Origin of the sequence: Agrobacterium tumefaciens (assembly GCF_013337285.1) — a bacterium.
In the GTDB taxonomy this organism is placed as follows: Bacteria; Pseudomonadota; Alphaproteobacteria; order Rhizobiales; family Rhizobiaceae; genus Agrobacterium; species Agrobacterium burrii.
The window spans coordinates 56,264-112,915 of the sequence record NZ_SUPW01000002.1; the positions used below are offsets into that span (position 1 = coordinate 56,264).

At 59.8% G+C, this 56,652-nt stretch carries 55 protein-coding genes and 1 tRNA gene (2 of these 56 only partly in view); 23 read left to right on the forward strand and 33 right to left on the reverse strand.

All coding sequences use genetic code 11. The features are described 5' to 3' along the window. The 6 genes from FCH38_RS05995 to FCH38_RS06020 form a co-directional block, all read left to right on the forward strand. On the forward strand, positions 1-952 hold the 3' portion of the coding sequence (locus tag FCH38_RS05995) for an ABC transporter permease (RefSeq protein WP_153516539.1). It extends 62 nt beyond the left edge of the window; the window shows 952 of its 1,014 coding nt (coding positions 63-1,014); its start codon lies off the left edge, out of view; it ends in the stop codon at positions 950-952. Next, the gene (gene nikC / locus FCH38_RS06000) at positions 949-1,851 is read left to right on the forward strand and encodes a nickel transporter permease (protein WP_080807181.1); all 903 of its coding nucleotides are present in this window, start codon (positions 949-951) and stop codon (positions 1,849-1,851) included. Before FCH38_RS05995 ends, nikC begins: the two co-directional genes overlap by 4 nt. Before the next feature lie 3 nt (positions 1,852-1,854). After that, positions 1,855-2,685 (forward strand): ABC transporter ATP-binding protein, encoded by an 831-nt coding sequence (locus FCH38_RS06005; protein WP_006312136.1) that lies wholly within the window; start codon positions 1,855-1,857, stop codon positions 2,683-2,685. Beyond that, the gene (locus FCH38_RS06010; RefSeq protein ID WP_174373182.1) at positions 2,682-3,422 is read left to right on the forward strand and encodes an ABC transporter ATP-binding protein; all 741 of its coding nucleotides are present in this window, start codon (positions 2,682-2,684) and stop codon (positions 3,420-3,422) included. Before FCH38_RS06005 ends, FCH38_RS06010 begins: the two co-directional genes overlap by 4 nt. 227 nt (positions 3,423-3,649) lie before the next feature. Further along, positions 3,650-5,161 carry a serine hydrolase domain-containing protein gene (locus tag FCH38_RS06015; protein WP_174373183.1) on the forward strand — a complete coding sequence of 504 codons (1,512 nt, stop codon included), beginning with the start codon at positions 3,650-3,652 and terminating at the stop codon, positions 5,159-5,161. Positions 5,162-5,413: 252 nt separating this feature from the next. Further along, complete coding sequence (locus tag FCH38_RS06020) at positions 5,414-6,310, forward strand: LysR substrate-binding domain-containing protein (RefSeq protein WP_174373184.1); 897 nt, start codon at positions 5,414-5,416, stop codon at positions 6,308-6,310. A 7-nt stretch (positions 6,311-6,317) separates the two neighbouring features. On the opposite strand, the gene FCH38_RS06025 is transcribed toward FCH38_RS06020, so the two are convergent. From FCH38_RS06025 to FCH38_RS06065, 9 genes are all read right to left on the reverse strand, one after another. Further along, positions 6,318-7,184 carry a D-amino-acid transaminase gene (locus tag FCH38_RS06025; protein ID WP_174373185.1) on the reverse strand — a complete coding sequence of 289 codons (867 nt, stop codon included), beginning with the start codon at positions 7,182-7,184 and terminating at the stop codon, positions 6,318-6,320. A gap of 20 nt (positions 7,185-7,204) precedes the next feature. Further along, a complete protein-coding gene (locus FCH38_RS06030; protein WP_174373186.1) occupies positions 7,205-8,263 on the reverse strand; it encodes a P1 family peptidase in 1,059 nt (352 codons plus the stop codon). 142 nt (positions 8,264-8,405) lie between these two features. Beyond that, complete coding sequence (locus FCH38_RS06035) at positions 8,406-9,368, reverse strand: sugar kinase (RefSeq protein ID WP_174373187.1); 963 nt, start codon at positions 9,366-9,368, stop codon at positions 8,406-8,408. Positions 9,369-9,389: 21 nt separating this feature from the next. After that, positions 9,390-10,448 carry an ABC transporter ATP-binding protein gene (locus FCH38_RS06040; protein ID WP_153516447.1) on the reverse strand — a complete coding sequence of 353 codons (1,059 nt, stop codon included), beginning with the start codon at positions 10,446-10,448 and terminating at the stop codon, positions 9,390-9,392. A 27-nt stretch (positions 10,449-10,475) separates the two neighbouring features. Next, positions 10,476-11,312 carry a carbohydrate ABC transporter permease gene (locus FCH38_RS06045; protein WP_092770593.1) on the reverse strand — a complete coding sequence of 279 codons (837 nt, stop codon included), beginning with the start codon at positions 11,310-11,312 and terminating at the stop codon, positions 10,476-10,478. Beyond that, entirely contained in the window at positions 11,312-12,250 is a 939-nt protein-coding gene (locus FCH38_RS06050; protein ID WP_174373188.1) for a carbohydrate ABC transporter permease, read from the reverse strand. The genes FCH38_RS06045 and FCH38_RS06050 overlap by 1 nt, the downstream gene beginning before the upstream one ends. Continuing rightward, the gene (locus FCH38_RS06055) at positions 12,250-13,581 is read right to left on the reverse strand and encodes an ABC transporter substrate-binding protein (protein WP_174373189.1); all 1,332 of its coding nucleotides are present in this window, start codon (positions 13,579-13,581) and stop codon (positions 12,250-12,252) included. Before FCH38_RS06055 ends, FCH38_RS06050 begins: the two co-directional genes overlap by 1 nt. A 103-nt stretch (positions 13,582-13,684) precedes the next feature. Then, a complete protein-coding gene (locus FCH38_RS06060; protein WP_174373190.1) occupies positions 13,685-14,341 on the reverse strand; it encodes a GntR family transcriptional regulator in 657 nt (218 codons plus the stop codon). Positions 14,342-14,362: 21 nt separating this feature from the next. Beyond that, positions 14,363-15,247, reverse strand: coding sequence for a dihydrodipicolinate synthase family protein (locus tag FCH38_RS06065; RefSeq protein ID WP_174373191.1), 885 nt, complete (start codon positions 15,245-15,247; stop codon positions 14,363-14,365). Positions 15,248-15,558: 311 nt separating this feature from the next. Here FCH38_RS06065 and FCH38_RS06070 point away from each other — a divergent pair, with 311 nt between their 5' ends. The 7 genes from FCH38_RS06070 to rutF all read left to right on the forward strand — a co-directional run bounded on the left by FCH38_RS06070 (position 15,559) and on the right by rutF (position 20,796). Beyond that, positions 15,559-16,170, forward strand: coding sequence for a biliverdin-producing heme oxygenase (locus FCH38_RS06070; RefSeq protein ID WP_174373192.1), 612 nt, complete (start codon positions 15,559-15,561; stop codon positions 16,168-16,170). 402 nt (positions 16,171-16,572) lie between these two features. After that, positions 16,573-17,664 carry a pyrimidine utilization protein A gene (gene rutA, locus FCH38_RS06075; protein ID WP_174373193.1) on the forward strand — a complete coding sequence of 364 codons (1,092 nt, stop codon included), beginning with the start codon at positions 16,573-16,575 and terminating at the stop codon, positions 17,662-17,664. After that, positions 17,661-18,401 (forward strand): pyrimidine utilization protein B, encoded by a 741-nt coding sequence (gene rutB / locus FCH38_RS06080; protein WP_174373194.1) that lies wholly within the window; start codon positions 17,661-17,663, stop codon positions 18,399-18,401. The genes rutA and rutB overlap by 4 nt, the downstream gene beginning before the upstream one ends. Before the next feature lie 26 nt (positions 18,402-18,427). Beyond that, positions 18,428-18,814, forward strand: a complete 387-nt coding sequence (gene rutC, locus FCH38_RS06085) for a pyrimidine utilization protein C (protein WP_174373195.1) — start codon at positions 18,428-18,430, stop codon at positions 18,812-18,814. 13 nt (positions 18,815-18,827) lie between these two features. Further along, positions 18,828-19,619: a pyrimidine utilization protein D gene (gene rutD / locus FCH38_RS06090; RefSeq protein ID WP_174373196.1), complete on the forward strand. Its 792-nt coding sequence runs from the start codon at positions 18,828-18,830 to the stop codon at positions 19,617-19,619. Between the two features lie 17 nt (positions 19,620-19,636). Then, positions 19,637-20,245: a malonic semialdehyde reductase gene (locus tag FCH38_RS06095; protein WP_174373197.1), complete on the forward strand. Its 609-nt coding sequence runs from the start codon at positions 19,637-19,639 to the stop codon at positions 20,243-20,245. Positions 20,246-20,271: 26 nt separating this feature from the next. Beyond that, entirely contained in the window at positions 20,272-20,796 is a 525-nt protein-coding gene (gene rutF / locus FCH38_RS06100) for an NADH-dependent FMN reductase RutF (protein ID WP_174373198.1), read from the forward strand. Between the two features lie 205 nt (positions 20,797-21,001). On the opposite strand, the gene FCH38_RS06105 is transcribed toward rutF, so the two are convergent. From FCH38_RS06105 to FCH38_RS06115, 3 genes are all read right to left on the reverse strand, one after another. Then, positions 21,002-22,435 (reverse strand): NAD(P)(+) transhydrogenase (Re/Si-specific) subunit beta, encoded by a 1,434-nt coding sequence (locus FCH38_RS06105; RefSeq protein WP_174373199.1) that lies wholly within the window; start codon positions 22,433-22,435, stop codon positions 21,002-21,004. 20 nt (positions 22,436-22,455) lie between these two features. After that, positions 22,456-24,027: a Re/Si-specific NAD(P)(+) transhydrogenase subunit alpha gene (locus tag FCH38_RS06110; protein WP_174373200.1), complete on the reverse strand. Its 1,572-nt coding sequence runs from the start codon at positions 24,025-24,027 to the stop codon at positions 22,456-22,458. A gap of 191 nt (positions 24,028-24,218) precedes the next feature. Then, on the reverse strand, positions 24,219-26,102 hold the full coding sequence (locus FCH38_RS06115) for an MFS transporter (protein ID WP_174373201.1): 1,884 nt from the start codon (positions 26,100-26,102) through the stop codon (positions 24,219-24,221). Positions 26,103-26,611: 509 nt separating this feature from the next. Between FCH38_RS06115 and FCH38_RS06120 the strand changes: the two genes are divergently transcribed. Together FCH38_RS06120 and FCH38_RS06125 are read left to right on the forward strand one after the other, a co-directional pair. Further along, on the forward strand, positions 26,612-27,646 hold the full coding sequence (locus FCH38_RS06120; RefSeq protein ID WP_149899830.1) for an aspartate-semialdehyde dehydrogenase: 1,035 nt from the start codon (positions 26,612-26,614) through the stop codon (positions 27,644-27,646). A 214-nt stretch (positions 27,647-27,860) separates the two neighbouring features. Then, complete coding sequence (locus tag FCH38_RS06125) at positions 27,861-28,676, forward strand: lytic murein transglycosylase (protein ID WP_149899831.1); 816 nt, start codon at positions 27,861-27,863, stop codon at positions 28,674-28,676. Between the two features lie 33 nt (positions 28,677-28,709). On the opposite strand, the gene FCH38_RS06130 is transcribed toward FCH38_RS06125, so the two are convergent. Both FCH38_RS06130 and pdxY read right to left on the reverse strand, forming a co-directional pair. After that, the gene (locus FCH38_RS06130) at positions 28,710-29,351 is read right to left on the reverse strand and encodes a carbonic anhydrase (protein WP_149899832.1); all 642 of its coding nucleotides are present in this window, start codon (positions 29,349-29,351) and stop codon (positions 28,710-28,712) included. Between the two features lie 174 nt (positions 29,352-29,525). Further along, positions 29,526-30,401, reverse strand: a complete 876-nt coding sequence (gene pdxY / locus FCH38_RS06135) for a pyridoxal kinase PdxY (RefSeq protein ID WP_153516455.1) — start codon at positions 30,399-30,401, stop codon at positions 29,526-29,528. A gap of 213 nt (positions 30,402-30,614) precedes the next feature. On the opposite strand from pdxY, the gene FCH38_RS06140 reads away from it, so the two are divergent. Both FCH38_RS06140 and FCH38_RS06145 read left to right on the forward strand, forming a co-directional pair. Continuing rightward, a complete protein-coding gene (locus FCH38_RS06140; RefSeq protein WP_174373202.1) occupies positions 30,615-32,075 on the forward strand; it encodes a phospholipase D-like domain-containing protein in 1,461 nt (486 codons plus the stop codon). Positions 32,076-32,091: 16 nt separating this feature from the next. After that, the gene (locus FCH38_RS06145; protein WP_174373203.1) at positions 32,092-32,937 is read left to right on the forward strand and encodes an endonuclease/exonuclease/phosphatase family protein; all 846 of its coding nucleotides are present in this window, start codon (positions 32,092-32,094) and stop codon (positions 32,935-32,937) included. 17 nt (positions 32,938-32,954) lie between these two features. On the opposite strand, the gene FCH38_RS06150 is transcribed toward FCH38_RS06145, so the two are convergent. The 4 genes from FCH38_RS06150 to FCH38_RS06165 form a co-directional block, all read right to left on the reverse strand. Then, the gene (locus FCH38_RS06150) at positions 32,955-33,158 is read right to left on the reverse strand and encodes a hypothetical protein (protein WP_174373204.1); all 204 of its coding nucleotides are present in this window, start codon (positions 33,156-33,158) and stop codon (positions 32,955-32,957) included. Between the two features lie 290 nt (positions 33,159-33,448). Then, positions 33,449-36,643 (reverse strand): efflux RND transporter permease subunit, encoded by a 3,195-nt coding sequence (locus tag FCH38_RS06155; protein WP_174373205.1) that lies wholly within the window; start codon positions 36,641-36,643, stop codon positions 33,449-33,451. A gap of 114 nt (positions 36,644-36,757) precedes the next feature. Beyond that, positions 36,758-37,948: an efflux RND transporter periplasmic adaptor subunit gene (locus FCH38_RS06160; protein ID WP_174373206.1), complete on the reverse strand. Its 1,191-nt coding sequence runs from the start codon at positions 37,946-37,948 to the stop codon at positions 36,758-36,760. Between the two features lie 53 nt (positions 37,949-38,001). Further along, entirely contained in the window at positions 38,002-38,799 is a 798-nt protein-coding gene (locus FCH38_RS06165) for an alpha/beta hydrolase fold domain-containing protein (RefSeq protein ID WP_153516459.1), read from the reverse strand. A gap of 134 nt (positions 38,800-38,933) precedes the next feature. Here FCH38_RS06165 and FCH38_RS06170 point away from each other — a divergent pair, with 134 nt between their 5' ends. Further along, positions 38,934-39,833 carry a LysR family transcriptional regulator gene (locus FCH38_RS06170; protein ID WP_149899840.1) on the forward strand — a complete coding sequence of 300 codons (900 nt, stop codon included), beginning with the start codon at positions 38,934-38,936 and terminating at the stop codon, positions 39,831-39,833. Between the two features lie 9 nt (positions 39,834-39,842). Here FCH38_RS06170 and FCH38_RS06175 read toward each other — a convergent pair whose 3' ends face one another. Then, on the reverse strand, positions 39,843-40,742 hold the full coding sequence (locus FCH38_RS06175) for a LysR family transcriptional regulator (protein WP_149899841.1): 900 nt from the start codon (positions 40,740-40,742) through the stop codon (positions 39,843-39,845). A 159-nt stretch (positions 40,743-40,901) separates the two neighbouring features. On the opposite strand from FCH38_RS06175, the gene FCH38_RS06180 reads away from it, so the two are divergent. Next, entirely contained in the window at positions 40,902-42,083 is a 1,182-nt protein-coding gene (locus FCH38_RS06180; protein WP_174373207.1) for an MFS transporter, read from the forward strand. Between the two features lie 65 nt (positions 42,084-42,148). Further along, on the forward strand, positions 42,149-42,982 hold the full coding sequence (locus FCH38_RS06185) for an aldo/keto reductase (protein WP_174373208.1): 834 nt from the start codon (positions 42,149-42,151) through the stop codon (positions 42,980-42,982). Positions 42,983-43,133: 151 nt separating this feature from the next. Here FCH38_RS06185 and FCH38_RS06190 read toward each other — a convergent pair. After that, positions 43,134-43,208 (reverse strand) — tRNA-Gly (locus tag FCH38_RS06190). Between the two features lie 374 nt (positions 43,209-43,582). Here FCH38_RS06190 and FCH38_RS06195 point away from each other — a divergent pair. After that, positions 43,583-43,804: a hypothetical protein gene (locus tag FCH38_RS06195; protein WP_161991265.1), complete on the forward strand. Its 222-nt coding sequence runs from the start codon at positions 43,583-43,585 to the stop codon at positions 43,802-43,804. A gap of 78 nt (positions 43,805-43,882) precedes the next feature. On the opposite strand, the gene dps is transcribed toward FCH38_RS06195, so the two are convergent. The 10 genes from dps to FCH38_RS06245 form a co-directional block, all read right to left on the reverse strand. Next, entirely contained in the window at positions 43,883-44,371 is a 489-nt protein-coding gene (gene dps, locus FCH38_RS06200) for a DNA starvation/stationary phase protection protein Dps (protein WP_006312098.1), read from the reverse strand. A gap of 122 nt (positions 44,372-44,493) precedes the next feature. Continuing rightward, positions 44,494-45,252 (reverse strand): ABC transporter ATP-binding protein, encoded by a 759-nt coding sequence (locus FCH38_RS06205; RefSeq protein ID WP_174373209.1) that lies wholly within the window; start codon positions 45,250-45,252, stop codon positions 44,494-44,496. Next, a complete protein-coding gene (locus tag FCH38_RS06210) occupies positions 45,249-46,217 on the reverse strand; it encodes an iron chelate uptake ABC transporter family permease subunit (RefSeq protein WP_174373210.1) in 969 nt (322 codons plus the stop codon). The genes FCH38_RS06205 and FCH38_RS06210 overlap by 4 nt, the downstream gene beginning before the upstream one ends. After that, positions 46,210-47,175: an ABC transporter permease gene (locus FCH38_RS06215; protein WP_149899848.1), complete on the reverse strand. Its 966-nt coding sequence runs from the start codon at positions 47,173-47,175 to the stop codon at positions 46,210-46,212. Before FCH38_RS06215 ends, FCH38_RS06210 begins: the two co-directional genes overlap by 8 nt. A 76-nt stretch (positions 47,176-47,251) precedes the next feature. Then, positions 47,252-48,187, reverse strand: coding sequence for an ABC transporter substrate-binding protein (locus FCH38_RS06220; RefSeq protein ID WP_174373211.1), 936 nt, complete (start codon positions 48,185-48,187; stop codon positions 47,252-47,254). A gap of 262 nt (positions 48,188-48,449) precedes the next feature. Then, the gene (locus FCH38_RS06225; RefSeq protein ID WP_174373212.1) at positions 48,450-48,710 is read right to left on the reverse strand and encodes a hypothetical protein; all 261 of its coding nucleotides are present in this window, start codon (positions 48,708-48,710) and stop codon (positions 48,450-48,452) included. 130 nt (positions 48,711-48,840) lie between these two features. Then, positions 48,841-50,358 (reverse strand): tripartite tricarboxylate transporter permease, encoded by a 1,518-nt coding sequence (locus FCH38_RS06230; RefSeq protein WP_149899850.1) that lies wholly within the window; start codon positions 50,356-50,358, stop codon positions 48,841-48,843. Between the two features lie 106 nt (positions 50,359-50,464). Then, entirely contained in the window at positions 50,465-50,959 is a 495-nt protein-coding gene (locus tag FCH38_RS06235; RefSeq protein ID WP_153516468.1) for a tripartite tricarboxylate transporter TctB family protein, read from the reverse strand. Then, positions 50,956-51,900: a Bug family tripartite tricarboxylate transporter substrate binding protein gene (locus tag FCH38_RS06240; RefSeq protein ID WP_149899852.1), complete on the reverse strand. Its 945-nt coding sequence runs from the start codon at positions 51,898-51,900 to the stop codon at positions 50,956-50,958. The genes FCH38_RS06235 and FCH38_RS06240 overlap by 4 nt, the downstream gene beginning before the upstream one ends. Before the next feature lie 250 nt (positions 51,901-52,150). Continuing rightward, positions 52,151-53,218, reverse strand: a complete 1,068-nt coding sequence (locus tag FCH38_RS06245; protein ID WP_236776569.1) for an ABC transporter substrate-binding protein — start codon at positions 53,216-53,218, stop codon at positions 52,151-52,153. An 81-nt stretch (positions 53,219-53,299) separates the two neighbouring features. On the opposite strand from FCH38_RS06245, the gene FCH38_RS06250 reads away from it, so the two are divergent. Both FCH38_RS06250 and FCH38_RS06255 read left to right on the forward strand, forming a co-directional pair. Continuing rightward, entirely contained in the window at positions 53,300-53,980 is a 681-nt protein-coding gene (locus tag FCH38_RS06250; RefSeq protein ID WP_046801523.1) for a response regulator, read from the forward strand. Further along, complete coding sequence (locus FCH38_RS06255; RefSeq protein WP_174373214.1) at positions 53,977-55,371, forward strand: sensor histidine kinase; 1,395 nt, start codon at positions 53,977-53,979, stop codon at positions 55,369-55,371. The genes FCH38_RS06250 and FCH38_RS06255 overlap by 4 nt, the downstream gene beginning before the upstream one ends. 12 nt (positions 55,372-55,383) lie before the next feature. On the opposite strand, the gene FCH38_RS06260 is transcribed toward FCH38_RS06255, so the two are convergent. The 3 genes in view from FCH38_RS06260 to purU are tightly spaced (at most 45 nt apart) and all read right to left on the reverse strand, a layout consistent with a single transcriptional unit that may run on beyond the window. Continuing rightward, positions 55,384-55,689, reverse strand: coding sequence for an addiction module antidote protein (locus tag FCH38_RS06260; RefSeq protein ID WP_174373215.1), 306 nt, complete (start codon positions 55,687-55,689; stop codon positions 55,384-55,386). A gap of 4 nt (positions 55,690-55,693) precedes the next feature. Further along, complete coding sequence (locus FCH38_RS06265; RefSeq protein WP_149899856.1) at positions 55,694-55,990, reverse strand: type II toxin-antitoxin system RelE/ParE family toxin; 297 nt, start codon at positions 55,988-55,990, stop codon at positions 55,694-55,696. A gap of 45 nt (positions 55,991-56,035) precedes the next feature. Then, on the reverse strand, positions 56,036-56,652 hold the 3' portion of the coding sequence (purU, locus tag FCH38_RS06270; protein WP_149899857.1) for a formyltetrahydrofolate deformylase. The gene runs 268 nt beyond the window's last position; 617 of the gene's 885 nt are visible here — the last part of the coding sequence; the start codon falls outside the window, past its right edge — the gene reads right to left on this strand; the stop codon is at positions 56,036-56,038.

Below are 56,652 nucleotides of genomic sequence, written 5' to 3' on the forward strand. Positions count from 1 at the left end.
TTTGATGGTCATCACCTTCATGATCGGGCGCGTCATGCCCGTCGATCCTGTCATTGCGGCGGTCGGCGACAATGCGCCTGAAGACGTCATCGTGCGAGTGCGGGCCGAAATGGGCCTCGACCAGCCGCTGGTCGTGCAGTTCTTCCACTATGTCTCGCAGGTCCTGCACGGCGATTTCGGCAATTCCATCCTGACCCGCAATCCGGTCTGGATTGATATCAAGCGTGTTTTCCCTGCTACCTTCGAACTCGCCACGGCAGCGCTTATTCTCGCAGCGCTTATCGGCATTCCGCTCGGCGTCTGGGCCGCCGTGAAGCAGGGCAAGGTAACGGACCAGATCATCCGCGTCGTCTGCCTTGCCGGCCATTCGGTCCCTGTCTTCATGCTGGCGCTGATTTCGCTGCTGGTCTTCTACGCAACGCTCGGCGTCGCACCCGGACCGGGCCGGCAGGACATCATCTATGACGGCATGATCACCCAGATTACCGGCCTGATGACGGTCGACACCCTGCTTGCCGGCGACTGGGGCGCGTTTTACGACGCCGTTGCCCATATGGTGCAGCCGGTCTGCATTCTTGCCTATTTCAGCATGGCCTATATCACCCGCATGACACGCGCCTTCATGATCGATGCGCTGAAGGGTGAATATGTCATTACCGCCCGCGCCAAGGGGCTGTCGGCGATGACCGTCATCTGGGGACACGCCTTCCCAACGGTTGCCGTGCAGCTCGTCACGGTTATCGCGCTCACCTATGCCGGCCTTCTCGAAGGTGCCGTGGTGACGGAAACCGTCTTCAGCTGGCCGGGCCTCGGCCAATACCTCACCGTCTCGCTCATGAACGCGGACATGAACCCGGTCGTCGGAGCAACCCTGTTGATCGGCTTCATCTATGTCGCCCTCAACCTGCTCGCAGACGTGCTTTACAGAGTTATGGATCCTCGCGTTCGATGATGTTAGCTAATTTCAGAAACTGGGCGCTTGACGAGACGCCGCATTCCCGCACACAGGCTGCCTGGGGGAACCGGTATCGCATCTGGCTCAACCTCAAGTCCAATCCGCTGGCGGTGATCGGCCTGACCATCATCGTCCTTTTCATCGCGCTGTCGCTGCTGGCGCCGCTGCTCGCGCCCTATGATCCGGCAACGCAGAATCTCGGCAATCGCTTAGCGTTTCCAAATGCCGAACACTGGTTCGGCACGGATGAGCTGGGCCGCGACATTCTCTCGCGTATTCTCTATGGCGGCCGCGTCACGCTCGGCATGGTCATTGCCGTCGTCGTTCTTGTCGCACCCATCGGTCTCGCCATCGGCTGCATCGCCGGTTATTTTGGCGGTATCGTCGATACGGTGTTGATGCGGGTGACGGATGTGTTTCTGGCCTTCCCGCGCCTCATTCTGGCGCTCGCCTTCGTCGCGGCGCTGAAGCCCGGCGTTGAAAGCGCCATTCTCGCCATCGCGCTTACCGCATGGCCGCCCTATGCGCGTCTGGCGCGCGCCGAGACCATGACGGTGCGCGGCAGCGACTTCGTCGCGGCCTATAGGCTGACCGGCGCTTCCGCCTGGCGCATCATCGCCCGGCATATCGCGCCGCTCTGCGTGCCGAGCCTCATCGTTCGCATCACGCTCGACATGAGCTCAATCATCATCACCGCCGCCAGCCTCGGCTTCCTCGGCATGGGTGCACAGCCGCCTTCGCCGGAATGGGGCGCGATGATTGCCACCGCCAAGCGCTTCATCTTCGAGCAATGGTGGGTCGCCACCATTCCCGGCATCGCCATCTTCCTCGTTTCGCTCGCCTTCAACTTCCTTGGCGATGGCCTGCGTGACGTTCTCGACCCGAAGGGACATTGAGCCATGCTGGTCGAAATCGAAAATCTGAAGATCGCTTTCCAGACCCGCACCAGCCGTTTCGAGGCGGTGCGTGGTGTCTCCATGAAGCTCGGCACCGAAAAGCTCGGCATTGTCGGCGAATCCGGTTCGGGCAAGAGCCTGACGGCGCGGGCGCTGATGAAGCTTCTGCCTTCCAATGCGGATATCCGCGCCGACAAGCTCGCCTTCGACGGTATCGACGTGCTGTCCGCCAGTGAAAAGCAGATGCGCCAGATCCGTGGCAAGCGGGCCGGTTTCATTCTGCAGGACCCGAAATATTCGCTGAACCCGGTGAAGACCATGGGTGCGCAGATCGCGGAAGCCTGGCGCGCCCATAAGGGCGGCAGCAAGCGTGCGGCCATGGAAGCGGCAATCGCCCTGCTTGATCAGGTGAAAATCCGCAATCCGCGTCAGGTCGCCTCGTCCTATGCGCATGAGGTTTCCGGCGGCATGGGTCAGCGCGTGATGATCGCCATGATGTTGGCGCCCGATCCCGAGCTTCTGATCGCCGACGAGCCTACCAGCGCGCTTGATGCGACGGTGCAGGCGGAAATCCTGCGGCTGATCGAGGAGCTGGTGTCGGAACGCGGCATGGGCCTCATCCTCATCAGCCACGATCTGCCGCTCGTCTCGCATTTCTGCGACCGCGTCGCCGTGATGTATTCCGGCCGGGTGATGGAGGAGCTGAAGGCGTCCGAACTCCTGAAAGCCGAGCATCCCTATACGAAGGGACTTCTGAACTGCATTCCCTCACTGACGCATCCGCGCGAGCGTCTTCCCGTTCTCAACCGTGATGCAGCGTGGTCCAGCCAATGATCGATGTCGACAACCTCCGTATCAAGTTCGGCGACCGCGAAGTGGTGAAGGGCGTGTCCTTTTCGGTGGAAAAGGGCGGCAGCTTTGGCATCGTCGGCGAAAGCGGCTCGGGCAAGTCGACCATCCTGCGCGCCATGGCCGGCCTTAATGAAAGCTGGGAAGGCCGCATTGCCTTTGCCGGAAAGGACGCGCCACTGAAGCGCACGCCTGATTTCTTCCGGCAGGTGCAGATGGTGTTTCAGGACCCCTATGGCTCGCTGCATCCGCGCCAGACCATCGACCGCATTCTCAGCGAATTGCCGCTGGTGCATGGCATGGACAATATCGAAAAACGCATCCAGCAGGCCTTGTCCGACGTGGCGCTGCCGCAGGCGGTGCGCTTCCGTTTTCCGCACCAGCTTTCCGGCGGCCAGCGCCAGCGCGTGGCGATTGCCCGTGCGCTGATCGCCGATCCGCAGGTGCTGCTGCTCGATGAGCCGACTTCAGCGCTCGATGTCTCGGTGCAGGCGGAAATCCTGAACCTGTTGCAGGACCTGCGCGCGGCGCGCAACCTCACCTATATTCTCGTCAGCCACAATCTGGCTGTCATCGCGCATCTGTGCCCGCAGGTTGGCGTGATGCTGAACGGGGACATGGTGGAGCAGCTGAGTGCCGGCGATCTGCGCGATGGCCGCACGACACATCCGCATACGGAAGAGCTGCGTAGTTTGAGCATCCGGCTGGAAGAACCGGCCTGAGGGCTGGCCGCCTAACTGAGGTTGCCCATGGATCGAGCGGGTGCCGCTCGCTTCTTCTCCCCGCCGGGGAGAAGTCCGCGGCAGCGGGATGAGGGGGCAAGCTCTCCGAAATCCGGCAACGGTGCCCCCTCATCCGACCCTTCGGGCCACCTTCTCCCCGGCGGGGAGAAGAAACAAGCGGCGATGCCGAGGCTTTCTTTAAATACGACAAGACACGAGACCGAGCCATGCCAAAAGAATTCGACTGGAACGCCGCTTCAACCCTTTCAGAGAGCTTCGTCTCGCAATGGGCGGACAACGAGCCGGGCGGGGCGGTCATCGGTTTTGATCTCGATGGCATCCGGTTCGCCCATGCGGGCGGTGTCGAAAGTCTTTCAACCTTCGCACCCTTCACGCCGCAGAGCGTGGTGCGGTATGCCTCCGTCACCAAACATGCTTTCTGCGCCATGGTGCTCGCCCATTCCGACCTGATCGGCCTTGACGACCCACTCGGCAAACATCTGCCGGAGCTGCAATCGCCGCTGCGTGATGTCACGGTCGGGCAGGCGCTGGACATGAGCGGCGGGTTGCCGGATACGCGCGAATGCCTGTCGCTGCTTGGCCTTTCCGTCTACACCGAGACGAAGGCCGGCCCGCTTCTCGAGTACCTGTCGCGACTGACCCGGCTGAATTTTTCGGCCGGCAGCGAGGTGTCCTATTCCAATACCGGTTACCGTCTGGTGGAAGCGGCGCTGGAGCGCTGCGGTTTCCGCTTCGATGATTTCGTGCAGACGCAGATTGCCGGTCCCTTTGGTGTGTTTCTGAAGGCGCCGGATGTCTGGAACGATCCTGTCGACGGTCTGGCGCCCGGTTATTGGAAGTCCGAAGACAACTGGCAGCTTTCGGCGGCCGGCCTGCACATTTCCGCTTCCGGAAGTCTTGCGGGCAGTGCCGAAGCACTCACCCGCTGGCTGCAGGGGCTGATGAGGGGCGAGGGCAGCTTTGCAGGTGTTCTCGACAGGCTTTCAGCTGAACGGCCGCTCGCCGATGGGCGGATGAGCGAATATGGCCTTGGCCTGCGCTGGTCGCATCTCGGCGACAGGCGCTTCGTCGGCCATGGCGGTTCGCATCCCGGCTACAAGACTTATTTCCTGCTTGATCCACAAAACGACACGGGTTTCGTCGTGGTGTCGAACCGCGAGGATACCAACGGCTTCAAGATCGCGCTGGAAAGCATGGCGGCTTTGACCGGCCTGCCTTTGCCCAAACCCGCTGCCAGCCTGCCGGAAGGCCTCTATGTCACCGAAAGCGGTCCATGGTGGCTGGAGATCAAGGGCAGCACATCGACCTTCATCGATGGCGACGACACGCTTTATGAAGATGTCGATGGCTGGGTCTCTTCCCGCTCCGCATCCTCGCCGATGCGCCTCAGGCTAGACGGTGAGGCCATTGTCGGCGATGCCGGCCACGCCGCCCGCCGCTTCCTGCCCGTCGGTGAGCATGCCGTGCCGAATAACCTTTCGGGCTTGTGGCGTTCGGATGAGGGGGCGGAATTTTCGATCAGCGGCTCGTCGCTGACGATGAGCATCGGCCCCACACGCCGCAGCATGCCGTTGAAGGCGTTGGGCAACGGTCGCTTCCTCTTCACGCTCACCGATGGGCCGTGGACGAAGCGCGTCTGCCTCAACCGGCTGGGTGACGACCGGATCGAGCTGGTTTCCAGCCGGGCGCGGATGATCGAATATTCAAGGGGCGGCTAACGACTGAGACCGATCCCGGCGCGCCCCACAAATTCGGCGTCATCCTCGGGCCTGTCCCGAGGATCTGCAAGCGATTGATTTTGTTGACGTGCTTAGATCCGTGGGACAAGCCCAAGGATGACGAGAGTGAGGTTGGGCCGTTTCCTCAACAGCCCGAAGCTTTCTTGTGGGTTTCAATCGGCTGCCATTGCTCCTAATAAAGACCCGTGTTCCCGGCAGGCCGGGACAACATCTTTGTGGGAGAATAAGCCGTTGGAAGTCAAATGGCTCGAGGATTTCCTGGCGCTGGCCGGAACGCTCAATTTCTCGAAGGCGGCGGATGAGCGGCATGTGACGCAATCCGCCTTCAGCCGGCGTATCAAGCAGCTGGAAGCCTGGGTGGGGGCGACGCTGGTTGATCGCGCCTCCTATCCTTCGCGGCTGACCGAGGCGGGCGCGAAGTTCGTGCCGGTGGCGCAGGAGACGCTGAAGCAGCTTTACCATGCGCGGCGCGCACTTCTTCAGGAAGAGGGCGCCGATGCCAAGACGGTGCGGCTGACGGCCCTGCACACCCTCTCCTTCACCTTCTTCCCGGATTGGCTGAAACGGGTGAACGAGACGGCGGGACCGCTGTTTTCGGTTTTGCGGCCCGATTCCGGCAGCATGGAGGAAAACCTCAATTCGCTGGTGGACGGGCAGAGTGATTTTCTTCTGACCTATGCTCATCCCGAAGTGCCGATGCTGCTCGATGCGCAGACCTTCGAGTTTCGTGTGCTGGGTGCGGAAAACATCATTCCCGTTTCCGCGCCCGCTGCGGATGGCTCACCGCTGCATGCGCTGGCGGAAAATGCGAAAAAACCCTTTGCCTATCTGGATTATGAAAAGGCTTCGTTCTTCGGGCCGTTGCTGCGCGATCTCCTGAGCGCGCGGCTGCCGCAATTCGAGCGGGTGCATGAAGGCAGCATGTCGGTGGGGCTGAAAGCCATGGCGATGGCCGGCTGGGGTGTCGCCTGGGTGCCGGAGAGCCTGATGCGGCAGGAGCTTGATAGCGGCGCTCTGGTGCGCGCCGCTGATTCAAGTTTCGATATTGCCGTCGATATCAGGCTTTATCGTTCCAAGGAGAACCGCCGGCCCGTTGTTGAGCGCATATGGGCGGTTCTCGAAGGTTAGAGCCGGTTCAGATGGCCGTGCGGCGGGCGTTTTCGAGGTAGAGCGCGCGCAGGCGGCTTACCATCGGGCCGGGCTTGCCGTCACCCACCGGCTTACCGTCGATTTTCGTGACCGAAACCACGAAGTTGGAGGCGCTGGTCAGGCAGGCTTCATCAGCATCAAGCGCCTCTGCCAGCGTGAAAGGCCGTTCTTCCAGCGTGAAACCGGCTTCTTTGGCCAGTTGCAGGGCGGCAAGGCGGGTGCAGCCGGGCAGGGTCTTGTTGCTGTTGCCGCGGGTGATGATCTTTTTATCGGCGGTGACGATGTAGGCGGTGGAAGATGCACCTTCGGTGACGAAACCGTCCTCGATCATCCACGCCTCGTCGCAGCCTTCGGCCTTGGCGATGCGTTTGGCCATGACCTGCGGCAGCAGGCAGACGGTCTTTATATCGCGACGTTCCCAGCGCTGGTCGGGAACGGATTTGACGGCGATACCGGCTTCTTCGACGGGCGTGCCGATCAGCTTCCTGGCCTGGGTGAACATGACCAGTGTCGGCTTCAGATCGGCGGAGAACAGAAAGTTGCGGTCTTCCGCACCACGCGTCAGCTGCAGGTAGATCATGCCTTCGACGAGGTTGTTGTCGGCAATCAGGCGGCGCTCGGCCTCGACGATTTCCTTGGTCGTGACCGGCAGCGGCACATCGATTTCGCGGGCGCTGCGTTCCAGCCGGGCCATGTGCAGGTCGCTGTCGATCAGCTTGCCTTCGAGAACCGAGGTGACTTCATAAATGCCGTCGCCGAACAAGAAACCGCGGTCGAAGATGGAAAGGCGGGCGTCTGCCTCGGGCAGGAATTCGCCGTTGACGTAAACGATGCGACCGGATTGGCTAGTCATGAGAACTCCGTCTGGAAAAGTCAGGCTGAAAGAAGGGTTTTAAGGGTGTCGATGGAAATGGCCTCGACCGTGGAGACCTTGCCGGTGCCGGCATTGAAGCCAGTTGTCGTATTGGCCGTGCAGAGCGAATTGAGGATCGCCTCCTCCGTCGCCTCTATCGCGGCTTCGAAGAGTGGCGAAATCGCATCGTTGGAAAGCTCAGGGTATTCCGCCACCGCCTTGCGGCGCGCAGGCGTGCGACGCAGCCGCTCATCGGTGGAAAATGCCAGCGCATAGTCACCGGAGCCATTGCTGAGTGCGGCACCCGTGCGTGCCAGTCCACCAAAGCTTCTGGCCGCCAGGCGTTTCAGATTGCGGGAGCAGAGCGGCGCGTCGGTTGCGACAATGATGACGATCGAGCCGTCCTTGTCCTTGTGCTCCGGGCTGACATAGGGCTTGCCGCATACCAGCAGGTGGCCGCCGTAATTGGATTGGACGAGAACGCCTAGCGTATAGGTCGTTCCGGCGATGGTGACGATGCGAGATGAGGTGCCGATGCCGCCCTTCATGCCGAAGGCCACGGTGCCGGCCCCTGCGCCAAGTCCGCCCTCGGCGACGGTGCCTGTGGTCGCGTTTTTCAACGCGGTCGAGATTTCCTCGATGGTCGGGCGGCCGGCACGGATGTCGTTCAAGCGGGAATCATTGGTTTCGCCGACGACGGCATTGATCGAGACGACTTTCTCATTGCCCGGCTGCGCCAGCGTATGGCGGTTGATCGCCTCAATGGCTCGGCCTGTCGCCAGCGTGTTGGTGAGAATAACAGGTGTTTCGAGTTCGCCCAGTTCCTCGATCTGTGTGGAGCCGGCGAATTTGCCGAAGCCGTTATAGACGGCGAAGGCTGCGGGCACTTTGTCCTGAAAGAGATTGCCGCCATGCGGAAGGATCGCGGTTGCGCCGGTGCGGATCGTCTCGCCCTCGATGACGGTCGAATGGCCGATGGTCACACCTTCGACATCGGTGATGGCGTTGAGCGGACCGGTTTCGAAATGGCCGGGCCGGAAACCGATATCGCGCAGTCTCGGGCGGGTCGTCTGGTGCATCGGGCGATCACTTTTGCGGAATGCAGGCTGAAATTGGAGCGAGTGCGGCTTGTGAAAAGCTTTGCTTGTCCGAACGTTAGCCTAGTTTGCCGCGAAACGGCATCGCAAAAATGGAATAGTTTTATGCGGGCAATGGATGCGCTCAGGAGGCGCGCAGCGCGGGTTCGCCTTCATGCTCCAGCCATTGCCGCATGGCTTCCTCGGTCTCTTCGCGCGTGGGTGCACCGATGCGGCCGCCGAACACCGTGCATTTGAGCGCGGCGGCAACGGAGGACAGGCGGATGGCGGCGCGGCTTTGCATGCCTTGCGCCACCGCGAGCGCAAATGTGCCGTGAAAGATATCGCCCGCCGCCAGCGTGTCCACCGCCTCGACCTGCATCGTTGATTGGAAATGCACCGTCGGATCGTCGGCTTCCGTCCACCAGCAGCCCGCTGGTCCGGCGGTAACGGCGATGAAGGTCTGCGGATAACGGGAATGCAGCACCGGCAGCATGTCTTTCACCGTTTCAAGCCCGGTCAGCCGGGCGGCGGCGGGTTCGGAAAAGACGATATGGGTTGCGGCGGGCGCAAGCTTCTCCAGCGTTTCCACCGGCGCAACATCACCATCCAGAATGGCGGGTTTGCCAAGCGCACGCGCAACAGTCAGCACATCAAGCGCCAATTCCGGCCAGCGCACATCCACCAGAACGGCATCAAAGGGGGCAATATCTTCCGGCGTGCAGGAGCGTTTTTTCTCATGCAGGCGATGATCGTAAAAAGGCACGATCAGCCGTTCTCCCCGGTCATCGATGATGATCGTCGACAGGGCCGAGCGTGCGCCGGGCGCAACCGTCATGCCGTTCGTGTCTATGCCGCTTTCACTGAGATCGCGAAGGATACGGGTACCGGTTTCATCGTCGCCCACCGCACCCCAGAGGCTGGCGCGGCCGCCCATGCGGTGCACCGCATAGGCAGCGCTGGACGCCATGCCTTCGGCAATCTGCAGCATTTCATAGGGCAGGACCTTGCCTTCGCCCTTTGGCATGTCGTGCACACGGAACAGGGTGTCCAGCACGGCAGCGCCCACGCACAGCACATGTTTGTGGCTTGGGTGTTCGCTGTCCATGCCCGTCACTCTCTCATCCATTTAGATGCGCTTGCCGCTGTCCTTGTCGAACAGATGCACCATAGCAGGATCGATGGCGATATGGATCGTATCGCCGAACCGCACATCCAGCCGCTCGCGGAACAGGCAGGCGATGTCGTCGCCCTTGCAGCTCAGCTTGGCATAGATTTCCGAGCCGGTGCCTTCGACCAGTTCGACCCGGCCTTCGATGCCGGTCTCGGCGGCGCGAATGTGTTCCGGCCGTACGCCGTAGACGAGATCGCGGCCGCCCAGTTTGCCGATATCGGCATTGGCGGGCAGCGGCAGGCTGAGGCCCTTTGCGGTGCGGAACACGCCTTCTTCGACGCGGCCACGGATGAAATTCATCGCAGGCGAACCGATGAAACCGGCGACGAAAAGGTTGGCCGGATGGTCGTACAGTTCCAGCGGCGCGCCGATCTGCTCGATCACGCCATCATGCAGCACGACGATCTTGTCGGCCATGGTCATGGCTTCCACCTGGTCGTGGGTGACGTAAATGGTGGTGGTGCCGATGCGCTGGTGCATGGCCTTTATCTCGCCGCGCATCTGCACGCGCAGCTTGGCGTCGAGGTTGGAAAGCGGCTCGTCGAACAGGAAGACCTGCGGATCGCGCACCAGCGCCCGGCCCATGGCGACGCGCTGGCGCTGGCCGCCGGAAAGCTGGCGCGGATAGCGGTCCAGCAGCTTGTCCAGCCCCAGAATGGCGGCGGCTTTATCGACCTTGGCTCTGGTTTCCTCGGCGCTGACCTTCTTCAGCTTCAGCGCGAAGCCCATATTATCCTTCACAGTCATATGCGGATAAAGCGCGTAGTTCTGAAAGACCATGGCGATGTCACGGTCGCGGGCGGGCAGATGGCTGACCTCACGCGCGCCGATGTGGATTTCGCCGTCGCTCAGTTCCTCCAGCCCGGCGATCATGCGCAGCAGGGTGGATTTGCCGCAGCCCGAAGGGCCGACGAGCACGACGAATTCGCCATCCTTGATCTCGATATCGATGCCGTGGATGACATTGACCGAGCCGAAGCGCTTCTGGACATTTTGAATATTGACCGGTGCCATGTTTTTGGTTCCCGTTATAATTTGAATTCAGCCGCCCTTGACGGCGCCGGCGGTGAGACCCGCCACGATCTGTTTCTGTGCGAACATGGTCAGCAGCAACACCGGCAGCGTCACGATCAACGCGGCTGCGGCAAGCGGCCCCCAGCTGACCTGTTCAAAGGACAGCATGTTGTAGACCGCGACCGGCAGGGTGCGTGTTTCACGGCTGGCCAGCACGATGCCGAAGACGAAGTTGTTCCACGAGAAGATGACCGCGAGGATGAAGGAGACGACGATGCCGGGCTTGGCAATCGGCAGCGCCACCAGCCGGAACACCTGCCAGGAGGATGCGCCATCGATGCTTGCCGCCTCTTCCAGCTCCTTCGGCGTGGTCTCGAAATAACCGATCATGATCCACACGACGATTGGAACCGTCACGACAAGATGGATGATGATCTGCGGCCAGAGCGTGCCGAGCAGGTTCAGCCATTGGAACAGCAGGAAGAGCGGAATGAGGAAGGAAAGGCCGGGCGTCATGCGGGCGATCATGATGACGACGGCCGACTTTTCCGCCTTCAGTCGGGCGATGCCGTAACCGGCGGGAACGCCGATGACGAGCGCCAGAATGGTGGCCGCACCAGTGACGAGCACCGAATTCCAGAAATAGAGAAAGAAATTATTCTCCTCGAACACCTTCACATAGTTCGACCAGGCGAAACGTTCGGGGATGAGGATCGGCGGATAAGCGCCGTTGTCGATTTCATATTTCAGCGACAGCGAGATCATCCAGATGAAGAACAGGATGACCGGCGAGATCATCACCAGCGCCACGAAGAACAGGCCGATGCGGTCGAGGTTTTTACGTTTGAGCAATTTGCGGGTCATCAGCGGTCCTCCATCTCGTTCCATTGTGCACGCTGGCGCACCATCAAAAGTACGAAGGACAGCGCCACGATGATGATGAAGAAGACCACGGCCATGGCCGAGCCGTAACCGATGTCGTAGTAGGAGAACGCCGTGTTGTAGAGGTAGATGTTGATGGTTTCGGATGCCGTACCGGGTCCGCCTTGAGTCATTGCGTAGATGATGTCGAAGCTTTTGACGGCGTCGATGGAGCGGATGATGACGGCGATCATCAGGAACGGCGCAATCATCGGCATGGTCAGGTAACGAAACTTCTGCCAGGCGTTGGCGCCGTCGATTTCGGCGCTTTCATAGGGTTCGCGGGGGACTGCAGCCAGCCCGCCGAGCACGATCAGCATGACCAGCGGCGTCCATTGCCAGGTTTCCACCAGCACCAGCGAGGGGATGACGGTGGACTGGTTATAAATCCATTCCAGCGGGCCGATGCCGATGAGGGAGAGAAGATAGTTGAGAACACCCAGCTGCGGGTGGAACATCATGGTCCAGACGAGCGCGATGGCGACCGGGGTCGCCATCATTGGCATGACGAAAACGCCGCGCAGAAAACCGCGCAGCGGAAATTGCGCATCGAAAACCAGCGCTGCCAATGTTCCGAGGAACAGGGGAGCGACAACCGACAGCACGGTATAGATGAGCGTGTGCCACAGCGATTCCCAGAACCTGAGATCGCTGGCGAGCCTGATGTAGTTATCAAAACCGATAAAGCTCTGCTCCTGCCCGAGTGTCCAGCGGTGCACGCTCATCCATAGAGTAAACACCCACGGAAAAACAATGACAGCCGAAATGACGACCAGTGCCGGTATGACGAAGGGCCAGTAGTTGGGAGCAAGCCTTGGCGGCTTGCTCCCTTCTGCGCGACTGGCACCTGTTTTGGTGTTTTCGATGCTCACGGAGGCCATTATCCCTCGCTACGCGCCAGAACGGGTGCGAACTGTTCCGTCGCCTTTTTCAGTTCCGCCGCCGGGTCAGCACCGCCGATCATGTTGGTGAGGCCGACGCCGTAAATGTCGCGGAATTCCGTCACCGGAATGATGACGGGAAGGGCAAGCTGCGAGACCTTGCCGGAACCGACGACGGCATCCAGCCAGGCGGCCGGCATCTTCACGCCTTCGCGCACCTTCTGGTCTTCAAGGATGGACTGGCGGAACGGAACGCCGGCACCCGCCTGCAGCAGGCGCGCGCCCATGTCGTGCGAGATCGCCCATTGGCAGAAGAGATAGGCGGCTTCCTTCTTGCTGCTGGCTTCGACGACGCCGAGGCCATCGCCGAAAGTGCCGGCGGCCTGAACGGCCGGACCCTTGGGCATGACGCCATAGCCGACCTTGCCGACCACGCGGGATTTTTCCGGGTTCTCGATCGGCGGGGCGAAACCGACGCCATCGAACCACATGCCGATCTTGCCCTGCAGGAAGGCCGATTGCGCTTCCGCCCAGTTGAAGCCTGAGACGCCGGGAGGGGCGGCCTTGGTCATCAGGCGCTGATAGAGCTTTGCCGCTTCCACGGCCTCCTTGGATTCGGTATCGATTTTTCCGTCCGCGCTGATCGGCTTTGCGCCGTAACCCAGCATCAGCGAGGTCCAGACCGGGGTGTTGGCGTTCTTCAGGCCGCGTGCGACGAAACCATAGGTGTTGGTGGAGGGGTCGGTGATCTTTTCCGCCGCCGTTACCAGCTCTTCGAAGGTCTCAGGATATTTCAGGCCCTTGGCTTCGAACAGGTCCTTGTTCCAGTAGACGATCCAGTAATCCACCGAGAAGGGCAGCGAGCGAAGCACGCCGTCGCTATCCTTGGCGAACAGCATGCCGGCTTCTGCAAAGTCCTTTTCGACCAGCGACGGATCGGTGAGCGACGGGTCCTTCAGGAAGCCGCTGATATCGGCCAGCCATTTGCCCTTTTCGAACTGACGCTTCTGCACGTGGTAGCTCAGATGCACCACGTCGAAGCTCGGCTTGCCGGAGGAAAGCTCGATGACCACCTTCTGGCGCTGCTGCTGTTCCGGTGTCGCCTCGGCATTGACCTTGATGCCGGTCAGTTCTTCGAATTCGCTGAGATATTTGATCAGCGTTTCGCTGCGCGGGCTTTTGACGAGGTTGACCTCAAGCGTCGTGCCGGCGTGTTTTTTCCAGTTCACCGCCGCCGATGCCGGGCGAATGCCGAGCACCGCGCTGCCGCCAATCGCCGCCGTGCCGGCCAGAAAGGCGCGGCGCGTGGGGTTGAGCAATGAATGCTTCATGTCAGTTCTCCTCCAGTTAGCCGGAAATTCTCCTCACCCCGGCTTGTTGCTTATTTTCATGCAATTCCAGCGAACGACGGCTCTGTCATCTGCCGGAATTGCCCTATACCGCCAGCGCCCTGTCCCTCGCATTGCGGATATGGGCGGTCAGTCGCTCTACGGCGTCTTCAACGGACCTCTTCTCGATAGCTTCGAGAATGGTGAGATGCTCTTTCATCACGGACTTCACATGGCCGGCGATGCGAAAGCGCTCCTGATTGATGAGGCGCATCTTGATGGAATTGACCCGGTAGGCATTCGAGATGATCGAATTGCCAAGAGAGTCGATGAAGGCATCGTGCATGCCCCAGTCCACCTGCTGGGCATGCTGGTCCAGCTCCGGCGATTCCCCGCTGCTTTCAGCCGCTTCGGCAATATCGCGATGCTGTTTCAGCAGCTTCGCGATAGTCTCGTCGGAAGCCGAGCGGGTAAACAGCGCCACGGCTTCCTTTTCGAGGAAGATACGGAACTGGAACGCCTCGCGGATAAGGTTGATGTCGATATGGGCGACCTGCAAGCCCCGCTGCGGCACGGTCTTGATCAGCCCTTCCGCCTCCAGCCGCGGAATTGCCTCCCGGATCGCCCCAAGCGGCAGACCCGTCAATTCCACGAGACGGCGTTGCGAGATGAATTGCCCCGGACGAACATCACGCGAGAGAAGGTGATGCGTAAAGCTTTCATACGCCCGTTCCCGCAATGTCTGTTCGCCGGTATCGTCCATGCTCAACCTTTCAAGGTCCGTTCAAGCGGCCTGTTTGCGAAACAGCGCGTCGAATGCGCCTTCGATCTGCCGCCGATCCTCAGGTGAAATGGCGACAAGCGGCGCGCGCACATCCGCCCAGATATTTTCCCCTGTTGTGTGTGATACCAGCACCTTGACGGCGGGCGTAACCGGAAATTTCAGAAGTTCCACAACAAGATCGACGATGCGACTGTCGTCCTTGCCATCAACGGCCATGGCACGGACTTCCTGCGTCAGGAAATTGGCGACGCCGGAGATGGCGCCCTGGCCGCCGAGGCGAACGCCCCTGGCGAGATCGCGCTCATCGCCGATCAGGATAGCGAGATCGCCGTGTTCCTTCAGCAGGCGTTCGGTATGGCTCCAGTTGCCGGAGGAATCCTTGACGCCGGTGACGATGCCCGGAAACGCTTCCCTCAGCCGTCCCACCAGTTCGACCGACAATGTCACCATGGTCACGGAAGGGATGTTGTAGACGAGAATGTCGCGCGCGCCCTTGCCGATCTTTGCGAAAACCGCCGAAAACCAGGCAAACAATCCGTCATCGCTGACATTCTTGAAATAGGAAGGCGGGGCGAGAAGAATATTGCGGGCGCCTGATTTCAGGGCGTCCGCCGATTGTTCGGCCGCATCCTCAATGGAGTCCACCAGAACACCGGTGACGATGCGCGATGGCGCAATGCCGGCCTCGATGAAGCGGGACAGAATGACCTGTCGCTCACGGCTGCCAACCGAGCATCCTTCGCCGGTGGTGCCGAACAGCGTCACGCTATCACAGCCGTTTGACAGGCAGCGGCGGGCATGGGCGATCATGGCGTCGATATCGACCGTTCCGTCCGTCTTGAACGGTGTCGTCAGGGCTGCCGAAAGGCCAAATTTCTGGGTCAATTAAGATGCTCCTCCAAGGTGACCGCGGATTGATGGCATACTGACATGTTAGTTGTAAAGCAGTAATTGCAAGGTGATTATCTGGAACGTTCAGGGCGGGGGAGGAATTCGGTTTTCGACGCGGCGGGCGCCTTTTCTGTTCGTGGTCCGGGATGAGCCATTAAGGATGATTGGCGCGGTGCCGTTTCCTGCCCTTTTGCCCGCGTGTTTTCTCTGCCAGGGGTCACGAAAAAATACGAAAATAAAATTTGACTGTTGGAGTAAAGATTTTTATCAGGCAGTCTGAATATAGGGATAAAGGGACCATAACCATGACCATTGCGGAGCCGACAGCGCCTGTAGCAGAGATCGAACAGAGCCGCGTCAAGCGCCTGAAAGCAGCGACGCGCGGCGCCCATGGCGATCTCGATACCTTCATCATGGCCGCGAAGCCGTTCGAGAGCCGGGAAAACTTCGGCAAATTCGTCGAAACCCAATATCTTTTCCATCGCGATCTCGACGTTTTCTTTTCCAATGCTACGCTTGATGGCATGCTTCCCGACCTCAAAGGCCGCCGCCGCCTCGCCATGATCGAGCAGGACCTTGCCGATCTTGGTCTCGCTATTCCGGAAGCCAAGGCTGCGCGTTTCACCGGCGAAACGCCGTTCGATCTGCCGGAGGCGATGGGCTGGCTTTATGTGGTCGAAGGTTCCAATCTCGGTGCGGCTTTCCTGCTGAAAGATGCGGCCAAGCTTGGTCTTGGCGAAGAATTCGGCGCGCGCCATCTGGCCGGCGCACCGGAAGGACGCGGCCTGCATTGGCGCACGTTCACTGCCGCGCTTGATGAAATTGCGCTCACGGTTGACGAGGAGGAGCGGGTTGTCGCGGGTGCCGAGGCTGCCTTCCGAGCGGTCCATGCCTATGCGCAGCAGCGCCTCGTTTGAGGTTTTGGCATAGCTCTTGACGAGCTAATCGCGATTGATCGCAATTTCGAAAACCCAGCGCCGTCATCCTCGGGCTTGTCCCGAGGATTTGCAACCGATTGATTTTACTGAACGTGGATAGATCCTCGGGACAAGCCCGGGGATGACGAGGAGTGTGAAGCGCGCCTCACCGCACTTTCAGGACTATTTCTACAACTTCCAGTCATACGACTGTCGCATTCACTTCTGCCGAATAAACAGGCAAATATTTTGACCAAATGATAAATTTTTTATCTTTTGATCAAAGCTTCTTCCGCCCCAAAATTTTATCCATTTGATAAAATTATTTTATTTGGTCTGGCACGGAACCTGCTACTCTTTTGTCAAGTCAGGAGACACCTGACGTAAAAAGGGAACAGCAAAATGGAAGTTGGTGTTTTTATCCCGATCGGGAACAATGGGTGGCTTCTTTCCGAAAACGCGCCGCAATACAAGCCGAGCTTCGACCTGAACAAGGCGATCACGCTGAAGGCGGAGGAATATGGTTTCGACTTCGCGCTGTCGATGATCAAGCTGCGCGGCTTTGGCGGCAAGACCGAGTTCTGGGATTATAATCTGGAGTCCTTTACGCTGATGGCAGGCCTTGCCGCCGTCACCTCCAAGATCAAGCTGTTTGGCACGGCCGCCACGCTGGTCATGCCGCCGGCCATTGTTGCGCGCATGGCGACGACGATCGATTCCATTTCCGGCGGCCGTTTCGGCATCAACCTGATTACCGGCTGGCAGCGTCCGGAATACAGCCAGATGGGGCTGTGGCCGGGCGATGATTATTTCGGTGATCGCTACGAATACCTTGGCGAATACACCACCGTTCTGAAAGAGTTGCTGACTGACGGGCAATCGGATTTCAACGGCAAGTTCTTCAAAATGGAGGATTGCCGGATGAAGCCGGTGCCGCAGGGCGACGTGAAGCTGATCTGCGCCGGCTCCTCCAATTCCGGCATGGCGTTTTCGGCCAAGTTCGCCGATTACAGCTTCTGCTTCGGTGTCGGCGTCAATACGCCCAAGGCTTTCGCGCCCACCAATGAGCGGCTGCTGGCGGCGACGGAAAAGTCCGGCCGCGAGGTGAAATCCGTCGTGCTGACGATGGTGCTTGCCGAGGAAAAATCCGAGGATGCCTGGGCGAAATGGGAGCACTACAAGGCAGGTGCGGATGTGGATGCCATCAAATGGCTCGGCCTGCAAAGCGCCGTCGACACCAAATCCGGCTCCGACACCAATGTCCGTCACATGTCCAACCCCGTTTCGGCGGTCAACATCAACATGGGAACGCTGATCGGTTCCTATGAGGAAGTGGCGGCCATGCTGGATGAGATGAGCGAAGTGCCGGGTACAGGCGGCGTGATGCTGACCTTCGACGACTTCCTCGAAGGCGTTGAAAAATTCGGGAAATATGTGCAGCCGCTGATGAAGAGCCGGGCGCATGTTCAGGCCGAACTGGAGGCTGCCGAATGAGTGAAGCCGTCATTGCGGGTTACAAGGGGCCGGAAAGCCGTTCGGAAAGCGTGACGCTTCCCGCCCGGCCGGAGCCGATCACCCTCAAGCCCAGCGAGACCGCCGTTGTCGTGGTCGATATGCAGAACGCCTATTCGACCGAGGGCGGTTATGTCGATCTGGCCGGGTTCGATATATCCGGGGCCAAGGGCACCATCGCCAACATCAAGAAAACGCTGGATGCGGCGCGGGCGGCGGGCGTTCAGGTCATCTATTTCCAGAATGGCTGGGACAAGGATTATGTCGAGGCGGGCGGACCGGGTTCGCCCAACTGGCATAAATCCAATGCCTTGAAGACCATGCGCAAAAGGCCGGAATTGCAGGGCCAGCTGCTGGCCAAGGGTACGTGGGATTATGCCATTGTCGACGAGTTGCAGCCGCAGCCCGGCGATATCTTGGTGCCGAAGACGCGTTATAGCGGTTTCTTCAACACCAATATGGACAGCGTGCTGCGCGCCCGCGGCATCCGCAATCTGGTTTTTGTCGGCATTGCCACCAATGTCTGCGTCGAAAGCTCGCTGCGCGACGCCTTCCATCTCGAATATTTCGGGGTGATGCTGGAGGACGCCACGCATCATCTGGGGCCAGACTTTATCCAGCAGGCGACGGTCTACAATGTCGAGAAGTTTTTCGGCTGGGTCGCCACCGTCAATGATTTCTGCGGCGTCATCTCGCAGGCCGCACCCGTCACCGAGTAAGCAGGAACCACAAAGAGGAGAACGAAATGCCGAAAAAGATCATCGTACCTGTTGGCACCAGCAAGCCTATCGCTCCCTTCTCGCCGGGAACCCTTGCCGATGGCGTGGTTTACGTGTCCGGCACGCTGCCGTTCGACAAGGACAATAATGTCGTGCATGTGGGTGATGCGAGCGCCCAGACCCGCCATGTTCTTGAGACCATCAAGTCGGTCATTGAAACCGCCGGCGGCACGATGGAGGACGTGACGATGAACCACATCTTCATCACCGACTGGGCGAACTATCAGGCCGTCAATGTGGTCTATGCCGAATATTTCCCCGGCGAAAAGCCGGCGCGGTATTGCATCCAGTGCGGGCTGGTAAAGCCCGACGCGCTGGTGGAAATCGCCACCGTCGCCCATATCGGCAAATAGGGCGAAGCGGCAGATGATGCATTTCGAGGTTCATGGCCGGACTGATCCTGAGGCGGCCACTATCCTGCTGTCTTCGGGGCTGGGCGGATCTGGTACTTACTGGACGCCGCAGATCGAAGCCCTTTCCGACCATTTCCGCATCGTCACCTATGACCATCGCGGAACAGGAAGGACGGGCGGCGAAGCGCCGGCGGAGGGCGGCATATCGGCGATGGCGGATGACGTGCTGGAGATTGTCTCGGCCCTCAACCTCGAAAAATTCCACTTCATGGGCCATGCGCTCGGCGGCCTGATCGGCCTGGATATCGCGCTCAGCCGGCCCGGCCTTATCGACAGGCTTGTTCTCATCAACGCCTGGAGCAAGGCCGATCCGCATTCAGGGCGCTGCTTCGATGTGCGGATCGAGCTTCTGGAGAAATCCGGTGTCGAGGCTTTCGTGAAGGCTCAGCCGCTGTTTCTTTATCCGGCCGCCTGGATGTCGGACCATCAGGAGCGGCTGGCGCGGGACGATGCCCATGGCGTTGCGCATTTTCAGGGTAAGGCAAATGTGCTGCGGCGTATTGCGGCGCTTCGGGCTTTCGATGTCGATAGCCGGCTTGGCGAGGTCGACAATCCGGTGCTGGTGGTGGCAACGAAGGACGATCTTCTGGTGCCCTATACCCGGTCGCATCGGCTCGCCGATGGCTTGCCGCAAAGCGAGCTTTGTCTTCTCGATTTCGGCGCGCATGCCGTCAATATCACCGAGCCCGAGCTTTTCAACACAAGGCTTCTGCAGTTTCTGCTGCCGGGCATCCAGACATTCTGACAGGATTTTAGAGTAACATGACGAAACCACTTGATGACACGGCCCCCCTGGACAGCAAGGCATTGGCAACGCTTTTTACCGAGGCGCGCACCCACAATGGCTGGACGGAAAAGCCGGTCAGTGACGAGACGCTGAAGGCGCTTTACGATCTGACGAAGATGGGGCCGACCTCGGCCAATTGCTCGCCCGGCCGTTTCGTGTTCGTGCGCAGCCCGGAAGCCAAGGAAAAGCTCCGGCCCGCGCTGTCTTCCGGCAATCTCGAAAAGACCATGGCGGCACCCGTGACCGTCATCGCCGCCATCGACAGCGAATTTTACGAGAAGCTTCCGGTGCTGTTTCCGCATGCCGATGCCCGTTCTTGGTTCACCTCGAGCGCGGCCATGGCCGAGGAGACCGCCTTCCGCAATGGCACGTTGCAGGCGGGTTATCTCATTCTTGCGGCCCGGGCTTTGGGGCTGGATACCGGGGCCATGTCCGGTTTCGACAAGGGAAAGGTGGATGCGGCGTTTTTTGCCGGCACGACGTGGAAGTCCAATTTCCTGATCAATCTCGGTCATGGCGATCCATCGAAGCTCTTCGGCCGCCTGCCGCGGCTTGGCTTTGAAGACGCCTGCGTGCTGGCTTGATGGCCTGTTAAGGAAGGATGGGTTAGATGCAGATGATGTCTCTTGAAAAGGAAGCGGCAATGGAGACGAAGACTGCAGAGCAGCGCAGCCTCGATTATAGAAACGCCATGGCGCGGCTCGGTGCGGCGGTCAATATCGTCACTACCAACGGTGCAGCTGGTCGTGCGGGCTTTGCAGCAACGGCCGTTTGCAGCGTTTCCGACAATCCGCCCACGCTTCTCGTCTGCCTCAACCGCAATGCCTCAGCCTATAAGGTGGTGAAGGCAAACGGCGTCATCTGCGTCAACACGCTTGCCGCGCATCACGAGGTGCTGAGCACGCTTTTTGGTGGCAAGACACCCGCCGACGAACGTTTTGCTGCCGGCAACTGGGGTGTGCTTGAAACCGGCGCGCCGGTTCTGGAAGACGCGCTGGTGTCCTTCGATTGCCGCATCCGCGAGGCCCATGACGGCGGCACGCATGATATTCTGATCTGTGATGTCGTTGATATGAAGATCAATGAGGGCGAAGAAGCGCTGATGTATTTCAACCGGCGTTACCGGCTGCTTTGAGCGCGGTCTCCGGAGGCCACGCTTTCAAAGCGTGACAGTACCTATTCCCACGCCGTCATCATCGGGCTCGTCCCGAGGATCTGCAACCGATTGATTTTATTCGACGTGGATAGATCCTTGGGACAGGCCCGAGGATGACGGAGAGGTTTCTTTGTCACCTCGATAAAAAAGGGCGTTTCCGGTCTTCCGGAAACGCCCTCTTCATTTACTTGATCAGCGGCAGAAGATCGTTGATCGACTTCTTCGCGTCACCATAGAACATCCGCGTATTGTCCTTGTAGAACAGCGGGTTCTCGATGCCGGAGTAGCCCGTGCCCTGGCCGCGCTTGGAGACAATGACGAGTTTCGACTTCCACACTTCCAGAACCGGCATGCCTGCAATCGGTGAGTTCGGATCGTCCTGCGCTGCCGGGTTGACGATGTCGTTGGAGCCGATGACGATGACGACGTCGGTATTGGGGAAGTCGTCGTTGATCTCGTCCATTTCCAGCACGATGTCGTAAGGCACCTTGGCTTCGGCCAAGAGCACGTTCATGTGGCCGGGAAGACGGCCTGCCACCGGGTGGATGGCGAAGCGCACGGTCTTGCCGTCGGCGCGCAGCTTGCGGGTCAGTTCCGACACGGCCGACTGCGCCTGCGCCACCGCCATGCCGTAACCGGGCACGATGATGACACTGTCGGCATCGTTCAGCGCCGACGCCACGCCTTCGGCGTCAATCGCCACCTGTTCACCCTCGATTTCCATCGCCGGACCCGTCGTGCCGCCGAAGCCGCCGAGGATGACCGAGACGAAGGAGCGGTTCATCGCCTTGCACATGATGTAGGACAGGATCGCACCCGAGGAGCCGACCAGCGCGCCCGTGACGATCAGCAGATCGTTGCCGAGCGTGAAACCGATGGCTGCTGCCGCCCAGCCGGAATAGCTGTTCAGCATCGAAACGACGACAGGCATGTCTGCGCCGCCGATGCCCATGATCAGGTGGTAACCGATGAAGAAGGCGGCAAGCGTCATCAGCACCAGCGTCCATGCGCCCGCACCGTTGCAATACATGATGAGCAACACCAGCGACAGGATCGCGGCGCCGGCATTGAGGACATGGCCGCCCGGCAGCTTCTTCGCCTTGCCGTCCACCTTGCCGGCCAGCTTGCCGAAGGCGACGACGGAGCCGGTGAAGGTGACCGCGCCGATGAAGACACCGAGGAAGACCTCGACCTTCATGATCGCCAGTTCGACAGGCGTTTTATGGGCGAGGATGGCGGAAAAACCCGTCAGCAGCGAGCGCGCGGTCTCATCGAACGAGGCGATATGCGCTTCTTCGATATGGGCGTTGAAGCCGATGAAGACGGCGGCAAGGCCGACGAAGGAGTGAAGGGCGGCCACAAGCTGCGGCATTTCGGTCATCTGCACGCGGCTGGCGACAAAATAGCCGAGAACGGCGCCACCCGCCAGCATCAGAAGCACGATAAACCAATTGCCGACATCAGGTCCGAAGACGGTCGCGGCGACGGCAAGGCCCATGCCTGTAATGCCGTACCAGACGGCGCGTTTGGCGCTTTCCTGGCCGGAAAGGCCGCCAAGCGAAAGGATGAAGAGAACGGCTGCGGCAACATAGGCCGCGGAAACGATACCAATGGTCATTTATAAGATCCTCGCTTGGCTTACGACTTCTGGAACATGGCGAGCATGCGCCGTGTCACGAGGAAACCGCCGACGATGTTGATCGTCGCGATCAGGACGGAAAGCGAGGCAAGGATCACCACCAGCCAGTTGCCGGAGCCGATCTGCAGCAGCGCGCCCAGAATGACGATGCCGGAAATCGCATTCGTCACAGCCATCAGCGGCGTGTGCAGCGAGTGGCTGACATTCCAGATGACCTGGAAACCGATGAAGCAGGCGAGCACGAAGACGATGAAGTGGCTCATGAAGCTTGCCGGGGCAAAAAGACCGACGAGAAGCAGCAGCGCCGTGCCGATGACGAGCAGCCCGACCTGACTTCTGGTCTGCGCCTTGAACTCGGCGCGTTCTTTGGCGTGTTTTTCCTCGGGCGTAAGCTCTTTGGCTCGTTCCTTCGGCTTCTGCGCGGCAATCGCCTGAATTTTCGGCGGCGGCGGCGGGAATGTTATCTCGCCCTGATAGGTAACGGTCGCGCCACGAATGACGTCGTCTTCCATGTTATGAACCGGCTTGCCGTCCTTGGCGGGCGTCAGGTCGGTCATCATGTGACGAATGTTGGTGGAATAGAGCGTCGAGGCCTGCGCCGCCATGCGGCTCGGGAAATCCGTGTAGCCGATGACGATAACGCCATTGTCGGATACGACGCGCTGGTCGGGCACCGTCAGATCACAATTGCCGCCGCGCTCGGCCGCAAGGTCGATGATGACCGAACCGGGCTTCATCATCGCCACCATGTCGGCGAGCCAGAGTTTGGGGGCGTCACGACCGGGGATCAGCGCTGTCGTGATGACGATATCGATCTGCGGGGCCAGTTCACGGAACTTCTCGAGCTGCTTCTCGCGGAATTCCGGCGAGGAGGGAGCGGCATAACCGCCGGTAGCTGCGCCATCCTGCTGTTCGGCGAAATCGAGATAGACGAATTGTGCGCCCATGCTTTCGATCTGTTCGGCCACTTCCGGGCGAACGTCGAAGGCATAGGTGATCGCGCCGAGCGAGGTGGCCGTGCCGATGGCCGCAAGACCGGCAACGCCGGCACCGATGACCAGCACCCTGGCGGGCGGCACCTTGCCGGCGGCGGTGACCTGACCGGTGAAGAAGCGGCCGAAATTATTGCCTGCCTCGATCACGGCGCGATAACCGGCGATATTGGCCATGGAGGACAGGGCATCCATCTTCTGGGCGCGCGAGATGCGCGGCACCATGTCCATGGCGATGACGTTTGCGCCCTTTTCCTTGGTCTGTTCCAGAAGGTCCTTGTTCTGGGCGGGATAGAAGAACGAGATCAGCGTCTTGTCCGAAGACAGGCGATCAATCTCCGACGTTTCCGGCGGACGAACCTTGGCGATGATGTCGGAACTGGCGTAAAGCGCATCCGCGCTATCGACAACGGTGACGCCGGCTGCGCGATAGGCGTCGTCGGAAAATCCCGCCGCCTTGCCCGCACCGGCCTCCACGATGCAATCATATCCGAGTTTCTGCAATGCCTGGGCGCTGTCGGGCGTCATGCCGACGCGCGCCTCGCCATCATATAATTCCTTCGGTGTCCCGATTTTCAAAACTGCTCTCCCATTTCCGTCTTGATAAGGCGTCATAGCCTATTTCAGGTATTTTTGTCCCGTCCCTGTTATTTTTCTACCTGCGGCGGATTGACAGGCCGGGAAAGGCCAGTTCGAGCGTTGGCGGTACGGCTTCAATAAAAAACCCGGCGTGTTGGCGCCGGGTTTCTGGTTTGCGGAATGATCGGGGATCAATCCATGGCGTGGATGTCGCGATCCTTGGTTTCCGGCAGGAACAGCAGGCCGATGACCAGCGTGATGCCTGCGAAAACGATCGGATACCAGAGACCGTAATAGATGTCGCCCTTCGCCGCGCTCATCGCAAAGGCGGTGGCGGGCAGAAGGCCACCAAACCAGCCGTTGCCGATATGGTAGGGCAGCGACATACCGGAGTAGCGGATACGGGTCGGGAACAGTTCGACCAAGAGGGCAGCGATCGGGCCATAGACCATCGTGACGTAGATGACGAGGACGGTCAGGACCGCGATGATGACGACCCAGTTCACGGCAGCCGGATCGGCCACCATGGCGAAGGCGCCGCCGCCGGCAATGGTGTAGACGGCCATCTCGGCGGCTCCACCGGTTTCGGCCGGTGTTAACAGCTTGTCCGCCACCAGCTTGTCGGTCGCCACCATCTTCTTGTCGGTGGCGCGAACCGCCTCAGCATTGAGGCTGAGTTCCGGGTTTGCAGCGATGAAGGCGTCCAGTTTCGCGTCTGGAACCTGTGCCGCGCTGCGCACCAGCGGGTAACCGCCATCATGCAGCGCGATGTTGACCTGCTTCTGGAAGGCCCGGTCCTTGGCTGCCGCATCCGCGCCAGCTGCGACTGCATCGTAGCTGACAATGTTGACGTCGCCGATCTTGACGCTCGCCGGCTGGCCGGCCGTTCCGGCAACCACGTCATAGGGAACGGAGTTGCGTGTCAGGAACGAAGTGGCGATATCGCAGGATGTGGTGAATTTCGCCGTGCCTGTCGGGTTGAACTGGAACCTGCAGTCGCCCGGAGCGGCGGTGACGGTGGCGCGAACGCTGGCCTGTGCTTGTGCCAGCGCCGGGTTGCCCGCCCATGTGAGCGCCTTGAACAGCGGGAAGTAGGTCAGCATCGCGAGGATGAGACCGGCCATGATGATCGGCTTGCGGCCGATCTTGTCGGAAAGCCAGCCGAAGAGCACGAAGAAGCCCGTGCCGAGGATGAGGGCCGCTGCGACCATGATGTTGGCCGACTGGCCGTCCACTTTCAGAATGCTCTGCAGGAAGAACAGCGCATAGAACTGGCCGGTGTACCACACGACTGCCTGGCCGATGACGGCGCCGACGAGGGCGATCAGGGCGATCTTGGCGTTTTTCCACTGGCCGAAGGCTTCGCTGAGCGGTGCCTTGGAGGTCTTGCCCTCTTCCTTCATTTTCTTGAAGGCGGGGGATTCATTCATTTTCAGACGAATCCAGACCGATACGCCGAGCAGCAGAACCGAAACGAGGAAGGGAATGCGCCAGCCCCAGGCGGCGAAGGCTTCCTTGCCGAGTGCGAACTGCACGCCGAGAATGACCACCAGCGACAGGAACAGGCCGAGCGTCGCCGTCGTCTGGATCCACGAGGTGTAATAGCCTCTGCGGCCATTGGGGGCGTGTTCGGCCACATAGGTCGCGGCACCGCCATATTCACCACCGAGCGCTAGACCCTGAAGCATGCGCAGGATGACCAGGATGATCGGAGCGGCGATGCCAATCTGGGATGCGCCGGGCAGGACGCCAACGAGGAAGGTGGAAACACCCATGATGAGAATGGTGATCAGGAAGGTATATTTACGACCGACGATGTCACCCAGACGTCCAAACACCAGCGCGCCGAAGGGGCGCACGAGGAAGCCGGCGGCAAAGGCCAGAAGCGCGAAGATGTTGCGCGTCGTTTCCGGATATTGGCTGAAGAAGTTCGCGCCGATATAGATCGCAAGCGAGCCGTATAGATAAAAATCGTACCATTCGAAGACTGTTCCGAGAGAAGAAGCGAAAATCACCTTCTTCTCCTCGCCCGTCATTGGACGGGCGGCGCCGCTTGCGGCTGCAACATTTGCCATTGTCTGTCCTCCACAGATGTCCCAATCGGCGCAGTGCGGAGCCCGTCTCTCTCCTCCGGACTCCCCTTTCGGGTGCAATGCGCATGACATCAGAGTGACAGAAAATTAACCCCAATAAGAGCGATGCTTTCGGATTATGACTTTAGTCTAATGTATAACGTGCAAAAATGTCGCGGGCCGGTTTTTGCGTGATTGCGCCGGGTGGCCTGAAGCGCGCCTTTTTTCTTGACACAAACAAGAAACCTTCTAATAGCTTCTCGCGAAGAAGGAGCATCACCTTGCGCATGCATGTTGCAGACATGAGTGTTATGGAAGGACCGGCACAATCCGCCGGCGATGATCCGCGCCTTTCTTATTCCATCCGAATTACGGCCAAAACGACGATTAAAACCGTCTGACGTCTCTGGCCACCGCTCTCTCCCCGGTTTGGCTGGGGATCGAGGAAGCCGCAATGCGATGCGGGTTCCCCACCTCACCCAAAAGAGGAGAGACAGAAAGAGAGCTTGATCATGGGTTTCAAAGTTGCAATTGCAGGCGCCACCGGCAACGTCGGTCGCGAAATGCTCAATATCCTCGCAGAACGTGGTTTTCCGGCCGATGAGATCGTGCCGCTTGCTTCCTCCCGTTCGCAGGGCACGGAAGTCTCCTACGGCGATCGCACGCTGAAGGTTTCCAACCTCGAGAATTACGATTTTTCCGACACCGATATTTGCCTGATGTCGGCTGGCGGCGATGTTTCCAAGAAGTGGTCGCCGAAGATCGGCCAGCAGGGCTGCGTCGTCATCGATAACTCGTCCGCCTGGCGCTACGATCAGGACGTTCCGTTGATCGTTCCGGAAGTCAATGCCGATGCGATCACGGGCTTTACCCGCAAGAACATCATCGCCAACCCGAATTGCTCCACGGCCCAGCTCGTCGTCGCGCTGAAGCCGCTGCATGACTTCGCCAAGATCAAGCGCGTTGTCGTGTCCACCTACCAGTCGGTTTCCGGCGCCGGCAAGGAAGGCATGGACGAGCTGTTCCAGCAGACCCGCGCCGTGTTCGTGGCCGATCCGGTTGAAACCAAGAAGTTCACCAAGCGCATCGCCTTCAACGTCATTCCGCATATCGATGTCTTCATGGAAGACGGTTATACGAAGGAAGAGTGGAAGGTTCTGGCCGAGACCAAGAAGATGCTCGATCCGAAGATCAAGGTAACCTGCACGGCCGTGCGCGTTCCGGTTTTCATCGGCCATTCGGAATCGGTCAATATCGAGTTTGAAAACGAGATCACCGCCGATCAGGCGCGTGATATTCTGCGTGAAGCACCGGGTTGCCTCGTCATCGACAAGCATGAAGATGGCGGTTACATCACCCCGGTCGAATCCGCCGGTGAAGATGCGACCTATATTTCGCGTATCCGTGAAGATGCAACGGTTGAAAACGGCCTCAACATCTGGGTTGTTTCGGACAATCTGCGCAAGGGCGCTGCCCTCAATGCCATCCAGATCGCCGAACTCCTGGTCAATCGTGGTCTCATCAAGCCCCGCAAGGCGGCTGCGTGATACGATTTTTTAAGGTTCGTTAAGTATAACCCGTCTGTTCTGTGTGGGGCAGACGGGTTTTTCAATGGCGACGATCACGGCCAGTTTATTTGCAGGCCTTGCTGCCGAAAGGCAATTTAGGCCACCAAAAGACAATTTGGCACCCGAACCCCTGCGGCGGAGACGTGTTGGTTCTCGGGATAAATTCCCCAAAGGATATCGAAGGCAGATTTTGATGCGGGCAATGAAGGCAATTCTGGCTGGTGTAGCCATGGTCTCGGTTTTGGCAGCGACGCCGGTTATGGCTGCGCAATGCAGCAACACTTCGGCGGGCTTCGATGCCTGGGTCGGCGCCTTCAAGCAGGAAGCGGCGGGCCGTGGCGTCAGTGCTTCGGTGCTCGATCGTGCCTTCTCCGGCGTCTCCTATAATCAGGCGACCATCCGCGCCGATCGCGGCCAGCACAGCTTCAAGCTGTCCTTCGAACAATTCATGCAGAAGCGCGGCGGTCAGACGATCATTTCGCGCGGCAAGACCATGAAGAAGAACAACGCCTCTCTCTTCGCCTCGATCGAAAAAGCTTATGGCGTGCCGGCCGGCCCGCTTCTGGCCATCTGGGGCATGGAAACCGGCTTTGGCGGCTTTATGGGCAACCAGCACACGCTTTCCGCCGTGGCGACGCTTTCCTTCGACTGCCGCCGCTCGGATTATTTCACCGAGCAGCTTTATGCGGCGCTTAAGCTCGTCGGCAGCGGTTCGCTGAACGTCAACGCCAAGGGTGCGGCGCATGGTGAAATCGGCCAGACGCAGTTCCTGCCGCTCAATGTCGTGCGCTATGGCGTGGATTTCGATCGCGACGGACGGGTCGATCTCGTCGGTTCGCGTGCGGATGCACTGGCTTCCACCGCCAACTTCCTCGTCGGCCATGGCTGGCAGCGTGGTGCCGGTTACCAGCAGGGACAGGCGAATTATGCCGCCATCCAGGGCTGGAACGCCGCAAGCGTTTACCAGCAGGCCATTGCCTTCATCGGCAAGGCGATCGACGGCCAATAAGGCCGTCTCGCTTTTTCAATCAGAAACCTGTTTTCACAGATCCGGGCGGCGAAAGTCGCCCGTTTTGCCGTCCATCACCCACAATTCGCCGGTCGATATATCGAACCATGCGCCGTGCAGCTTGACCTTGCCGGCGGTTTCCTGCGCCTTGACGAAGGGAAAGCTGCGCAGGTTGGCGAGGGAGTTGCGGATGGACACCCGTTCCAGCGCGGTCTGGCGCTCGGAGGCGGTCATGACATCGTTGCTCTGGATCTGCTCGGCCGCCGATTTGACCATGTTCATCCACTTGCCGATGAAGTCGCCCGGCGACAGGGGTTCGAGATTAGGGTCGAGTGCCGCCTGAATGCCGCCGCAACGGCCGTGGCCCATGACGACGATATCCTTCACCTTCAGAACCTGCACGGCATATTCGATGGCCGCAGAGGTGGCGTGATACTGGCCATCAGGCTCGAAAGGCGGCACCATGTTGGCGACGTTTCGCATGACGAACAATTCTCCCGGCCCGCAGTCGAAAATGGTTTCCGGTGCAGAACGGGAGTCACAACAGGCAATGAACAGGGTCTGCGGCTTCTGCCCGGTATCAGCCAGAACGCGGTATCTCTCGCGCTCGTCGACATAGCGGCCGCTCATGAAGTTCTTGTAGCCGTTCAGAAGAGTTTCCGGAAAATCTTTCATCTATCGCAGTACCGTTATGCTTGGACCAAGATCACGGGGCGAACCTGGCGCGTTGAAGACCAATCCTTTAGAGCATTTTCGCATTTCTTCGAACCGCGAAACCGCTCCAACTTCCTGTTGCCGCATTTCCGGACGGAAAACCGAGGGCCACTTTTCCTGGAAATGCTTTAGTCGCTATTTGCGCTTGCTGCGTGAAGGATGCAAGAGATGACGCATCTGCACCATGGCCATGGGTGTGGAAAGACTTGAAGCGTCTGTCTCCAGCGTCAATTCGTTCATCTCGCGTTTTTTGGTGCGGGCCAGAATTTCGAACACGCTGGCGGTGGCCAGTTGCAGCGCTTTTTCGTCATCCATGCCTTCCAGCAGGCGGGCAAGAAAAAGCGCCGCCATCAGATCGCCGAGGCCGTTCGGGGCATTCTCTATGGCGCGGTGCTCGGCCAGCAGGGCATGCCGGCCGCTCAGATAAAGATTGCCGGTGCCGCCGGCCATCATCGGCACGGCTGAGGTGACCAGCATTTTCGACGGGCCGAGGGCAAGGGCTGCATCCATGATGGCATTGTTGGTTTCAAGCTCTGCGCCGCTCATCCACGCCAGTTCGTAACGGTTCGGTGTTGCGACAGTGGCAAGCGGGATGAGTTCGTCGCGGATGGCTTCGGCGGTTTCAACCGGAATATAAAGCCCGCCCAGATCACCCATCACGGGATCACAGGCGTAAACCAGCGCCGGGTTTTTCTCCTTGAGATTGCGGATCAGCCGCGCGACCGAACGCACTTGTGCTGCGCTTCCGAAATAACCGGTCAGGACTGCTTTGACTTCGCCAATCCATTTGGCGTTTTCAAGGTCGGTCATGGCCTTGTCGAAGTCGTCGTCCTGAAAGCGCATCCGCGTGGATGGGCCATGGCCGGGATGCCAGGGCAAAACGATGGTGGGCACTGCCCATACCGGATGGCCGAGGGTCTCCAGCGCGAAGACCGCGGCGCGATTGCCGACCGATCCACGCATGACGTGGCTGGAAATGACGATGACGGCGCCCTGGGTATTTTCCTGCATCACGGCCTTCTTGCTTTCAAATGCTGCAGAAGCCCGCAAGTGCCCCTGCCTGGAGATCAAGATGCGCTCTCATGACATATCGCAAGGCCGGTTTCCACCGTTAATCCCGCAAGGGTCTGTCCCGTAAAAGGATGGGCGGGGTGCTTTTTAGTGGCTTTCCGGGTTTCCGAAAAGCGCGTTACACTTTTCGGTCCAATGCCCTATAGTTGTAATATGCTCGATCTCGTCATCGCCTATTGGCCCCATATCCTTGCCGTCCTTTCCATTTTGATGGGAACCGTGGCGGCCGTACATGCCACGATGACGAAGGAGGAGGTCCGTTCCGCACTCGGCTGGGTGGGTGTCATCGTGCTGTCGCCCATTGTCGGCGCGGTCATCTATGCCATTGCCGGCATCAACCGCATTCGTCGGTCCAACATCACGCAGCAGCGATCCTTCATGCAGGACGAGATCATGGATCGCGTGGCGCGGTTGGATGCGAGCGGTGAGTTGATTGCTACGCGGTTCGGCCGCCGTTTTGAAGCGATGAAGACACTCGGCGACCGGGTGACACGCCACGCGCTGACGACGGGCAACGCCATCGAGCCGCTTGTGACGGGTGACGTCGCCTATGCCGCCATGCTGGAGGCGATAGGCGAGGCGAAGCGGTCGATCATTCTCGAAACATATATTTTCGACAATGACAGGATCGGCGCCCGCTTCGTCGCAGCGCTCGAGCAGGCAAAACTGCGCGGCGTGGAAGTGAGGGTGCTTATCGATGCTGTCGGCGCGCGTTATTCCGTGCCGAGCATCCTGCCGACGCTCCGGGACAAGGACATCATCGCCGACGTCTTCAACGGCAATGTCATCATGGGACTGCGGTTGCCCTATGCCAATCTGCGCACCCACCGCAAGATACTCGTGGTGGACGGGCGCATCGTGTTTAGCGGCGGCATGAATATCCGTGAGGGTTTCACCCTGGAATTCGGCGGCGAAAGCCAGTCGCACGACACACATTTCAAGATCACCGGGCCGGTGGTATCGGATTTTTTCTCCATCGCGGCGGAAGACTGGCGTTTCACGACGGGGGAGCTTCTGGACACCCCGGTGTGGGATATCGCCATTCCTGACGGTGTGCCGGGTTCGCAGATCGTCGCCCGGGTTTCCTCCTCGGGACCGGATAAAAGCATCGAGACCAGTCACAAGATGCTGATGGGTGCGTTTTCCGTCGCCCGTTCCTCCATTCTCATCATGTCGCCCTATTTTCTCCCCGATCGGGAGCTTATTTCGGCACTCATAACCGCAGCAAGGCGGGGCGTGGTGGTCGATATCATCGTGCCCAAAAGCAACAATCTGGTGCTTGTGGACAGGGCGATGACAGCGCAGTTCGACCAGATGTTGAAGAATTACTGCCGCATCTGGCGGGCGACGGGGGCTTTCAATCATTCCAAGCTTCTGGTGATCGACGGGCGCTGGACCTATATCGGTTCTTCCAATCTCGATCCGCGTTCGCTGCGATTAAACTTCGAGATCGATCTCGAAGTTATGGATGAAGAATTTGCCGGGGTGATCGGCGACCGGATCCGCAATGCGCGGGCAACCGCCTTGCCGGTGCGGCTCAGCGAACTGAATGCGCGGCCATTCGTTGTTCGTTTTGTGGAGCGTGTCCTGTGGCTCGCTTCGCCCTATCTTTGACCGGAGACATTGACGCGTGAAGAAAAACGGTTTGTTGAACAGCGAAAAAACGGCCCTGGCGACAAATAGCAGTTTGCCCGCCTTCGTCATGCAGTCGCTGCGCGACCATCGTCAGCGGCAGAAAGCGGTGCAGGCGGCGAAAGATCATTCCTTCCCCATCATCGCTTCCTACAATGTGCACAAATGTGTCGGTCGCGACCGCAAGTTCGATCCGGATCGCACCAGCCGCGTCATTCAGGAAATCGGCGCTGATATCATTGCCCTTCAGGAAGCCGACAGCCGTTTTGGCGAGCGCACCGGCCTGCTCGATCTTGCCCGGCTGGAGCGGGAAAGCGGCCTCATTCCCGTGCCGGTGCAGGCAGGGGTAAAGGCGCACGGGTGGCATGGCAATGTCGTGCTGTTCAGGGAAGGTGCCGTCCGGGATGTGCATACGCTGAAACTGCCGGGGCTGGAGCCACGCGGCGCGCTTGTCGTGGAGCTGGATTTGAAGCTGGGTGGCACATTGCGCATCATCGCCGCCCATTTCGGTCTCTTGCGGCATTCCCGCGCTCAGCAGGCGAAGGCGCTGATCGGCCTTCTGGAAGCGCGCAACGAATGCCCGACCATCCTCATGGGAGACCTGAACGAATGGCGTCTCGGCAATGGCTCGTCGCTCAATACGTTCCGGGACGCTTTCGGTGCTCTGCCGCCGGCGGTGCCGAGTTTTCCATCCAACCTGCCGGTACTGGCGCTCGACAGGATCATCGCCAACCGTGAAGGTCTGGTCGAGCAAGTGGAGGCGCATGACAGCGCGCTGGCGCGTGTCGCTTCGGATCACCTGCCGTTGAAAGCCGCGGTCCGGACCGACCTGCTTCTGGCCTGATCGCCGATATTGCGCATTCAGGCCCGCTGCGCCGCCGCCAGGTGGTTGCGCGAGCGCGCTTCCAGCAACGATGTGCGAATGGCTTCCATCAACCGCTCACGATTGTTTCGGGTCTTGCCCCTGTCGAGATTTTGCGCGGAAAGCGCGAGATCAAGACCCTCATGCATCACTATCGAATAGGCAACGGTTGTTGCCCAGTTTTCGTCGTCCTGCTCCATCATGTCGCCCCTGAACTAAATCATTTAGTCCGAATCACCCAGTTCTTGGAAATTACCACAAAATACAAAGCATAAAATAGCATTGTTTCTTTGGGTTTCCGTCAATTGGTGAGGCTATATTGATTTTTGGTAGTTCTATTGCAGTGCGATATAGGTGCGTATTCCAGTTAAGCATTTGAAACTGATTCAATTTCAGGAGATTCGCATAGACATTTCTGTCCATAAAAAACGCCGCGCATCTGATGATGCGCGGCGGGCTTGCTTCGAAGGTGGCGGTGGATGGGAGTATTGGGTCAGCCGGCCTTTTCGAGCTTGTAGTCCGAATTGGCCGGTTCTTCCTGTTTGTGCTGGATGAGCGGGCGGTTGCCGGAGAGCTTGCGCACCAGCACGTAGAAGACCGGTGTCATGAAGATGCCGAAGAACGTCACGCCGATCATGCCGGAGAACACTGCGACACCCATGGCCGCACGCATTTCCGCACCAGCACCTGTCGAGATGACCAGCGGTACCACGCCCATGATGAAGGCGAGTGAGGTCATCAGGATCGGGCGGAGGCGAAGGCGGCTTGCCTCCACTGCCGCCTGAAGCGGTGTTCGTCCTTCGAATTCCAGCTCTCGGGCAAATTCCACGATCAGGATCGCGTTCTTCGCCGAGAGGCCGACAAGGACGACAAGGCCGATCTGCGTAAAGATGTTGTTGTCCCCTCCTGTCAGCCAGACGCCTGTGAGAGCCGCGAGCACACCGAGTGGAACGATCAGGATGATCGCGATCGGCAAGGTCAGGCTTTCATATTGGGCGGCGAGAACCAGATAGACCAGCAGCAGCGCCAACGGGAAGACCACGATGCTGGAGTTACCGGCGAGGATCTGCTGGTAGGTCAGGTCTGTCCATTCGTAGTCGATCCCGGCTGGCAGGTTTTCGGCAAGGATTTTCTCCATGGCGGCCTGCGCCTGTCCAGAGGAGAAGCCCGGTGCCGGACCGCCGTTGATATCGGCTGCAAGGAAGCCGTTATAACGGTTGGTGCGCTCCGGTCCTGTTGTCGCATCCACTTTCAGCAGCGTGGAAAGCGGGATCATCTGGCCGGTGGATGAGCGAACCTTCAGACGGCCGATATCCTCCGCATGGGCGCGGAATTGCGCGTCCGCCTGCACACGCACGCTGTATGTCCGCCCGAAGGCGTTGAAGTCGTTGACATAGAGCGAGCCGAGATAGATTTGCAGCGTCTGGAAGACGTCGCTGACGGAGACGCCCAGCTGTTCGGCCTTGGCGCGGTCAAGATCGGCGAAGAGCTGCGGCACGTTGATCTGGAAGCTGGAGAAGATGCCCGCCAGCTCCGGCGTCTGGTATGCCTTGGCGATGACCGCCTTGGTCGCTTCGTCGAGCGCTTGGTAGCCGTAACCGGCGCGGTCCTCGATCTGCAGCTTGAAACCGCCCGTCTGGCCGAGGCCGTTGACCGGCGGCGGCGGGAACATGGCGATGAAGGCATCCTGAATGCCTGCAAACTTCTGGTTCAGCTGCATGGCGATGGCGCCACCTGATAGTTCCGGCGTCTTGCGGTTTTCGAAGTCGTCGAGAACCGCAAAAACGATGCCGGAATTGGAGCCGATGGTGAAGCCGTTGATCGACAGGCCGGGGAAAGCGATGGCGTGGCTGACGCCCGGCTGTTCGAGCGCGATGTCGCTCATGCGCTTGATGACGCTTTCCGTCCGGTCAAGCGTTGCTCCATCAGGAAGCTGCGCGAAACCGATCAGGTACTGCTTGTCCTGCGCCGGCACGAAGCCGCTCGGAACGGCGCTGAACATGTTGTAGGTGGCTGCGACCAGCGCCATGTAGACCATCATGACAAGGCTCTTGCGCGTCACCAGCCCGCCGACGGTTTTGCCGTAACCGTTGGAGGCGGCCCCGAAGGCGCGGTTGAAGCCGCGGAAGAACCAGCCGAAAATCCGGTCCATGAAGCGGGTCAGCCAGTCTTTCGGAGCGTCGTGTTCCTTCAGCAACAGGGCTGCAAGAGCGGGTGAGAGCGTCAGCGAGTTGATTGCCGAGATGACGGTGGAAATGGCGATCGTCAGGGCGAACTGCCGGTAGAACTGGCCGGAAAGGCCGGAGATGAAGGCGAGCGGCACGAAAACGGCGACCAGCACCAGCGCGATTGCGATGATCGGGCCGGAGACTTCCCGCATGGCCTTGTAGGTGGCGTCACGCGGTGAGAGCCCGTTTTCGATGTTTCGCTCGACGTTTTCCACCACCACGATAGCGTCATCCACCACGATGCCGATGGCCAGCACGAGGCCGAATAGCGTCAACGCGTTGATGGAGAAGCCGAAGGCATACATGACGGCGAAGGTGCCGATGATCGAGACCGGAACGGCGATCAGCGGAATGATCGAGGCGCGCCAGGTCTGGAGGAAGAGGATGACAACAAGCACCACGAGGCCAACGGCCTCGAGGAGTGTGTCAACCACCTTCTCGATGGAGGAGCGCACGAATTTCGTCGTGTCGTAGACGATTTCGTATTTCACGCCATCCGGCATTGCCAGCTGCAGATTGTCCATCGTGGCGCGGACATTGTCGGCGATTTCGATGGCGTTGGAGCCGGGAGCCTGAAGCACCGCAACGGCCACGGCAGGCTCGCCGTCGAGCAGCGAACGCAGCGTGTAGTCGGCGGCGCCGAGTTCGATGCGGGCGACGTCGCGCAGGCGGGTGATCTGACCGTTCGCGCCGCTCTTGACGATGATGTTGCCGAATTCCTCCGGTGTCGTCAGACGACCTTGCGCATTGACGTTGAGCTGTAGATCGACGCCGTTCGGGCTTGGCGAAGCGCCGATGACGCCGGCTGCGGCCTGGACGTTCTGCTGGCGGATGGCGTCGGAGACGTCGCTGGCGGCGAGATCATGCTCGGCGACTTTCTGCGGATCGAGCCAGACGCGCATGGAATAGTCACCCGCGCCGAAGACCTGCACCTGACCCACGCCTTCGATGCGGGCGAGACGATCCTTGACGTTCAGCGTCGCATAGTTGCGCAGATAGGTGATGTCATAGGCGTCGGTCTTCGACACCAGATTGACGACCATGATGAAGTCGGGCGAGCTTTTGACGGTGGTGATGCCGAGTGCGCGGACTTCCGCCGGCAGGCGCGGTTCGGCCTGCGACACGCGGTTCTGTACCAGCTGCTGCGCCTTGTCCGGGTCCGTGCCGAGCTTGAAGGTGACGGTCAGCGTCAACACGCCGTCGGACGTTGCCTGGCTGCCCATGTAGAGCATGTCCTCGACGCCGTTGATCTGTTCTTCAAGCGGCGTGGCGACTGTTTCGGCGATAACGGCCGGGTTTGCGCCGGGATAGGTGGCGCGCACGACGACGGATGGTGGAACGACTTCCGGATATTCGGAAATCGGCAGGGCGCGCATGCCCAGAAGGCCCGCCACCACAATCAGGACCGAAAGCACGGCAGCGAATACCGGCCGGTCGACAAAAAATCTGGAAATATTCATATCCAGTCCCTCTCCGGGTATATTTGGAAATGCAAAGGCCGTTCCGGCGGCTTTTGTGCCGCCGGTTATGGCCGGTTCTGTCTGGAATGCGTCTCGCTGGGAAGCGGGACGGAATTATTGCGAAGTGGCGACCTTGTCTTCCGCCTGCGGTGCGATGGTGGCACCGGGGCGAATGCGCTGCAGTCCGTTGACGACGATCGTATCACCGGCGGCAAGGCCGCTTTCGATGATGCGCTGGCCATCAGCCGGTGCACCGGGCTTGATCTGGCGGTAGCTCACCTTGTTTTCGGCATCGACCACGAAGACGAAGCGCTTGTCCTGGTCCGTGCCGATGGCGCGATCACTGATGAGGATGCGGTTTTCCGGCTTCGGTTCGCCCATGCGCACCCGCACGAACTGGCCGGGGATTAGCCTGCCATCAGGATTTTCGAAGACGGCGCGGACACCGATGGTGCCGCTGGCCGAATCCACCTGATTGTCGATCAGGTGCAGTGTGCCCTTGATCGGCGTGCCCTCATCCGAAAGCGTGCCGATTTCCACCGGAATCTGTTCGAGTGCGGGCAGGGCGTCGGTCGTCTGCGGCAGTTCGGCAAGCGCTTTGGCCACCGTTCCTTCGCTGGCGTTGAAGCTGGCATAGATCGGGTTGACCGAAACCAGCGTTGTCAGGGCAGGCGATGTCGAGCCGGCGGCGACAAGGTTGCCGGCGGTGATTTCGATGCGACCGACCCTGCCGGAAACCGGGGCGAGGATTTCGGTGTAGCCGAGATCGAGCTGAGTCGTCGTCAGCGTGGCGCGGGCGGCGCGAAGCTGGGCTTCGGCATCCGCAAACGAGCTTTGACGCTGGTCGAGATCGCTCTGGGAGATGGTGCGGTTATCGGAAAGCCTGCGGCCACGGTCGAGTTCCGTTTTCGCAAGGCTGACCTTGGCTTCAGCGGAAGCGACCTGGCCTTCAGCGCCGGCAACAGCAGCCTGATAAGGGGCCGGATCGATGGTGAAGAGGGGATCGCCTTCCTTCACCAGCGCGCCTTCGCGGAAATGCACGGCCTTGATCTGGCCGGCGACGCGGGAGCGGATCTGCACCCGGTCAACGGCTTCGAGACGGCCGGAAAATTCTTCCCAGCGCATGACGTCGCGGCTTTCCACCTTGGCGACGGTGACGGGGATCGCCGGCGTTTCGGCCGGGGTGGAGGCTGCCGTCGCGTCGCGGCTGGTGGGCAGGTCAAAAAACAGTGCTGCAGCTGCAACAGACATGGCAAGTCCGATGCCGGCACCCGTCAGGGCCCGGCGCTTTGTGTTGAGCGTCATGGGATTCTCCTTGGCTCGGTTCAGGAGCCGTCAGTGTCTTAAAATATGCGGTATCAGTGTCTCAACTGGTCAACGAAGGTCTTGAATTCCGAACAGACGGATGAGACCCATCCGCCGCCCTCTCCTTGATAAAGCCCCGTCCAGCCGACGCCGGCGGGGAATACATGCTGCCGGACGCTGACGCCTGAGGCGAGGAGCCGGTCGGCATAATTGACCGTTTCGTCGCGCAGAGGATCGTCCTCGGCGGTAAAGATCAGCGCCGGCGCCACCCGGTTCAGCCGCGTACACTGGCAGGGCGCGGCATAGGGGTGGAAAAACCCACAGGCCTTGGCAAGGTAATGGCTCCAGCCATCCGCCCAGCGTTCACGCATGCCGATCCTGTCCGCATCGCGAAAGGATTCCGTCGTCATCATCGGGTCGATCATGGGCGACAGAAGAATTTGCCCGGCGAGCTTGCCCGGCATGCGGTCACGGGCTTTAAGCGCAAGTCCCGCCGCCACATTGCCGCCTGCCTCTTCGCCGGCCACGAACAGCAGCGATTTCGCGCCGCCATAATGTTTGCGGTCCCGGCTCAGATGATCGAGCGCATCGAAAGCGCAATCGATCACCATCGGAAACTCGTTGCCGGACGGCTTGCTATAGTCAGCCTCGACAACGATGGCGCCGCTTTCCGCCAGCGCTCGCGCCACCGGAAGTTCCGGGCAATTGCCGCCCTTTTCCAGAAACGAGCCGCCGCGCAGATAAAGGATCACGGGCGGATGGCTGCAGAGGCCGGCACTCTCATATCGGCGCACGGAAAGCTCAGATGCGGAGCCCCCACAGCGTTTGATATTTTCCCAGTGCGCGTTCATCTGATCCGGTCCCGTGCGCCGCCATCGACAGCTCACCTTATTTGCAAAATCTGAAATTCATATTATTGTTCGAGAGAAAACGATCAAGTACGTCAAAATGAAAACACTATTCCAAAAAAACGGATAATAGCTAAATGGATCAGCTCTCCGCCATGCGGGTCTTCACGCGCGTCGTCGAGACCGGTAATTTCAGCCGCGCCGCCACCGCGCTGAACATGCCCAAAACTACCGTCACCAACATGGTGCAGGCGCTGGAGGCGCATCTGCAGACCACGCTTCTCAACCGCACCACGCGGCGAGTGATGTTGACGACGGACGGCGCTCTCTATTACGAGCGGGCCTCACAGATTTTGTCGGAAATCGAAGAACTGGATGGCAGTATGTCCAGCGCGCAGGTGCAGCCATCCGGCCGGTTGCGGGTGGAAATGGCCGGTGTCTTTGCGGACCTCGTGGTTATCCCACATCTTTGCGAATTTTACCAGCGTTATCCGCAAATCCGTCTCGATCTCGGCGTCGGCGACCGGCTGGTCGACTATATTGCCGAAAATGTCGACTGTGCGCTCCGGGTCGGCGTGCTGCGCGATCAGTCGCTGATTGCCCGTAAAGTGGGCGAACTGCGGTTCGAGACATTCGCCTCGCCATCCTACATCGAAAATTTCGGCATGCCGCAGGAACCGGAAGATATGGAGAAGGGCCATTATTCGGTGGGTTATCTCAATGCCACCACCGGCCAGATCATGCCGGCCTCCTTCGACAATGGCGTGCGCAGCGTCGAACTGACCCCGAATTATGTGGTGTCGGTCAATGACAGCCGCACCTATCTCAATGCTGCGCTGGCGGGCATGGGCATCGTGCAATTGCCGATCTTCATGGTGAAAGATCACCTGGCGCGCGGCGAACTGGTGCCGGTTCTTTCGGAATGGCAGCGCGAAGCCATGCCGATCTACGTGGTCTATCCGCAGACGCGGCACGTCACCAACAAGGTGCGCGTCTTTGTCGACTGGCTGGCCAAGCTGGTTCACGGCATGGTCTGAGGCGGTCAATCAACGCCCGACCCTTGCCGCGACGAAATCGATGAAGGCGCGCACGCGGGCGGCCAGATGTTCGTGGCCGGCATAAACCGCGTGGATGACTTCCATCTCCTCGGCATTATAGTCTTCGAGCACCGGCACGAGCAGGCCGGCCTCGATATCCGGTTCGATATGAAACTCGCCGACCCTTCCGAGCCCTAATCCCGTCAGGCAGAGCCTTCGCATGGCCATGCCGCTGTTGACCGCGACATTGCCGGTGACGGGAAGACGATAGACCTCCGCCGAGCCGGGATCGCGAAACGGCCATTCATTGAGGTTGCGGCTGAAATTGAAGCTGAAGCAATTGTGCTGCGCCAAATCCTGCGGTTTTTCCGGCATACCGTGTTTTTCGATATAGGCGGGGGAGGCGACGATGATCCGGCGCACCTCTTTCAGCTTTCTCGCCTTCAGGGACGAATCTCCCATCGCGCCCGAGCGGATGGCGATATCGGTTCGCTCTTCGATCAGGCTGATGACACCGTCGGTCAACGAAATATCCAACTCGATTTCGGGATAAAGCGCAAGGAACTCGGGCGCGAGCGGCAGGAGATAACGTTCGCCGAAGCCCAGTGTGGCGTTGACGCGCAGCAGGCCGCGCGGCACCACCTTGCCGCCGCTTGCCACGATCTGCTCGGTTTCGGCTATGTCGGCCAGAATGCGCCTTGCCCGGACAAGATAGACTTCTCCCTCCGGGGTCAGCGTCACCACACGGGTGGAACGGGCGAGAAGACGGGTGCCGAGGCGGTCTTCGATGCGGGTGACGAGCTTGCTCACCGCCGAGGGCGACAGCTTTAGCCGACGTCCGGCGGCGGAAAAACTGCCAAGCTCTGCCGCCGCCACGAAGACTTCCATTTCTCCGGCCCGATTGTCCATTGTCGCACCACCTGTGAAATAAATTCAAAAGCCTTTATCCATTTTCGCCGATTATCATGCAAGTCCCCTTCGCCCATATTGCATCCATAGATTTGATCCAACCGGACGGCACCGCTGTCCAGAACGCCCGCGACCCCGCTGGGCGAAGAGGTATTCGTCATGCCATTGGCCATATTTGCCCTGACGATCGCAGCCTATGCGATCGGCACCACGGAGTTTGTCATCGTCGGCCTTCTGCCGACGGTGGCAAACGATCTTCACATTACCCTGCCGCTTGCCGGCCTCATCGTCAGCGTCTACGCGCTGGGCGTCACCTTCGGCGCGCCTATCCTGACGGCTCTGACGGGAAAGGTCGAAAGGAAACCGCTGCTGCTCGGCCTGATGGCCCTGTTCGTCATCGGCAACAGCGCCGCGGCGCTTTCTCCCAGCTACGAGACGTTGCTAGTTGCCCGCGTCATCGCTGCCTTTGCCCATGGCGTGTTCTTCTCCGTCGGCGCAACGATTGCCGCCGATCTCGTGCCGGAAAACCGTCGCGGTTCGGCAATCGCCATGATGTTCATGGGTCTGACGGTTGCCATCGTCACCGGCGTTCCGCTCGGCACCTATATCGGCCAGGTCTTCGGCTGGCGTGCGACCTTCTGGGTTGTTGCCGGGCTTGGCGTCATCGCCTTCCTCGGTATTGCCTCCCTTCTGCCGAACACACTCAAGAAGGCGCCGCCTGCCAGCCTGCTTGATCAGGTCCGTGTGCTTGGTTCCGGCCGCCTGCTCATCGTTTTCGCCATGACCGCGCTCGGTTATGGCGGCACCTTCGTCGCCTTCACCTTTTTGTCGCCGATCCTCCAGGATGTTACCGGCTTTTCGGAAAAAAGCGTCAGCCTGATCCTCGTGCTCTATGGCATTGCCATTGCGGCCGGCAATATCGGCGGTGGCAAGATCGCCAACCACAACCCGGTCAAGGCGCTGATCGGCCTCTTCCTGGCGCAGGCTATCGTGCTGCTCGTCTTTTCCTTCACCGCCGTCTCGCCGGTGCTGACGCTCATCACGCTGGTGGCTCTCGGTTTCCTGTCCTTCGCCAATGTTCCCGGCCTGCAGCTTTATGTGGTGCAACTGGCCAAGGAACATCGTCCCGGTGCGGTTGACGTTGCATCGGCGCTCAACATCGCCGCCTTTAACCTCGGCATCGCCATCGGCGCATGGCTCGGCGGTCTGGTGGTGGAATCGCCGATGGGTCTTGCCGCAACCCCATGGGTCGGCGCCATCCTCGTCACCGTCGCCCTGTTACTCACCCTCTGGAGCAGCGCTCTTGATCGCCGCGCCGCGCTGACGCTGAAGGCGGCTTAAGCTTTTCACATTAAGTCCCGGCCATTTCCCTGGGACTGGCCGGGCAATTCAACAGGAGAAAATATATGTTTGATGTTACCGCCAATGGCGCGTCCATTCCGGCACTCGGCTTCGGCACCTTCCGCATTCCCGGCCCGGATGTCCTGCGCATCGTTCCGCATGCGCTGAAAGCCGGGTTCCGCCATATCGATACCGCCCAGATTTACGGCAACGAGGCCGAAGTGGGTGAGGCCATCGCCGCCTCCGGCGTGGCGCGGGGTGATATCTTCCTCACCACCAAGGTCTGGGTTGAGAATTACCGGCACGATGCCTTCCTCGCCTCGGTCGATGAGAGCCTGAAAAAGCTGAAGACTGACTATGTCGATCTGCTGCTTCTGCACTGGCCGAACGAGGCGGTGACGCTCTCCGAGCAGATCGGCGCGCTGAACGAGGTCCGGCAGGCCGGCAAGGTCCGCAATATCGGCGTTTCCAACTTTAATACGGCGCTGATGGCCGACGCTGTGAAGCTCTCAAAAGCACCGATGGTCACCAACCAGATTGAATACCATCCCTATATCGATCAGGATGTGGTGATGGCGGCTGCCAGAGAAGCTGGCATGTCGGTCACCGGTTATTACGGCATGGCTGACGGCAACGTCTTTGCTGATCCGCTGCTGAAGGATATCGCCGCAAGCCGGGGTAAATCCGTGGCGCAGGTGGTGTTGCGCTGGCTGGTACAGCAGAAGGGCGTTGTTGCCCTGTCCAAAACCGTCAGTGAAGCCCGCGTCGATGAGAACCTCTCGATTTTCGATTTTGCGCTGTCGGTTGATGAAATGGCGGCGATCCGCGCTCTCGCCAAGCCGGATGGCCGTATCGTCTCGCCAGATGGGCTGGCGCCCGTCTGGGATGAAGCTACCTGAGTTAGGGCGGCCGGGAGGGGTAACTCCTCCCGGTTTCATGCATGTGCGGGAAACCGTCACGAATGCCGAAAATGGTCACATGTTTGGACTTGCCAAGATGACCACCGGACACGACAATCTGCGCAAATCTTCTCTGCGTATCGGGGAAAACTGGAGCGGGCGAAGGGATTTGAACCCTCGACCCCAACCTTGGCAAGGTTGTGCTCTACCCCTGAGCTACACCCGCTCAAAACCGCTGGTCCGGGGTAGTTCGCTGGACTGCGGACCGCCGAAGTTCGGCGACGCGTGCTATATCGCTCAATCGATTTTGGAATGCAATAGTTTCTTTTGCGGTTTCGGTGGAAATCCTTCCGGCTGCTGCTTTATTCGAAGGGACGCGTCGGAGGTGGCGCCATATGCAGCCAGGGGCGGGCGAAAGCGTTGTTTCGGCTGATTTTTATTCCCACGGCAAAGGGCGCACGGACAACCGATACTGCAGAAAATAACCTGTTTACATTTGGTTAAAATCTGATTCGACAAGTGATTCGTTCGGGTGTACAAAATTGATGCCCACGAAAAAAAGAAACGATACTTGGCATATCATCATCGGGAGGATGAGCCTTGTCGTACGCAGCTTTTGAAAGAGTCGGCGCACAATTGTCGCCAGAACAAATCACCGATTTGCAGAATATTTTCGACGGTGTTTGTTTCGAGTGCCTTCAAGATCGCAGCAGCCATGTTGCCAATGAATGTGCAGCAATTTTGATCCGTAGCGCCCAGCGCGGCATTCTGGATCATGAAATGTTGCGCGACATAGGGCTTGCGGTTCTGCGCCGCCATTGATGACATTATCTCTACTAAAAAAGCGCCCGAATCTCTCGGGCGCTTTGCTGTGATGAGCCTGCTGGAAATGCTTTCGGCTCAGCTCTTTTCCTGCACATGGGCTTCGAGGAACCACAGTGACTTGTCGAGATCGCGCGAGGCGGCGGTGAAGATGTCGGCGGTCGTCGGATCGCCGGCTTCATCGGAATCGTCGATCGCCTTGCGGATCATGTTGGCGACTTCGCCATAACGCTCGATCAGAGCGTCGAGATGATCGTGGATTTTATAGATATCGGTCGGATAGGCCTTGAGTTTGGTCGTCGAGGAGACGGCTTGCAGGCTGCCGAGTGCGGTGCCGCCCAGCTGCACGACGCGTTCGGCAATCGTATCGCCGTGATTGTCGAGCTGGGTGCGGAAGGTGTCGAGAAGCTCGTGGACGGCGATGAATTGCGGGCCTTTCAGGTTCCAGTGCGCCTGCTTGGTGACAAGCGCAAGGTCGATCACCGAGGCCAGCGATTCATTCAGAATGCCGATCACTGTCGATTTCGCGTTGGAAGGCAGATCGTTCTTCGTCTTGTGCGTCTTCATCGATGTCTCCTGAAGTTGCGGACGGAATGCCGCTTTGGAAAAGTCTGTCGATTAACGTCCGGGCCTGTGGCCCTGTTCCATGTTAAGCACTGCAGCGGCAAAAATCCTGCGCAATCATCATGTCATTCGTAAAACAGGCAGATGCGCCGGCCGTCTATATCCTCGACGCGGATCGGCATGTCGTAGATATCCCCAAGAATCTCCGGGCGGATGATTTCTTCCGCCGGTCCCTGATGGCAGATACGGCCCTCGCGCATGGCGATGATGGTGTCGGAATACCAGGAGGCGAAGTTGATGTCGTGCAGCACCAGAACCACGGTCTTCTTCAATTCGTCGGCTGCCTTGCGCATGATCTTCATCATGCTGGAGGCGTGTTTCATGTCGAGATTGTTGAGCGGCTCGTCAAGCAGCACATAATCCGTATCCTGACACAGAACCATGGCTACGAAGGCGCGCTGGTGCTGACCGCCGGAAAGCTCATCCAGAAAGCGGCCGGCCAGCGGTTCGAGATTGAGATATTCCAGCGCCCGGTCGATATGGACCTTGTCCTCTATGGTCGGGCGGCCCTTGGAATAGGGGTAACGGCCGAAACCGACGAGATCGTGCACCGTCAGGCGTGAGGAGATGTGGTTGTCTTGCCGCAGGATCGAGAGGCGTTTTGCCAGCGTATCGGATGGGGTTTTGGTCACATCCAAACCGTCCACCGTCACGGTTCCTGCGTCCATGGACATCAGCCGTGCGACGATGGAAAGCAGCGTCGATTTTCCCGCCCCGTTCGGGCCGATGATCGAGGTGACGCCGCCCGCCGGAATGGAGACGGAGACGCCGTCGACGACGAGCGTATCGCCATAGGATTTGCTGATCTGACTGGCGATGATCATCGCGCACCCCGCTTCAAAATAAGACCGATAAAGACGATGCCGCCCAGAAATTCGATGATGATGGAAAGCGCCGTATCGAAGGCGAAGACCCGCTCCAGCACCACCTGGCCGCCGACGAGGCAGATGATGGCGATGAGGATCGCCGCCGGCAGCACATAGGCATGTTTGCTGTTGCCGGTGAGATAATGGGCAAGGGCGGCGACCAGCAACCCGAAGAACATGACCGGGCCGACGAGCGCGGTTGAGACGGCGACGAGCACGGAGACCAGCACGAGGATGACCGTGACCGTGCGCTTATAGTCGACGCCGAGGCTGATGGCCGTTGCCCGGCCGAGCGACAGGACGTCGAGCGTGTGCATGAGACGCAGCCCGATGATGGTCACGACACCGATGATGATCGCCGAGATCGTCAGAAGCGTGGGATCGATGGAGTTGAAGCTGGCGAAGAGCACATCCTGCAGCACCGTATATTCGTTCGGATCGAGCACGCGCTGCATGAAGCCCGAGAGGCTGCGGAAAAAGACGCCGAAGACGATGCCGACCAGCACGAGAAGATGCAGGCTGCGTTCTGCCCCGACGAAAAGCCAGCGGTAGAGCAGGGCGGAAAAGGTGACGAGCAGCGCGGTTTCAACAATGAACTTCAGCTGCGGATCGATCATGACAACGGTTGCCGAGCCGAAGACGAAGATCAGCCCGGTCTGCATCAGCACATAAAGCGAATCGAAACCCATCACCGAAGGGGTGAGGATGCGATTGTTGGTGACCGTCTGGAACAGCACGGTGGAGACGGCAATGGCATAGGCCACTAGCAAGAGGGACAGCAACTTGATGCCGCGGAACGGCAGCACGAAACTCCAGCTTCCTTTGGCGCCAAGCGTCATGAATGCGGCCATGGCGAAGAGCGCGACTGCCGCAAGCACGAGCAGAACGGTTTTTGCGCGCCGGTCGGGATGTCTCTCACGCATGGTGGCGTTTCCGCAGCAGGAGATAGAGGAACAGCCCGCTGCCGATGACGCCGACCACGGTTCCGATCGGTACTTCGTATGGCGCGCGCACGGTCCGGCCGATGATGTCGCAGGTGAGAACGAAGACCGCGCCAAGCGTTGCCACCCACGGCACCGAGCGACGCATATTGTCGCCGATCATCAGGCTGACGACATTCGGCACGATCAGTCCGAGAAAGGGGATCATGCCGACGGTGACGACGACGACGGCGCTGACCAGCGAAACGATGGTGAGGCCGAGCGCCATCACGCGGCGGTAATTCAGGCCGAGATTGGTAGTGAAGCCGCGCCCCATGCCGGCCACGGTGAAACGGTCGGCGGCGAGATAGGCGGCGATGGCGAAGATGAAACCGACCCACAGCAATTCATAGCGGCCGCGCAACACACCGGAAAAATCGCCCGTCATCCACGCGCCGAGCGATTGCAGGAGATCGAAACGATAGGCGAAGAATGTGGTGATGGCGGAAATGACGCCGCCGAGCATGATGCCGATCAGCGGCACCAGCAGCACGTCACGCAGCGGCACCTGTCTGAGGATACGCAGGAACAGTGCAGTGCCGGCGAGCGCGAAAACAGCTGCCACCAGCATCTTGCCGAAGATCGGCGTTTCGGGTGCAAGCAGGGTGACGACCAGAAGGCCGAGGCCGGCGGATTCGGTCGTGCCTGCCGTCGAAGGTTCCACGAAGCGGTTGCGCACCAGCATCTGCATGATGAGGCCGGCAATGGCCATCGAGCTTCCGGCCAATATGAGCGCCAGCGTGCGCGGAATACGGCTGACGAGCAGCACGCGCAATGAGTCCGTGCTTGTTTCCGGCGCAAAGAGCGTGGCGAGCGAAACGTCGCTCACGCCGACGAACAGGCTGACGATGGCGAGCGTCAAGGCCAGAATAAGGGCTGATATCAGTGAAAGGGACTTCACGTTGGCAGTTTCCGGAAAAGGCGAAAGCTCCCGGCGGCCTCAAGCCATCGGGAGCTCTGATGATATTCGGCAGGGGTTACTTCTTCTCGGATACGGCCTTGTAGACCTGATCGAGCAGGGTATTGAGCGCCGTATAACCGCTGCTGACGATATAAGCCGCCTGCGGATCGAGATAGACGATCTGCTTTTTCTTCCAGGCGTTGGTCTGGTGGATCAGTTCGTTATCCAGCACCTGTGCGGCGGCCTTGCCGGGGTCCGTGGCGCGGCCGACGCCAGCGTCACGGTCGATCACGAACAGCCATTCGGGATTGACCTCGGCCAGATATTCGAAGGATACGACGTCGCCGCGGTCAAAGCGGTCATCGATGTCGGCGGCGACCGGCTTGAAGCCGATTTCGGTGTGCAGCCAGCCGGTGCGCGAGCTTGGGCCATACACGCCGACCTTGCCGGCATTGGTCAGGAGGATCATCGCCGTGCCGGAATTCGGGGCGATTTCTTTCAGCCTGGCGACTTTTTCGTCGAGGGCGGCGTCGAGCTTCTTCGCTTCTTCCTGCTTGCCGAAGATATCGCCGAGTTTGGTGATATTGCCTTTGACGCTGTTGATGAATTCCTTGGAATCGATCGACATGTCGATGGCGGGTGTGATCTTCGCGACATCGGGATATTTCGCCCGCGAACGGCCGCCGACGATGACGAGATCGGCTTCAGCCGCATTGATCGCCTCGTAATCGGGCTCAAACAGCGTGCCGACCTTCAGATATTTGCCGTCGGCATATTTCTGCAGATAGGCCGGCAGGTTGGAGCCGACGACACCGGCGGGTTCGACACCCAGCGCATCGAGATTGTCGAGCGAGGGAATATCCAGAACCAGAACCTTCTTCGGCGCGGCTTTCAGAACGGTCTCGCCCTGTGCGTGCTTGATCGTCATTTCCTGCGCGCCCGCAGTCATCGCGCCAAGGCTGAAGGCCGCTGCCGCCAGCAGCCGAACGGGGAAGGTGAAGTTGATGGCCACGAATATGTCCCTTGCAATATGGTTCTGGACCGGCGGAAAGCTTTCCGTCGGCTTAACTTGATGTTCGCTATCAGCTTTATTGGCAAGGTCGGCGGAAATCAAAAATATGTTTTAGAACGGTTCTGAATTGCGGTGAGCGGGAAATGTGTGAGCGGGAGAGCATGGCTTACAATCTCTCCGGACGTCACCCTCGTGACAAGCCCGAGGATTACGGAAGCACCGTTTTCACTCGCGTCGCTAACCCGGTCTGTGTCCGCACGCCTCAATCCGGCGGCCAGTCGCCGACGATTTCGCGCCTCTCTAGCTTCAGCGACCGGTCCGGCTGCACGCGATAGGTTTCCACGGCAAACCGTCCGTCGTCCATGACGAATTCGTTGCTGAGGGTGCTGCCGATGGGGGATTTGGTCAGTTTGGTGCGGGGCTGTCCGCCATAGGTGATGCTGCCGGGAATGGGTTCTACGTCGGGGGCGGCGGTGGAGCAGCCGGCAAGGGCCAGAACCATCATGATCGCGATCGTGCGCATGTTTTTCTCCCAGGTTTGGATAGCGATCATATCACGGCCGCGACTGTGTCAAACACCCCCGTGGCCCTGAATAAAAAAAGCCCCGTATCCGAAGATACGGGGCCAGTTGCCTTGGGAGGCTCTTGGTTTCTCAGTCCTCGTTGGCGGCAAGCTGCGATAGCACCTCACCACGGCCGCGGATGCGCATGATCAGCGGGATGATGAAGGCGGCTGCCGCGACAGCGAACAGGCCGACGGCGATGGGTGAGGTGAGCAGCACCGTCGGGTCGCCCTGGCCGATGGCGAGTGCGCGGCGAAGCTGCTGTTCGGCAAGCGGGCCGAGGATCAGGCCGACGACAGCAGGGGCAATCGGATAACCGAAGATGCGCATGACGTAGCCGAGGATGCCGAAAGCGAGCAGCATGCCGAGTTCGAACACCGACGGGTTGGCGCCGATGGTGCCGAGCGTGGCAAACAGCAGGATGCCGGCATAAAGCCAGGGCTTCGGAATGGTCAGCAGCTTCACCCACAGGCCGACGAGCGGGAGGTTGAGCACCAGCAGCATCAGATTGGCGATGAACAGGCTGGCGATCAGGCCCCAGACGAGCTGCGGATTGGTGGCGAACAGCAGCGGGCCGGGCTGCAGGCCGAACTGCTGGAAACCGGCAAGCATGATGGCGGCGGTTGCCGTCGTCGGCAGGCCGAGCGTCAAGAGCGGCACGAGCGTACCGGCAGCGGACGCATTGTTGGCGGCTTCCGGGCCGGCAACACCTTCAATGGCGCCGTTGCCGAATTCTTCCGGATATTTGGTCAGCTTCTTTTCGGTGGCATAGGAAAGGAAAGTGCCGATTTCAGCGCCACCCGCCGGCATTGCGCCGATGGGGAAGCCGATCAACGTGCCGCGCAGCCAGGGTTTCCACGAGCGCGCCCAGTCCTGTGCACTCATCCAGACCGAACCCTTGACCGCCTCGACCTTTTCGTCGCCGCTATTGCCCTGTGCGACGATGAACAGCGTTTCGCCGATGGCGAACATGGCCACCGCAAGCGTCGTGACTTCCACGCCGTCGAGCAGGTCTGGAATGCCGAAGCTCATGCGGGTCTGGCCGGTCAGCTGGTCGATGCCGACGATGGCAAGCGCAAAACCGATGAACAGCGATGTGAGGCCACGCAGTGCCGAATCTCCGAAAGCGGAGGAAACGGTGACGAAGGCGAGCACCATCAGCGCGAAATATTCGCGCGGGCCGAAGACCAGCGCCAGTTTGACGATGTAGGGTGCCACGAAGGCAAGCGCGATGGTTGCGATGAGGCCGGCAACGAAGGAGCCGATGGCGGCGGTGGCCAATGCCGGGCCGCCTCTACCCGCACGGGCCATCTTGTTGCCTTCGAGCGCTGTCACGATCGAGGCGCTTTCGCCCGGCGTGTTGAGCAGGATCGAGGTGGTCGATCCGCCATACATGCCGCCATAATAGATGCCGGCGAACATGATGAGTGAACCGGCCGGATCAAGCCGGTAGGTGACGGGCAGAAGCAGCGCGACCGTCAAAGCCGGCCCGATGCCGGGCAGAACGCCGACGGCGGTTCCGAGCGTGACGCCGATCAGCGCATAGAGCAGGTTCATGGGTTGGGCGGCAACCTCAAGACCGTGCAGAAGGAATTCAAAGGTACTCATGGACAGATGTCCCCCAAGTCGAGCAGAAGGGCGGGCGGAATGGCTGGCTTTCGCGTCATCGCGTGCCGACGGTTTCCTGTGATCCCGAATTTGGCCGGAATGGCTGTTAGAAGAACAGCCGTTCCAGAGGCCCGGCGGGCAGCGAAAGCTGCAACAACCGCGCAAAAACGACCCAGATGGCAAAACTCAGCACGATACCGACCGGGATCGAGAACCAGAGCTTGCGTTTGCCGAAGGCGCGCGCCGTGAAGGCAAACAGCAGACCCGTGGCAATGGAGAAGCCGGCTACATTAAGCAGCAGCATCTGCGCGGCGAGACCGGCAATGACCCAGACGACTGGAGCGATTTCCTGCCTGTCCCGTTCGGGAAAATCACCGCGCCAGGCCTCGATGGCTGTCCAGAGCGCCAGGCCGACAAGACAGAAGCCGATGGCGTAAGGCACGGTTGCCGGACCAACCGGCGAATAACCGGTGACGCTGGCAAGACGGGCGCTGTCCCAGAAGATCACGCAGGCGATGAGGACGAGGAAGACGGCGATCGCCAGCGCCGCCCAATCAGGGCGGCGCTTTTGATGTTGTGAAGGGTTGGAACCCTGGCTCATTTTACCAGTCCGATGTCTTTGAGGATCGTTTCGGTGGCGGCGGTGTCCTTGGCAAGCTGTGCCTTGAACTCGTCGCCGGAAAGGTAGGTATCCATCCAGCTCTTGGTCTTCAGGGTTTCCTGCCACTTGGCGGATTTCGCCAGCTTCTCGATATCGGCGCTGACGGCCTTTTCCTGTTCCGGCGTCAGGCCGGGAGCAGCGGCGATCATGCGCCAGTTCTGGACGACGACATCAAGGCCGCTTTCCTTCAGCGTCGGTGCGTCAACGCCTTCCAGCTTCTCTTCGCTGGAAACAGCGAGCAGACGCAGCGTGCCCGCCTTGACCTGGCTTTCGAATTCGCCGTAGCTCGAAATACCGGCTGTGACCTGCGAGCCGAGGATCGAGGCAAGCGCTTCGCCGCCGCCGGAATAAGCGATGTAGTTGATCTTGGTCGGATCGACGCCGGCTGCCTTGGCGATCAGGCCAACGGCGATATGGTCGGTGCCGCCGGCAGAGCCGCCGCCCCAGGAAACGCTGCCCGGGTCCTTCTTCAGCTGGTCAACGAGGTCGCCGATGGTCTTCAGCGGCGAGGATGCCGGAACGACGATCGCTTCATATTCGCCGGTCAGGCGGGCGATCGGCGTCACTTCATTGAGGGTGACGGGCGCCTTGTTGGTGAGGATCGCGCCGACCATCACGTAACCGCCGACGATGAGGGCGTTCGGGTTGCCCTTCTGCTGGCTGGCGAATTGTGCAAGACCGATGGTGCCGCCGGCGCCCGGTACGTTCTGCACCTGAACGCTCTTGGAAATGCCTTCTTCCTGCAGCACGGTCTGCAGGGAACGCGCGGTCTGGTCCCAGCCGCCGCCGGGGTTGGCCGGGGCAATGATGGTGTAGTCCGCTGCAACCGCCGGAAGCGCGATCACGCCCGCCAGAAATGTGCCGATAAGAAAATGTTTCACTTAGAAAACCCTCCTCAGGATGCCCTTTTGGGCGTCGTTTTTCGTTTATGCGGAAGGGGAATCAAGGCGCATCCGTGCCGGCGCTGAGAACTCAGCGTGGGCCATGGCAATCCTAAAGATTTCCTCCCGCATCTTCTTCCGCCTCCACGGAATGAAGAAGAATTGCAGAGCACCATAAAAAGCTGTCATCTAACTGACGCGCCGCAAGTCCTTGCGCATTTACTCTCTATTAATTTCTGCCGGGCGTCCACTATTGCGAGCGCAACGCCTCGTTCCAGCGCTCGATAAGCCGGCTGCGCTTGACCTGGTCCAGGTAGACCATCAGGCCGGGACTGACGGGGACGGGGCGCAATTGCGCGCCGTGGATGGCCTGCATGGTGTTGGCGGTGTTTTCGCCAGCCACTTCCGGGCTGACGGCCGGGATCTGCAATTGCCGGGCCATGATCGTCTGGCCTTCCTTGGACATGAAGAATTCGAGATAACGGCGGCCGAGTTCGGGATTGGCGGCGGCTTCCGGCACCAGCCCGATGCGTGACATGACGACGGTATAATCCTTGGGCAGCACGATGCCGACATCGGGATGGCGCGAGGCCCAGTCCGCGGCGTAGGAGCCGAGAATATTATAACCCAGCACGAAACGGCCGTCGGAAACGCGCTCCAGAATGGCCGAGGAGGTGGAATAGACCTTCACGCCGGCCGCGCCCATGGCCTTGATAACGCTCCATATATCGCCGAACTGCTCCTGATCCCTTGACATGAACAGGAAGCCGACGCCGGAGCGCTCAATATCATAGGTGGCGATGCGGCCATGCACCTCTTTTGCGTGGTGTTCGAGATAATTCACGAATTCGGCGCGGGTGGAGGGTGGTTTTTCGGTGGTGAAACTCGGCTTGTGATAGACGAAGACCGCTGGCTCGAAGGTCAGCGCATAGGCGGTGTTGCGCCAGTTGGCCCAGGCGGGCCAGCGGGCGCTCATGGCGAGATCCGAGCGTTGTGCATAACCGTCATTGCTCAGTTTTACCTGCAGATCCATGGCGGAGGAAAAGGCGAAATCGGCGGTCTCTTTGCCCGCATCGGTTTCCTTGACGATGCGGTCGTAGATTTCGCCCGTCAGCATATCCTCGTAATGGACGGCGATATCCGGATTGGCCTTCTGGAAACCCTCGATCATCGGCGTTGCCAAAGGTTCATCCAGAGAGGAATAAACCACCAGCGTTTGCGCATCCGCCTTGCCTGATGGGGCCGGAAATACGGCAACCTGCGCAAGCGCGGGCGAGGCCATGCAAAGACAGAGGCAAAGAAGAAGACAGATACGCATGGAAAAGATCATGCCGCAGGTGCTTGCCATTCACAAGCGGTAAGGGCTTGGTTAAACTCGGCAATGCTGCAGGAGGAAGATTTGCGTATTTTGCTGGTCGAGGACAATCAGGTGCTGTCGGAAGGGTTGTCAGCGCTGCTGCGCGGCAGCGGCTATGCGGTGGACGTGGTTTCCGATGGCGCTTCCGCCGATGCGGCGATTGCGGCTGAAAATTTCGATCTGGTCATTCTCGATCTCAACCTGCCGGAAATGGACGGCATCGAGGTGCTGCGCTCCATGCGTTCGCGCCAGGACAAGGCGGCGGTGCTGATCCTGACCGCACGCGGCACGCCGGAAGAAAAGGTCAAGGGGCTGGATCTGGGTGCAGACGATTACATGATCAAGCCGTTCGACATTACCGAATTCGAGGCAAGGGTGCGGGTGCTGCTGCGCCGCAATGCCGGCCTGCGCTCCTCCGCGCTGAGTTTCGGCAAGGTGCTTTTCGACCTTACATCGCGCACCTTTTCGGCCGATGGGCGTCCGCTCGATATTCCGGCACGCGAGGTGGCGCTGCTGGAAGTGCTGTTCATGCGGGCAGGCAAGGTGGTCGCCAAGGAGGCGATCGTGCAGTCGCTGACCGGCTTCGACGACGATATTTCCGCCAATGCCATCGAGCAATATGTCAGCCGCCTGCGCAAGCGGCTTGCTCCCCACGGGCTGACGGTGAAGACGGCGCGCGGCATCGGTTATTATCTGGAAAAGCTGCCGGAGATGGCTGAATGAGACAGGCCGCCTATTCGCTCAGGCGGCGACTTTTAGGCTGGCTTCTCATTTCCACCGCGATCATCGGCTGCATTGCGCTCACCGATACCTGGCGCGAGGCGGTCAATACCGCCAATGTCGTCTCCGACCGGGTGCTGTCCGGTTCGGCGCTCGCCATTGCGGAGCGGGTGGTGGTGGCCGAAGATGGTTCGCTGGAAGTGGACATTCCCTATGTGGCGCTGGAAATGCTGACATCGGCAGCGCAGGACCGGGTGTTTTACCGGGTCGACGGGCCGAACGGACAATTCCTCACCGGTTACCAGAACCTGCCGACGGTGGAAAACCCGGCCGGCGATACGCCCGCCTACAGGGACGCCGTGTTCCGCGATGAGCCGATCCGCATTGCCGCCATTAGGCGTTTCGCCTCCACCGGCATCAATTCCGTGCCGTTTTCCGTCACGGTCGCCGAAACCACGATTGCCCGCAGCCAGCTGGCGCAAGCGATCATCCTGCGTTCGGCGCTGCGCCTGCTTTTGATGATCGTGGGGGCGGCGATCATCGTCTGGATCGCGGTGACGATTTCTCTCAGGCCGCTTTACCGGCTCAGTGAAGCCATTGCCGAGCGCAGCCCCAACGACCTGCACCCCATCCGCCAATCCGTGCCGGTGGAGGTGGAAAATCTGGTGGAGACCGTCAATTCCTTCATGGTGCGGCTGCAATCGGCGCTGGATGCGCTCCGGCATTTCACCGGCAATGCCAGCCACCAGCTGCGCACGCCGCTTGCCATCATCAGCACCCAGCTGGCGCTTTCCGCCCGCGCGGGAAGTCTTGAGGAAGCCCAGGCGGCGGCGCTGAAGGGCGGCGCGTCAGTGGCGCATGCCGAACATATCCTTGCCCAGCTTCTGCGCATGGCAAATATCGACGCCGCCGGTTCCAGCGAAAAACACGATTTTTCCGCGATAGACCTCGTGGCCGTTGCGCAGAACGTGACTGCCGATTTCGTGCCGCGCGCGGCCGATGCCGGTATCGATCTCGGTTTCGAAGGCGAGGGTGAGGCGTTCATTCGCGCCGAGCCGCTCCTCATTGGTGAGCTGATCGGCAATCTCGTCGGCAATGCCCTCAACTATGCCGGTCGCGGCGCGGAAGTCACCGTCCGTGTCGGCGAGCAGGCGGGCGCTGTCTGGCTGGAAGTGGAAGATAACGGCCCCGGCATTCCACCGGAAAAACGCGCTATAGTGCGCCAGCGCTTCGCCCGCGGCGAAGCCAACGCCGCCCCCGGCGCGGGCCTCGGCCTTGCGATCATAGAGGAGATCGCCGGGCTGTTCGGCGGGCGGCTGATGCTGGAGGATGGCGCGGACGGGCGCGGGCTGAGGGCGCGAGTGGTGTTTGGTGGAGCGGAGAAAGCATCGTAGGGTGCGGACTTGTCAGGCGGCTGTATCCGCGGATGATTTCGCTACCAGGGAAAGTCTGTAGCCTAATGCATCGGCCACCTTGGCAATCGTTGCCAGTTCAGGATTTCCTTCGCCGCTGAGCGCCTTGTACAAAGTCTGACGGGGAAGGCCGGTCTGTCTCGAAAGATCAGTCATGCCCTTGGCCCGCGCCACGACGCCGAGAGCGTGGGCAAGCTCCTGTGCGTCGCCGTTCTCAGTGGCGTCTGCTATGTAAGCGGCAAGTGCTTCGTCACTATCAAGATAGCGGGCAGCATCGTAATCGCGTGTCACAAGTGGCATGGTCTCATTCCTTGAGCGCTCTGGCCAGTTTCTTGGCTTTGGCAATGTCGCGGGACTGGGATGCCTTGTCGCCACCGCACAGCAATATGATCACGACATCGCCGTTCCGGATGAAATAGACCCGATATCCGGGTCCAAGATCGATCCTGAGCTCACTGACGCCTTCGCCGACCGGCTTTACGTCTCCGGGATTGCCATCTGCCAGCCTGTAAATGCGCCGTGCAATGCGGGCACGCGCCTGCAGATCGCGCAGACCCGCCAGCCAATCGGCAAACTCGCTTGTTTCCCGGATCGTGAGCATGGCCAAATGTAAACTATGGTTGTCATTCCGTCAATGACGGACGCATCAACCCATCCGTTCCGAAGCATAACTTCCCGGGCTTGGCGGGAAGACCACGGTGCGGTTGCCGTTGATGAAGGTGCGGTGGTGGATATGGGCGTGGATGGCGCGGGCGAGCACCTGGCTTTCCACGTCGCGGCCAAGCGAGACATAGTCTTCGGCCGATTGCGCGTGGGTGACGCGCACGGTGTCCTGCTCGATGATCGGGCCTTCGTCGAGATCGGCGGTCACGTAATGGGCCGTTGCGCCGATCAGCTTCACGCCGCGCTCATAGGCCTGCTTGTAAGGGTTTGCGCCCTTGAAGGAGGGGAGGAAGGAGTGGTGGATGTTGATGATTTTACCCGACATCTTGCGGCACAGGTCATCGGAGAGAACCTGCATGTAACGGGCGAGCACGACGAGTTCCGTGCCGCTGGTCTCGACCAGGTCCATAAGCTGGGCTTCGGCCTTCGGTTTGTTTTCCTTCGTAACCTTGATGTGGTGGAAGGGAATGTCGTGGTTGACCACCACTTTCTGATAATCGAAATGGTTGGAGACGACGCCGACAATGTCGATGGGCAGCGCGCCGATCTTCCAGCGGTAGAGAAGGTCGTTGAGGCAATGGCCGAAACGCGACACCATCA

Excerpts from the sequence above, each read along its gene's own strand:
- nikC (WP_080807181.1), top strand. The coding sequence starts at position 949 with ATGATGTTAGCTAATTTCAGAAACTGGGCGCTTGACGAGACGCCGCAT.
- FCH38_RS06005 (WP_006312136.1), top strand. The coding sequence starts at position 1,855 with ATGCTGGTCGAAATCGAAAATCTGAAGATCGCTTTCCAGACCCGCACC.
- FCH38_RS06010 (WP_174373182.1), top strand. The coding sequence starts at position 2,682 with ATGATCGATGTCGACAACCTCCGTATCAAGTTCGGCGACCGCGAAGTG.
- FCH38_RS06015 (WP_174373183.1), top strand. The coding sequence starts at position 3,650 with ATGCCAAAAGAATTCGACTGGAACGCCGCTTCAACCCTTTCAGAGAGC.
- FCH38_RS06025 (WP_174373185.1), bottom strand. The coding sequence starts at position 7,184 with ATGACTAGCCAATCCGGTCGCATCGTTTACGTCAACGGCGAATTCCTG.
- FCH38_RS06030 (WP_174373186.1), bottom strand. The coding sequence starts at position 8,263 with ATGCACCAGACGACCCGCCCGAGACTGCGCGATATCGGTTTCCGGCCC.
- FCH38_RS06035 (WP_174373187.1), bottom strand. The coding sequence starts at position 9,368 with ATGGACAGCGAACACCCAAGCCACAAACATGTGCTGTGCGTGGGCGCT.
- FCH38_RS06040 (WP_153516447.1), bottom strand. The coding sequence starts at position 10,448 with ATGGCACCGGTCAATATTCAAAATGTCCAGAAGCGCTTCGGCTCGGTC.
- FCH38_RS06045 (WP_092770593.1), bottom strand. The coding sequence starts at position 11,312 with ATGACCCGCAAATTGCTCAAACGTAAAAACCTCGACCGCATCGGCCTG.
- FCH38_RS06050 (WP_174373188.1), bottom strand. The coding sequence starts at position 12,250 with ATGGCCTCCGTGAGCATCGAAAACACCAAAACAGGTGCCAGTCGCGCA.
- FCH38_RS06055 (WP_174373189.1), bottom strand. The coding sequence starts at position 13,581 with ATGAAGCATTCATTGCTCAACCCCACGCGCCGCGCCTTTCTGGCCGGC.
- FCH38_RS06060 (WP_174373190.1), bottom strand. The coding sequence starts at position 14,341 with ATGGACGATACCGGCGAACAGACATTGCGGGAACGGGCGTATGAAAGC.
- FCH38_RS06070 (WP_174373192.1), top strand. The coding sequence starts at position 15,559 with ATGACCATTGCGGAGCCGACAGCGCCTGTAGCAGAGATCGAACAGAGC.
- rutA (WP_174373193.1), top strand. The coding sequence starts at position 16,573 with ATGGAAGTTGGTGTTTTTATCCCGATCGGGAACAATGGGTGGCTTCTT.
- rutB (WP_174373194.1), top strand. The coding sequence starts at position 17,661 with ATGAGTGAAGCCGTCATTGCGGGTTACAAGGGGCCGGAAAGCCGTTCG.
- rutC (WP_174373195.1), top strand. The coding sequence starts at position 18,428 with ATGCCGAAAAAGATCATCGTACCTGTTGGCACCAGCAAGCCTATCGCT.
- rutD (WP_174373196.1), top strand. The coding sequence starts at position 18,828 with ATGATGCATTTCGAGGTTCATGGCCGGACTGATCCTGAGGCGGCCACT.
- FCH38_RS06095 (WP_174373197.1), top strand. The coding sequence starts at position 19,637 with ATGACGAAACCACTTGATGACACGGCCCCCCTGGACAGCAAGGCATTG.
- rutF (WP_174373198.1), top strand. The coding sequence starts at position 20,272 with ATGCAGATGATGTCTCTTGAAAAGGAAGCGGCAATGGAGACGAAGACT.
- FCH38_RS06105 (WP_174373199.1), bottom strand. The coding sequence starts at position 22,435 with ATGACCATTGGTATCGTTTCCGCGGCCTATGTTGCCGCAGCCGTTCTC.
- FCH38_RS06115 (WP_174373201.1), bottom strand. The coding sequence starts at position 26,102 with ATGGCAAATGTTGCAGCCGCAAGCGGCGCCGCCCGTCCAATGACGGGC.
- FCH38_RS06120 (WP_149899830.1), top strand. The coding sequence starts at position 26,612 with ATGGGTTTCAAAGTTGCAATTGCAGGCGCCACCGGCAACGTCGGTCGC.
- FCH38_RS06125 (WP_149899831.1), top strand. The coding sequence starts at position 27,861 with ATGCGGGCAATGAAGGCAATTCTGGCTGGTGTAGCCATGGTCTCGGTT.
- FCH38_RS06130 (WP_149899832.1), bottom strand. The coding sequence starts at position 29,351 with ATGAAAGATTTTCCGGAAACTCTTCTGAACGGCTACAAGAACTTCATG.
- pdxY (WP_153516455.1), bottom strand. The coding sequence starts at position 30,401 with ATGCAGGAAAATACCCAGGGCGCCGTCATCGTCATTTCCAGCCACGTC.
- FCH38_RS06140 (WP_174373202.1), top strand. The coding sequence starts at position 30,615 with ATGCTCGATCTCGTCATCGCCTATTGGCCCCATATCCTTGCCGTCCTT.
- FCH38_RS06150 (WP_174373204.1), bottom strand. The coding sequence starts at position 33,158 with ATGATGGAGCAGGACGACGAAAACTGGGCAACAACCGTTGCCTATTCG.
- FCH38_RS06155 (WP_174373205.1), bottom strand. The coding sequence starts at position 36,643 with ATGAATATTTCCAGATTTTTTGTCGACCGGCCGGTATTCGCTGCCGTG.
- FCH38_RS06160 (WP_174373206.1), bottom strand. The coding sequence starts at position 37,948 with ATGACGCTCAACACAAAGCGCCGGGCCCTGACGGGTGCCGGCATCGGA.
- FCH38_RS06165 (WP_153516459.1), bottom strand. The coding sequence starts at position 38,799 with ATGAACGCGCACTGGGAAAATATCAAACGCTGTGGGGGCTCCGCATCT.
- FCH38_RS06170 (WP_149899840.1), top strand. The coding sequence starts at position 38,934 with ATGGATCAGCTCTCCGCCATGCGGGTCTTCACGCGCGTCGTCGAGACC.
- FCH38_RS06175 (WP_149899841.1), bottom strand. The coding sequence starts at position 40,742 with ATGGACAATCGGGCCGGAGAAATGGAAGTCTTCGTGGCGGCGGCAGAG.
- FCH38_RS06180 (WP_174373207.1), top strand. The coding sequence starts at position 40,902 with ATGCCATTGGCCATATTTGCCCTGACGATCGCAGCCTATGCGATCGGC.
- FCH38_RS06185 (WP_174373208.1), top strand. The coding sequence starts at position 42,149 with ATGTTTGATGTTACCGCCAATGGCGCGTCCATTCCGGCACTCGGCTTC.
- dps (WP_006312098.1), bottom strand. The coding sequence starts at position 44,371 with ATGAAGACGCACAAGACGAAGAACGATCTGCCTTCCAACGCGAAATCG.
- FCH38_RS06205 (WP_174373209.1), bottom strand. The coding sequence starts at position 45,252 with ATGATCATCGCCAGTCAGATCAGCAAATCCTATGGCGATACGCTCGTC.
- FCH38_RS06210 (WP_174373210.1), bottom strand. The coding sequence starts at position 46,217 with ATGCGTGAGAGACATCCCGACCGGCGCGCAAAAACCGTTCTGCTCGTG.
- FCH38_RS06225 (WP_174373212.1), bottom strand. The coding sequence starts at position 48,710 with ATGCGCACGATCGCGATCATGATGGTTCTGGCCCTTGCCGGCTGCTCC.
- FCH38_RS06230 (WP_149899850.1), bottom strand. The coding sequence starts at position 50,358 with ATGAGTACCTTTGAATTCCTTCTGCACGGTCTTGAGGTTGCCGCCCAA.
- FCH38_RS06235 (WP_153516468.1), bottom strand. The coding sequence starts at position 50,959 with ATGAGCCAGGGTTCCAACCCTTCACAACATCAAAAGCGCCGCCCTGAT.
- FCH38_RS06245 (WP_236776569.1), bottom strand. The coding sequence starts at position 53,218 with ATGCGTATCTGTCTTCTTCTTTGCCTCTGTCTTTGCATGGCCTCGCCC.
- FCH38_RS06255 (WP_174373214.1), top strand. The coding sequence starts at position 53,977 with ATGAGACAGGCCGCCTATTCGCTCAGGCGGCGACTTTTAGGCTGGCTT.
- FCH38_RS06260 (WP_174373215.1), bottom strand. The coding sequence starts at position 55,689 with ATGCCACTTGTGACACGCGATTACGATGCTGCCCGCTATCTTGATAGT.
- FCH38_RS06265 (WP_149899856.1), bottom strand. The coding sequence starts at position 55,990 with ATGCTCACGATCCGGGAAACAAGCGAGTTTGCCGATTGGCTGGCGGGT.